This is a genomic window from Bacillus sp. FSL R5-0397 (genome assembly GCF_038593395.1).
GTDB classification, from domain to species: domain Bacteria; phylum Bacillota; class Bacilli; order Bacillales; family Bacillaceae; genus Bacillus; species Bacillus altitudinis.
Map to the genome: position 1 here is coordinate 2,116,758 of NZ_CP151992.1, position 57,671 is coordinate 2,174,428.

At 41.7% G+C, this 57,671-nt stretch carries 62 protein-coding genes and 1 other annotated feature (2 of these 63 cut by a window edge); of the genes, 18 read left to right on the plus strand and 44 right to left on the minus strand.

Annotated elements, in window-relative coordinates; genetic code table 11:
- Positions 1-47 carry the beginning of an NUDIX hydrolase gene (locus NSQ70_RS10735; protein WP_203143426.1) on the minus strand. 511 nt of this gene lie to the left of the window's left edge, so 47 of the gene's 558 nt are visible here — the first part of the coding sequence; the start codon lies at positions 45-47; its stop codon lies beyond the left edge, outside the window.
- A 168-nt stretch (positions 48-215) separates the two neighbouring features.
- Here NSQ70_RS10735 and NSQ70_RS10740 point away from each other — a divergent pair, with 168 nt between their 5' ends.
- Positions 216-1,142, plus strand: a complete 927-nt coding sequence (locus tag NSQ70_RS10740) for an aldo/keto reductase (RefSeq protein ID WP_008343842.1) — start codon at positions 216-218, stop codon at positions 1,140-1,142.
- A gap of 188 nt (positions 1,143-1,330) precedes the next feature.
- Here the strand turns inward: NSQ70_RS10740 and NSQ70_RS10745 are convergent, their stop codons facing one another.
- Together NSQ70_RS10745 and NSQ70_RS10750 are read right to left on the minus strand one after the other, a co-directional pair.
- Positions 1,331-1,618, minus strand: coding sequence for an LCI fold-containing protein (locus NSQ70_RS10745; RefSeq protein ID WP_057079335.1), 288 nt, complete (start codon positions 1,616-1,618; stop codon positions 1,331-1,333).
- A 299-nt stretch (positions 1,619-1,917) separates the two neighbouring features.
- The gene (locus NSQ70_RS10750; protein WP_041091974.1) at positions 1,918-2,142 is read right to left on the minus strand and encodes a YqkE family protein; all 225 of its coding nucleotides are present in this window, start codon (positions 2,140-2,142) and stop codon (positions 1,918-1,920) included.
- A gap of 119 nt (positions 2,143-2,261) precedes the next feature.
- On the opposite strand from NSQ70_RS10750, the gene NSQ70_RS10755 reads away from it, so the two are divergent.
- Positions 2,262-3,191 (plus strand): alpha/beta fold hydrolase, encoded by a 930-nt coding sequence (locus tag NSQ70_RS10755; protein ID WP_234925058.1) that lies wholly within the window; start codon positions 2,262-2,264, stop codon positions 3,189-3,191.
- Positions 3,192-3,215: 24 nt separating this feature from the next.
- Here NSQ70_RS10755 and NSQ70_RS10760 read toward each other — a convergent pair whose 3' ends face one another.
- The 3 genes from NSQ70_RS10760 to NSQ70_RS10770 form a co-directional block, all read right to left on the minus strand.
- Complete coding sequence (locus tag NSQ70_RS10760; RefSeq protein WP_144679387.1) at positions 3,216-4,478, minus strand: Rap family tetratricopeptide repeat protein; 1,263 nt, start codon at positions 4,476-4,478, stop codon at positions 3,216-3,218.
- 300 nt (positions 4,479-4,778) lie between these two features.
- Positions 4,779-5,018, minus strand: coding sequence for a YqkC family protein (locus tag NSQ70_RS10765; protein WP_008343836.1), 240 nt, complete (start codon positions 5,016-5,018; stop codon positions 4,779-4,781).
- 12 nt (positions 5,019-5,030) lie between these two features.
- Positions 5,031-5,357, minus strand: a complete 327-nt coding sequence (locus tag NSQ70_RS10770) for an iron-sulfur cluster biosynthesis family protein (RefSeq protein ID WP_039165847.1) — start codon at positions 5,355-5,357, stop codon at positions 5,031-5,033.
- Positions 5,358-5,569: 212 nt separating this feature from the next.
- Between NSQ70_RS10770 and NSQ70_RS10775 the strand changes: the two genes are divergently transcribed.
- On the plus strand, positions 5,570-6,277 hold the full coding sequence (locus NSQ70_RS10775) for an expansin EXLX1 family cellulose-binding protein (protein ID WP_203143429.1): 708 nt from the start codon (positions 5,570-5,572) through the stop codon (positions 6,275-6,277).
- Positions 6,278-6,294: 17 nt separating this feature from the next.
- Here NSQ70_RS10775 and NSQ70_RS10780 read toward each other — a convergent pair whose 3' ends face one another.
- Positions 6,295-7,269 carry a GNAT family N-acetyltransferase gene (locus NSQ70_RS10780; protein ID WP_039165852.1) on the minus strand — a complete coding sequence of 325 codons (975 nt, stop codon included), beginning with the start codon at positions 7,267-7,269 and terminating at the stop codon, positions 6,295-6,297.
- On the minus strand, positions 7,266-7,745 hold the full coding sequence (locus tag NSQ70_RS10785; RefSeq protein ID WP_007501073.1) for a GNAT family N-acetyltransferase: 480 nt from the start codon (positions 7,743-7,745) through the stop codon (positions 7,266-7,268). Before NSQ70_RS10785 ends, NSQ70_RS10780 begins: the two co-directional genes overlap by 4 nt.
- Positions 7,746-8,027: 282 nt before the next feature.
- Between NSQ70_RS10785 and NSQ70_RS10790 the strand changes: the two genes are divergently transcribed.
- The 4 genes from NSQ70_RS10790 to NSQ70_RS10805 all read left to right on the plus strand — a co-directional run bounded on the left by NSQ70_RS10790 (position 8,028) and on the right by NSQ70_RS10805 (position 11,678).
- Positions 8,028-8,477: a YfmQ family protein gene (locus NSQ70_RS10790; protein WP_024718948.1), complete on the plus strand. Its 450-nt coding sequence runs from the start codon at positions 8,028-8,030 to the stop codon at positions 8,475-8,477.
- Between the two features lie 141 nt (positions 8,478-8,618).
- On the plus strand, positions 8,619-9,851 hold the full coding sequence (locus NSQ70_RS10795) for a DNA polymerase IV (protein ID WP_135009215.1): 1,233 nt from the start codon (positions 8,619-8,621) through the stop codon (positions 9,849-9,851).
- 15 nt (positions 9,852-9,866) lie between these two features.
- A complete protein-coding gene (locus NSQ70_RS10800; RefSeq protein WP_144679382.1) occupies positions 9,867-10,211 on the plus strand; it encodes a YolD-like family protein in 345 nt (114 codons plus the stop codon).
- Positions 10,212-10,442: 231 nt separating this feature from the next.
- Positions 10,443-11,678, plus strand: coding sequence for an MFS transporter (locus NSQ70_RS10805; protein WP_008343828.1), 1,236 nt, complete (start codon positions 10,443-10,445; stop codon positions 11,676-11,678).
- Positions 11,679-11,708: 30 nt separating this feature from the next.
- On the opposite strand, the gene coaA is transcribed toward NSQ70_RS10805, so the two are convergent.
- Positions 11,709-12,668 carry a type I pantothenate kinase gene (coaA, locus tag NSQ70_RS10810; protein WP_008342294.1) on the minus strand — a complete coding sequence of 320 codons (960 nt, stop codon included), beginning with the start codon at positions 12,666-12,668 and terminating at the stop codon, positions 11,709-11,711.
- A gap of 188 nt (positions 12,669-12,856) precedes the next feature.
- Here coaA and NSQ70_RS10815 point away from each other — a divergent pair, with 188 nt between their 5' ends.
- Both NSQ70_RS10815 and NSQ70_RS10820 read left to right on the plus strand, forming a co-directional pair.
- Positions 12,857-14,185 carry a CoA-disulfide reductase gene (locus tag NSQ70_RS10815; RefSeq protein ID WP_203143431.1) on the plus strand — a complete coding sequence of 443 codons (1,329 nt, stop codon included), beginning with the start codon at positions 12,857-12,859 and terminating at the stop codon, positions 14,183-14,185.
- 53 nt (positions 14,186-14,238) lie between these two features.
- Positions 14,239-14,616 (plus strand): VOC family protein, encoded by a 378-nt coding sequence (locus tag NSQ70_RS10820; protein ID WP_234925059.1) that lies wholly within the window; start codon positions 14,239-14,241, stop codon positions 14,614-14,616.
- A 15-nt stretch (positions 14,617-14,631) separates the two neighbouring features.
- Here NSQ70_RS10820 and NSQ70_RS10825 read toward each other — a convergent pair whose 3' ends face one another.
- Complete coding sequence (locus NSQ70_RS10825) at positions 14,632-15,408, minus strand: SDR family oxidoreductase (RefSeq protein ID WP_007501086.1); 777 nt, start codon at positions 15,406-15,408, stop codon at positions 14,632-14,634.
- Positions 15,409-16,371 (minus strand): MBL fold metallo-hydrolase, encoded by a 963-nt coding sequence (locus NSQ70_RS10830; protein ID WP_203143433.1) that lies wholly within the window; start codon positions 16,369-16,371, stop codon positions 15,409-15,411.
- Positions 16,372-16,540: 169 nt separating this feature from the next.
- Positions 16,541-16,752 (plus strand) — a binding site (T-box leader).
- Between the two features lie 41 nt (positions 16,753-16,793).
- On the opposite strand from NSQ70_RS10830, the gene proC reads away from it, so the two are divergent.
- Complete coding sequence (gene proC / locus NSQ70_RS10835; protein ID WP_203143434.1) at positions 16,794-17,621, plus strand: pyrroline-5-carboxylate reductase; 828 nt, start codon at positions 16,794-16,796, stop codon at positions 17,619-17,621.
- Between the two features lie 35 nt (positions 17,622-17,656).
- Here the strand turns inward: proC and NSQ70_RS10840 are convergent, their stop codons facing one another.
- Together NSQ70_RS10840 and NSQ70_RS10845 are read right to left on the minus strand one after the other, a co-directional pair.
- Positions 17,657-18,148 carry a DinB family protein gene (locus NSQ70_RS10840; RefSeq protein WP_159145792.1) on the minus strand — a complete coding sequence of 164 codons (492 nt, stop codon included), beginning with the start codon at positions 18,146-18,148 and terminating at the stop codon, positions 17,657-17,659.
- A gap of 117 nt (positions 18,149-18,265) precedes the next feature.
- The gene (locus tag NSQ70_RS10845) at positions 18,266-19,879 is read right to left on the minus strand and encodes a M20/M25/M40 family metallo-hydrolase (RefSeq protein ID WP_342502157.1); all 1,614 of its coding nucleotides are present in this window, start codon (positions 19,877-19,879) and stop codon (positions 18,266-18,268) included.
- Between the two features lie 140 nt (positions 19,880-20,019).
- On the opposite strand from NSQ70_RS10845, the gene namA reads away from it, so the two are divergent.
- Both namA and NSQ70_RS10855 read left to right on the plus strand, forming a co-directional pair.
- Complete coding sequence (gene namA / locus NSQ70_RS10850; RefSeq protein ID WP_178896867.1) at positions 20,020-21,036, plus strand: NADPH dehydrogenase NamA; 1,017 nt, start codon at positions 20,020-20,022, stop codon at positions 21,034-21,036.
- Positions 21,037-21,155: 119 nt separating this feature from the next.
- On the plus strand, positions 21,156-21,920 hold the full coding sequence (locus NSQ70_RS10855; protein ID WP_058336673.1) for an alpha/beta hydrolase: 765 nt from the start codon (positions 21,156-21,158) through the stop codon (positions 21,918-21,920).
- A gap of 44 nt (positions 21,921-21,964) precedes the next feature.
- Here NSQ70_RS10855 and NSQ70_RS10860 read toward each other — a convergent pair whose 3' ends face one another.
- The gene (locus NSQ70_RS10860) at positions 21,965-23,272 is read right to left on the minus strand and encodes an aminotransferase class I/II-fold pyridoxal phosphate-dependent enzyme (protein WP_281201671.1); all 1,308 of its coding nucleotides are present in this window, start codon (positions 23,270-23,272) and stop codon (positions 21,965-21,967) included.
- A 139-nt stretch (positions 23,273-23,411) separates the two neighbouring features.
- On the minus strand, positions 23,412-24,341 hold the full coding sequence (gene rnz, locus NSQ70_RS10865; protein WP_039165882.1) for a ribonuclease Z: 930 nt from the start codon (positions 24,339-24,341) through the stop codon (positions 23,412-23,414).
- A 222-nt stretch (positions 24,342-24,563) separates the two neighbouring features.
- Here rnz and zwf point away from each other — a divergent pair, with 222 nt between their 5' ends.
- The gene (gene zwf / locus NSQ70_RS10870; RefSeq protein WP_008342269.1) at positions 24,564-26,039 is read left to right on the plus strand and encodes a glucose-6-phosphate dehydrogenase; all 1,476 of its coding nucleotides are present in this window, start codon (positions 24,564-24,566) and stop codon (positions 26,037-26,039) included.
- A 50-nt stretch (positions 26,040-26,089) separates the two neighbouring features.
- Here the strand turns inward: zwf and NSQ70_RS10875 are convergent, their stop codons facing one another.
- From NSQ70_RS10875 to NSQ70_RS10915, 9 genes are all read right to left on the minus strand, one after another.
- Positions 26,090-26,812, minus strand: a complete 723-nt coding sequence (locus tag NSQ70_RS10875) for a GntR family transcriptional regulator (RefSeq protein WP_008342268.1) — start codon at positions 26,810-26,812, stop codon at positions 26,090-26,092.
- A gap of 175 nt (positions 26,813-26,987) precedes the next feature.
- Positions 26,988-28,394: a glycoside hydrolase family 1 protein gene (locus NSQ70_RS10880; protein ID WP_096881604.1), complete on the minus strand. Its 1,407-nt coding sequence runs from the start codon at positions 28,392-28,394 to the stop codon at positions 26,988-26,990.
- On the minus strand, positions 28,378-29,724 hold the full coding sequence (gene celB, locus NSQ70_RS10885; protein ID WP_007501108.1) for a PTS cellobiose transporter subunit IIC: 1,347 nt from the start codon (positions 29,722-29,724) through the stop codon (positions 28,378-28,380). Before celB ends, NSQ70_RS10880 begins: the two co-directional genes overlap by 17 nt.
- 25 nt (positions 29,725-29,749) lie before the next feature.
- The gene (locus NSQ70_RS10890; protein ID WP_017357943.1) at positions 29,750-30,082 is read right to left on the minus strand and encodes a PTS lactose/cellobiose transporter subunit IIA; all 333 of its coding nucleotides are present in this window, start codon (positions 30,080-30,082) and stop codon (positions 29,750-29,752) included.
- 3 nt (positions 30,083-30,085) lie between these two features.
- On the minus strand, positions 30,086-30,397 hold the full coding sequence (locus tag NSQ70_RS10895) for a PTS sugar transporter subunit IIB (RefSeq protein ID WP_008342261.1): 312 nt from the start codon (positions 30,395-30,397) through the stop codon (positions 30,086-30,088).
- A 591-nt stretch (positions 30,398-30,988) separates the two neighbouring features.
- Positions 30,989-31,774 (minus strand): SDR family oxidoreductase, encoded by a 786-nt coding sequence (locus tag NSQ70_RS10900; protein ID WP_008342255.1) that lies wholly within the window; start codon positions 31,772-31,774, stop codon positions 30,989-30,991.
- 13 nt (positions 31,775-31,787) lie between these two features.
- Positions 31,788-32,633 (minus strand): GRP family sugar transporter, encoded by an 846-nt coding sequence (locus tag NSQ70_RS10905; protein WP_251211223.1) that lies wholly within the window; start codon positions 32,631-32,633, stop codon positions 31,788-31,790.
- 255 nt (positions 32,634-32,888) lie between these two features.
- Complete coding sequence (gndA, locus tag NSQ70_RS10910) at positions 32,889-34,298, minus strand: NADP-dependent phosphogluconate dehydrogenase (protein ID WP_025207592.1); 1,410 nt, start codon at positions 34,296-34,298, stop codon at positions 32,889-32,891.
- A gap of 98 nt (positions 34,299-34,396) precedes the next feature.
- Positions 34,397-35,653 (minus strand): DNA polymerase IV, encoded by a 1,257-nt coding sequence (locus tag NSQ70_RS10915; protein WP_007501120.1) that lies wholly within the window; start codon positions 35,651-35,653, stop codon positions 34,397-34,399.
- Between the two features lie 120 nt (positions 35,654-35,773).
- On the opposite strand from NSQ70_RS10915, the gene NSQ70_RS10920 reads away from it, so the two are divergent.
- Both NSQ70_RS10920 and NSQ70_RS10925 read left to right on the plus strand, forming a co-directional pair.
- Complete coding sequence (locus NSQ70_RS10920; protein ID WP_008342247.1) at positions 35,774-36,055, plus strand: hypothetical protein; 282 nt, start codon at positions 35,774-35,776, stop codon at positions 36,053-36,055.
- Positions 36,056-36,119: 64 nt separating this feature from the next.
- Positions 36,120-36,899 (plus strand): membrane protein insertase YidC, encoded by a 780-nt coding sequence (locus tag NSQ70_RS10925; RefSeq protein WP_045034397.1) that lies wholly within the window; start codon positions 36,120-36,122, stop codon positions 36,897-36,899.
- Between the two features lie 126 nt (positions 36,900-37,025).
- On the opposite strand, the gene NSQ70_RS10930 is transcribed toward NSQ70_RS10925, so the two are convergent.
- The 4 genes from NSQ70_RS10930 to mce are packed head-to-tail and all read right to left on the minus strand — an operon-like array spanning position 37,026 to position 40,521.
- Positions 37,026-37,490: a chemotaxis protein CheW gene (locus NSQ70_RS10930; RefSeq protein WP_327862414.1), complete on the minus strand. Its 465-nt coding sequence runs from the start codon at positions 37,488-37,490 to the stop codon at positions 37,026-37,028.
- Between the two features lie 14 nt (positions 37,491-37,504).
- A complete protein-coding gene (locus NSQ70_RS10935) occupies positions 37,505-38,626 on the minus strand; it encodes a tripeptidase T (protein ID WP_024718900.1) in 1,122 nt (373 codons plus the stop codon).
- Positions 38,627-38,642: 16 nt separating this feature from the next.
- Entirely contained in the window at positions 38,643-40,106 is a 1,464-nt protein-coding gene (locus tag NSQ70_RS10940) for an acyl-CoA carboxylase subunit beta (protein ID WP_024718899.1), read from the minus strand.
- Positions 40,099-40,521: a methylmalonyl-CoA epimerase gene (gene mce / locus NSQ70_RS10945; RefSeq protein ID WP_024718898.1), complete on the minus strand. Its 423-nt coding sequence runs from the start codon at positions 40,519-40,521 to the stop codon at positions 40,099-40,101. The genes NSQ70_RS10940 and mce overlap by 8 nt, the downstream gene beginning before the upstream one ends.
- Positions 40,522-40,622: 101 nt before the next feature.
- Between mce and prli42 the strand changes: the two genes are divergently transcribed.
- Complete coding sequence (prli42, locus tag NSQ70_RS10950; RefSeq protein ID WP_017357951.1) at positions 40,623-40,715, plus strand: stressosome-associated protein Prli42; 93 nt, start codon at positions 40,623-40,625, stop codon at positions 40,713-40,715.
- Positions 40,716-40,754: 39 nt separating this feature from the next.
- Here the strand turns inward: prli42 and NSQ70_RS10955 are convergent, their stop codons facing one another.
- From NSQ70_RS10955 to NSQ70_RS10980, 6 genes are all read right to left on the minus strand, one after another.
- Complete coding sequence (locus NSQ70_RS10955; RefSeq protein ID WP_008342241.1) at positions 40,755-41,264, minus strand: L,D-transpeptidase; 510 nt, start codon at positions 41,262-41,264, stop codon at positions 40,755-40,757.
- 52 nt (positions 41,265-41,316) lie between these two features.
- Positions 41,317-42,270, minus strand: a complete 954-nt coding sequence (locus tag NSQ70_RS10960; protein ID WP_024718896.1) for an aromatic acid exporter family protein — start codon at positions 42,268-42,270, stop codon at positions 41,317-41,319.
- Positions 42,271-42,381: 111 nt separating this feature from the next.
- Complete coding sequence (locus NSQ70_RS10965) at positions 42,382-43,104, minus strand: amino acid ABC transporter ATP-binding protein (RefSeq protein WP_008342240.1); 723 nt, start codon at positions 43,102-43,104, stop codon at positions 42,382-42,384.
- A complete protein-coding gene (locus NSQ70_RS10970; protein ID WP_024718895.1) occupies positions 43,097-43,756 on the minus strand; it encodes an amino acid ABC transporter permease in 660 nt (219 codons plus the stop codon). Before NSQ70_RS10970 ends, NSQ70_RS10965 begins: the two co-directional genes overlap by 8 nt.
- 119 nt (positions 43,757-43,875) lie before the next feature.
- Positions 43,876-44,640, minus strand: coding sequence for a transporter substrate-binding domain-containing protein (locus NSQ70_RS10975; protein WP_138278710.1), 765 nt, complete (start codon positions 44,638-44,640; stop codon positions 43,876-43,878).
- A 196-nt stretch (positions 44,641-44,836) separates the two neighbouring features.
- The gene (locus tag NSQ70_RS10980; RefSeq protein ID WP_138278711.1) at positions 44,837-45,274 is read right to left on the minus strand and encodes a BrxA/BrxB family bacilliredoxin; all 438 of its coding nucleotides are present in this window, start codon (positions 45,272-45,274) and stop codon (positions 44,837-44,839) included.
- 167 nt (positions 45,275-45,441) lie between these two features.
- Here NSQ70_RS10980 and NSQ70_RS10985 point away from each other — a divergent pair, with 167 nt between their 5' ends.
- Positions 45,442-46,335: a YegS/Rv2252/BmrU family lipid kinase gene (locus tag NSQ70_RS10985; RefSeq protein ID WP_163116675.1), complete on the plus strand. Its 894-nt coding sequence runs from the start codon at positions 45,442-45,444 to the stop codon at positions 46,333-46,335.
- A 13-nt stretch (positions 46,336-46,348) separates the two neighbouring features.
- Here the strand turns inward: NSQ70_RS10985 and NSQ70_RS10990 are convergent, their stop codons facing one another.
- From NSQ70_RS10990 to NSQ70_RS11030, 9 genes are all read right to left on the minus strand, one after another.
- Positions 46,349-46,642: a YesK-like family protein gene (locus NSQ70_RS10990; protein WP_008342236.1), complete on the minus strand. Its 294-nt coding sequence runs from the start codon at positions 46,640-46,642 to the stop codon at positions 46,349-46,351.
- Positions 46,643-46,710: 68 nt separating this feature from the next.
- On the minus strand, positions 46,711-47,967 hold the full coding sequence (locus tag NSQ70_RS10995) for a dihydrolipoamide acetyltransferase family protein (RefSeq protein WP_039165914.1): 1,257 nt from the start codon (positions 47,965-47,967) through the stop codon (positions 46,711-46,713).
- Positions 47,968-47,986: 19 nt separating this feature from the next.
- Positions 47,987-48,970, minus strand: coding sequence for an alpha-ketoacid dehydrogenase subunit beta (locus NSQ70_RS11000; protein ID WP_007501148.1), 984 nt, complete (start codon positions 48,968-48,970; stop codon positions 47,987-47,989).
- Between the two features lie 12 nt (positions 48,971-48,982).
- On the minus strand, positions 48,983-49,975 hold the full coding sequence (locus NSQ70_RS11005) for a thiamine pyrophosphate-dependent dehydrogenase E1 component subunit alpha (RefSeq protein ID WP_017367570.1): 993 nt from the start codon (positions 49,973-49,975) through the stop codon (positions 48,983-48,985).
- Between the two features lie 17 nt (positions 49,976-49,992).
- Positions 49,993-51,417: a dihydrolipoyl dehydrogenase gene (lpdA, locus tag NSQ70_RS11010; protein WP_113767104.1), complete on the minus strand. Its 1,425-nt coding sequence runs from the start codon at positions 51,415-51,417 to the stop codon at positions 49,993-49,995.
- Positions 51,407-52,534 carry a butyrate kinase gene (gene buk / locus NSQ70_RS11015; protein ID WP_026050108.1) on the minus strand — a complete coding sequence of 376 codons (1,128 nt, stop codon included), beginning with the start codon at positions 52,532-52,534 and terminating at the stop codon, positions 51,407-51,409. The genes lpdA and buk overlap by 11 nt, the downstream gene beginning before the upstream one ends.
- A gap of 27 nt (positions 52,535-52,561) precedes the next feature.
- Positions 52,562-53,656 carry a branched-chain amino acid dehydrogenase gene (gene bcd / locus NSQ70_RS11020; protein WP_024718888.1) on the minus strand — a complete coding sequence of 365 codons (1,095 nt, stop codon included), beginning with the start codon at positions 53,654-53,656 and terminating at the stop codon, positions 52,562-52,564.
- Between the two features lie 25 nt (positions 53,657-53,681).
- Positions 53,682-54,575, minus strand: coding sequence for a phosphate butyryltransferase (yqiS, locus tag NSQ70_RS11025; RefSeq protein WP_008342231.1), 894 nt, complete (start codon positions 54,573-54,575; stop codon positions 53,682-53,684).
- 125 nt (positions 54,576-54,700) lie between these two features.
- A complete protein-coding gene (locus tag NSQ70_RS11030) occupies positions 54,701-56,773 on the minus strand; it encodes a sigma-54-dependent Fis family transcriptional regulator (RefSeq protein WP_342502158.1) in 2,073 nt (690 codons plus the stop codon).
- Positions 56,774-56,922: 149 nt separating this feature from the next.
- Between NSQ70_RS11030 and NSQ70_RS11035 the strand changes: the two genes are divergently transcribed.
- The gene (locus NSQ70_RS11035; protein WP_017357960.1) at positions 56,923-57,159 is read left to right on the plus strand and encodes a DUF2627 domain-containing protein; all 237 of its coding nucleotides are present in this window, start codon (positions 56,923-56,925) and stop codon (positions 57,157-57,159) included.
- Between the two features lie 33 nt (positions 57,160-57,192).
- Here NSQ70_RS11035 and NSQ70_RS11040 read toward each other — a convergent pair whose 3' ends face one another.
- Positions 57,193-57,671: the 3' portion of a glycerophosphodiester phosphodiesterase gene (locus NSQ70_RS11040; RefSeq protein WP_024718886.1), read on the minus strand. It continues 259 nt past the right edge of the window; the window shows 479 of its 738 coding nt (coding positions 260-738); its start codon lies off the right edge, out of view; the stop codon is at positions 57,193-57,195.

Genomic DNA, 57,671 nt, shown 5'->3' on the forward strand with positions numbered 1-57,671 from the left:
TTATATAATGTTTTTGACGATAATGTTTTTTCTTCAAAGTCCTTCAATTTTGTCAGCTCCTCGTTCTACTTTCACTTTTTACTTCATTCATTTTAACATAGATGTTTTAGGAGAAGCCAAAATGCGGATGCCTACTTCAATGCGCCTTTTGAAATCACCTAGCTTGAATTCCAGAATTGTTTCACTTAATGTGAAAGGATAGGAGTGTGATTGAATTGAAAAAAAGACGAATTGGCACCTCTGATCTCTTGGTTAGTGAGGCGGCACTAGGATGTATGTCCCTTGGGACTGAAAAAGAAAAAGCGCTCTCTTTATTAGATGAAGCCATTGATCTTGGGATTAACTATTTGGATACAGCTGATTTATATGATTTTGGAACAAATGAGGAAATCGTCGGGGAAGCCATTAAGAACAGACGCCAAGATTTGATTTTGGCCACTAAAGGCGGCAACCGCTTTGAAAAAGGCAAACCTGGCTGGGACTGGGATCCTTCAAAAGCATATATAAAAGAGGCAGTGAAACAAAGCCTGAAACGACTTCAAACAGATTATATTGATTTATATCAATTGCATGGCGGCACAATTGACGATCCAATTGACGAAACCATCGAGGCATTTGAAGAATTGGTTGAAGAAGGTGTCATTCGCTATTACGGCATATCGTCAATCCGTCCAAATGTCATTAAAGAATACGCCAAAAAATCAAATATCGTGAGTGTGATGATGCAATATAGTTTACTCGACCGCCGCCCAGAAGAATGGTTCTCTCTTCTTGAAGAACAAAGCATTAGTGTCGTGGCAAGAGGTCCTTTAGCAAAAGGATTATTAACAGAAAAACCCCTTTCGCAAGCAAGTGCGGCGATTCAAAAGAACGGGTATCTTGAATATTCATTTGAAGAGCTCCAGCAAATCATTCCTTCGTTAAAGAAAGTCGCTTATGACCTATCACTGACAGAGCTGTCCATTCAATACTTGCTCAAGCATTCTGCAGTCAGCTCTGTTGTTTTTGGCGCAAGCTCGGTGAAACAGTTAAAAGAAAATGTGGCAGCGGCAAATGCACGTTCATTAAGCGACCAAGAAGTAAAAGCTTTGTCATATTTCACAAAACAGTCTGTGTATGAGACGCATCGTTTGAATCAATAGAAAGCAAAAAGAGATCACATGTATGTGATCTCTTTTTAGCGTATGTATATATGGATGTTCGTTTTCATGTTCTACATGCAAATAGGAGAACAACTTGCCACTTACGTTTTGTTTCCCGTTCATCCAACAGCAGCGAGCTAATCAAGATTTCCTCTAAGACTGAGGGGCTAAAAGCCCCCGTTGACTAATTAACTTTTGCTGCTACTTTCATAATATCCATAATTTCCAGCTTTGCCTTTAAAATAAAATGTAGTACCGAAATTATTGAAACTATTTGCAAAAACACCATTATCTGAGTACATACATAATCTATTCGTTTCTTTTTTAAAAGGAGTTTCGGAACAATCTACAATTTTAGTAGCCTTCGTACGCAGATCTGCATCCGTTGAATGATTTGTAGCAAGAGCTTGTCCAGAAATAGGTAAAAGCAAGCCTAAAGATAAAGCAACTCCAGTCATTGTTCTTCTCAATTTCATGTGAATCATCTCCATTCCCAAATTTTGTAATACACCTTAATTATAAGAGGAATGACTCTTTCCTAAAAGGGTCTTAACTACTATTTTTGGGATAAATAGGAATTTAAATAAATCAATACTCCTCATTTTAATTTATCGTTTATAAAATACGTTTTGTTTTGGTTTGAACGTAAAATCCTATTGTGCGATTCTGAAATGAAGTGATACGAGGGAGTTAGACGTGTTTTCTCTCAGGCTCATGTAGTATGTATTCATCTCAATGATATAACATAAAAAAGGGAGCATCGTAGCTCCCTTTTTTAACTTTTATACTTTCTCCAGTCTAAATGACTTTCATCTAGCAGCTCTGAGAAGCTTTTATTTTTTTCTTTTTCTTTCTGTTGCCGAAGGAGGTCTTGTCGTTTTTGTTCTTCTCTTTTTTCTGTCTCGGCGGCCAGATTCTGCTTCATTTGAAGGAGCTGCTGTTTCACATCATCCTTTATGCCGTCCTTTAGCTTTGCTTGATCTTGATTGCTCTTTTTCACTTTGCCTCTCTCCTTTTGCTTTAGTGTATCATCCGTTTTATTTGCTCAGCAAGAGTCACGCCAAACTCCCAACATGTGGTATGATCTTCATAGAAACCCTTCGGAAAGGAAGAATCAGCTTGAAGAAGAAATGGCTCGCTATACTCGCCTTGGTATTATTTCCACTCGCTGCAATCGGCATTTTTTTTACCAATAAAATGATGTATATACGAAAATTAACGGATGAAGAGCTCATCAAACGAGAATCAGATGAAGGGCACTATCATCACGAGGAGTTTCAACAGCTGCAAAAAGAGAAAGTTTGTATTCCTTCAACATTTGGTTATGATCTTCATGGCTATTTTGTACCGCTCCCTCATACAACACGCACCATCGTTCTTTGTCACGGGGTTACAGTCAGTTTGATCAATTCCGTGAAGTATATGAAATTATTCCAAAAGCTTGGATGGAATGTACTGCTTTATGATCATAGAAGACATGGGATGAGCGGCGGAAAAACAACGAGCTATGGATATTATGAAAAAGAAGATTTGGCTCGAGTCGTCAAGTGGCTGAGAAAAAGGCTTGGGGAAAAAACAATCATTGGGATACACGGAGAATCGATGGGCGCAGTCACAACTTTATTATATGCTGCAAAACCAGATGCAAACGCCAATTTTTACATCGCTGATTGTCCTTTTGCTTCCTTTGAGGATCAGCTTCTGTATCGATTAAAAACAGATTTTCGTCTTTCAGGACAGTGGATTCTTCCACTAAGTGATCAAGTGTTGAAATGGCGGGACGGATACAGCATTCGGCAAGTTTCTCCACTTGATGTAATCGATCAGGTGAAAGAACCTATCCTTTTTATTCATAGCCTCCATGATGACTATATCCCTTGTGAGCAAAGCGAGCAGTTATACGCACGCAAAAAAGGTGATAAACGGCTATTTATTGCGCCACATGGTGCGCATGCGATGTCTTATAGTGACAATAAGGAAGTCTATGAACAAGAGGTCGAAGCATTTTTGGAAGCATTTCACTTCAATCAAAATGAAAGAGGAGAATGAACAGCCGTTCGTCTCCTCTTTTTGCTAACTTATACGATAGTCACCACTGTTGTATGGTGTCTGCCCGCCAGCTCCATATGGCTCTCTTCCGATTGCTGCTGACTCATGACCGATAACCCTGCAGTTGCTGCCAATAAAAGAACTATCAAACTCATTTTCATATAAATGACCTCCATTTTGAATTTTTGATATGGCTTGAATTTTCCTTTCGTAATACCGGGTAGAAACTTCAAATAATCCAAGCTCATTATAATAATGAGCCGCATCAAGTGCCAGTTCCTCAATATCTGGGTATAAACGCTTGTCCTCCAACAAATCTAATGTATCGTCTATGATTTTTATTTCTGCATCAACGTATAATGCTTTTAAAAACTGAAACTTGCAGATGTAAATTTCATCTTCTAATTCACAGGCTTTCATAATACCTTGTTGATAGAGGGTTAACGACTCTTCTATTTGTTTTTGTTTAAACAGGATTTGGGTCAGCATAAATAGTGGGTCTAGAGAGCGATTCAGATGGGTTAAATTCTCCTTTTCAAACACTTCAAGAGAGTCTTTGAGATAGCGACTTGCTGTAGCAAGATCGTTCATTTGGTAATAGCAGTTACCTAAGTTGAAAAGGGCCGAACCTATGACTCGAGGGTTTCCAATTAAGCGTGCTCGCTTTAGAGCATTTTTAAAGTAGGGCAATGCATGTTCATAGCATTTCAAATCATCATAGTTTGCACCGATGACAAATTCACAGTGGATGATTCTCAGCGTGTACGTTCTGTAGGCAGAGTACGTATCTAACGCTTGCAAAGCATAGTGCATCGAAAAGTGGGTTTGTTTCATGTGGTAGTATATTTCTGCTAATTTAAAATAAAATTCTGCTCTTTCTATATCATCTGATATGAGATTGAGCTTTTTTTCTGCGGAACGGTAATAAGCAATGGCGCTCAAATAGTTTCTCTGTTCAAATTCAAACATTCCTGTAAAAAAATGAACATAGTATTCAAGCATATCTGTTAATTTGGTCTGCGAATGTTCAATTGTTTCTAGAAGCTTCTTAATCTCCTCATCATTCGAGGCTTTTTTTGCCGGTTCAAAATATTCAAGCATGACCTTATGTCGAAAATCCATCAGCTGGTAAAAAAGCAGCAAGTTCTGATCTTGCTCCATCTCAAGGATTTCCTGCTCGATCTCGGCCTTTAGCTTCTCTGCTTTCATGACATGAAATCCGCAAATCTGCCTATACCATTCGTTTATTTTGATTCCAACCTGAGGCGATGACAGCTTGAGCTTCAATTCACCTTAGCACCTCCCTCCTCATGTACGATACATGTTGTATTCTATCATATTTCCTCGAATGGAAGAAATATGAAATGTCGTTTTTCGTAAAGTTTTCGGTATCCCGCAATAACCGCTTTCATTGCCGATTTTTCGGCATTTACAGTCTCTATTTTTCTCTTTCTATTTTTCTCATTTTGTCTAAATGTTTGTTAAAAATGACTTTTTATCGTTGAAAAATCTCATTTTTCAAATTAGACAGTTCTCCTGTTTGATGAGATGATGATGGCACAAAAAAAGCCCTCTTCAGCAAAGGGCTTATAACACATCTGTTACGTGTTCCATATTCTCTTTTATCCAACTGACTGCTAATTCAAGCGTTGGAAATTCTTCCGTTTCAAATGTGACTTCATCTTGGAGAAGCCAGACGTCCTTTTTTACTGAATCCATTCCACCGATTGACCAGTGCAAAAGGCTATATGGATGATTATTATTTAAAAACGACACCCACGTTTTATTTTGTGCCGTATTTTGTATCACTTTCAGCTTTTGATCCACTACGTTTCCACCTTACTTTACAAGTATACCCATTCTCGGGCTGAGTATTTGTTGAGGACTTTTCAACATAAGTGTATTGGCTTTTTCATTAAAATCAATCGTCATTTCCTCGTCAAAAAACACCTTTTGTGCTGTGTGTATATATAGTTTTAAATGTTGGCTATTTTTAAGTGGTTCCCATTCACCTGTTCTTTCACTTGTTAACCAAAGCATCGGTACGCCACTCACTGCACAGCCACAACCTTCTGAATCGTAGCGAAGCAGTAATTCCTTCGTTCCGTTTCCTGTTTGCTGTTTTTCTATATACGTTTTAGCCAGTTCTGTGATGTGAATATACATGGCGAACATCCTTTTTAAATTGATGCTTACATTGTAACACATAAAACACCATAAAACATGACACACGACTAAATCCGAAAGTCATACTCTTTGAAATACACGCTCTTCTCACTAGGATTATATCTATCTATTGGCTCTTTCTGCATCCTGTTTTTTAGAATTATACTGATGACGCTATCAATTTTAAAAGAAGAAACAGGAGGTTTTAGATCGTGAAAAAAAGATTATCTCTCTGCTTTATCGGGGCGCTGATATTGATGTTGAGTTTCACTATGCCCAACATGAAAGCGGCATCTATCCTTGATGAAGTACGAGAAAGCTATGCGACTTATACGGGATCTGGTTACTCAGGGGGCGCCGCTTTATTAGATCCTATTCCCTCTGACATGGAAATTACAGCTTTAAATCCCCATGACTATAACTATAAAGGGGTAAATGCGGCACTTGCAGGGGCTTACCTTGAAGTAACGGGGCCAAAAGGAAAGACCGTTGTGTATGTAACCGATAAATATCCAGAAGGAGCAAAAGGAGCTCTTGATCTTTCTCCTAATGCCTTTGCCAAAATTGGCAATATGGAAGATGGGAAAATCCCAATTAGTTGGAAAATTATAAAAGCACCGATTAGCGGAAATGTAGCTTACAGAATAAAAGAAGGTAGCAGTGAGTGGTGGGCTGCGATTCAAGTGCGCAATCATAAATATCCGGTTATGAAAATGGAATATTACAAAGATGGACAATGGGTGAACATGGAAAAGACAGACTACAACCATTTCCTTGACTTTCATATGGGGTCTACATCTCTTCCTGTTCGAATCACAGATATTCGCGGGGTCATAGTAAAGGATCAATTACCCGCTCTTCCATCTACTGCTGTTTCACAGGCCTATATTGTAAAAGGCAATGTTCAGTTTCCTAATTAACGAGATGAAGAGGCAGCTTATTTAAGAGCTTCCTCTCTTCCTTCTTTATCCCAGCGATATGCCTCATTTTCTATTTCTTTTATGATTTCATTCTTTCCCGCCATATAGCTTTGTATATCTTCCGGATACTGCTTTGCTAATTGTTCCTTGACAGACGCATACGCTTCAGCTCGTTCTGGGTGGAGTCTTAAGTAATTTCGAAACAATAAATGTCTTTTCACATCAGGATGATTCCTTTCATACACATGGACATGATGCGTACGATTCAAGCCACCCTTTTGAAAAAAACGTCTCCCTTTTATACCATTTTCACCGAGCGCTTCGTATCCAAGGTGTTCAAATCTCTCTTTTTTTCTATCAATCTCTTCTATATCGCTTACTTCTATTAATATATCTATAATTGGTTTGGCAACAAGTCCTGTAACTGACGTGCTGCCTATATGGTATCCTTCTATCCAGCTCTTTTGAATGATTTGCTTGAGTCGCTGCTTTTCTTGACGGAATTCTTCATGCCATTCGTTTTTGAATTCGACAACCTCAACCTTGCGTCGCGGTGTCCATTTCATTTTTGATAGGGTGAGCTCTTTTTCCACATGAATGACATTTGTTTCAAAAAACCCTAATTTTTCATATAGCCTTTTTGCAGGGGTGTTTTCCTGCCCTGTGGTCAGTTCTATCGGCACATTCTTCTCTATGATTGTGGACATAAGTCTTGTTCCAATACCCTGCTTTAGCGCTTTTGGATGCACAGCCAATCGACTAATGATCAAACAATCTTTCAGCTCTTCATAAGAGACTACACCTAATAAGAGATCATTTTGCTGAAAACCAATAAATTGCTCTTTTGCTTTCATGACATCTTGAATGGTCTCTTTTAATGGCGGAAGATCAGCATAGCCAATTTGTTCAGCTTCTTGTTGGTATGCAGCTAGTTGAATATGTAAAATCTGCTTTGCTACATCACTTATTGTGTGATCTAAATAAACAATCATTTCATTGCCTCCAGCTTCTTCACAAATAACACACGGTCTTCATGAATGCCATCGTAATCTGAAAAGACTGAGATGCCATCTACTGTTTTATCTCCCTTTTCTATCTGAAACCCGAGTTTTGTATGGTAAGCAATGGAGACTTTATTGATAGGAGCTGTGACAGCTTTAATTGTTGTTCTTCCTTCCTTTTCAGCCGCTTCATAAAAAGCTTGATAGAGGATTTTACCAATCTTTAATTTACGGTGATCTGGGTGGACGCCAACAAAGTGAATATAGGCTTCATCCGAATGAGATTGCGATAAAAAACCAACCAAAAAGCCGATCAGCTCTCCCTTTTCAACGACAACAAAACTTGTTTGCTGGAAATGTTCAAAAAAGAGCTTTGGCAATTTTGCACGCAAATCTCTGCCTCCCCACCAGCTTTGAATGACGGATGTGACTGCGTAAAAATCTGACGGTTTCACTTGACGTATCATGATGGCCTCGCCCCTTTTTCCATTTTGGCTTTCCTTTGATTCGTTTTTTCTCAAAAATGCGATTGTTTCAATAGTCTACTGTCTGATCAAATGGTTGTAAAGACAGTATGCCTGTCTTTTTTCATATTCACTTGTTGGTTCTTCGTCTTTCAGCCGTCATCTCCTTTTAAATCTTCACACTTATTTCAAAAAGTTCACTTTTTGTGCGAAAGTTTCATTCATTTGTTATGTTAAGATGGTTCATATAGGAAATGGTACAAATGTTTATTGGAGATGATGAGATTGGTTTGGGTTGTTATTTCGCTTGTTGTATTTAGTCTTTTAAAGCTGCTTGTCACCTCTTTGCCTTCTGGTGTTGTTGAGCGCCTTTTTAGCCGCTACGCCGTACATGCTAAAGTAACAAGTGAGCAAACAAATATTACTTTTCAAGGTCGTTCGCTTGATGAGCAGCGAGCATCTGAAATCATTCAACATTTTAATGATGCGATCTTTATTGAACGCTATTATATTTACCCTGGTGATGAAGAACGCTTTCTTCATCCGAATGAAGGGCCAGCGCCGCTTACTATGCAAACAAAGCATGGGAAACATGATGTCACGCTTTATCTGTTCCATTATGATGACCATGTGGATGTGGTTCGGCAGTTTACACATAAGCCAAAGAAAAAGCTGATGGCTTATCGTCTGCGTTCTGAACCGCTCCAAACATTCCACAACATGGCACATGCCTAACAATCGTTGCAGCAGACGAGACGAAGTGTTCACCACTTCGTCTTTTTTGTATGGACAGCTTTTGAATGATTTACCAGTATGAATTTCACCTCATGTTGTTTACAATAGATACAGAACATACGTTCCTAGAGGTGAAGTACAATGAATGAACGAGCCATTCTGCTTGTGGATATGCAGTCATTTTATGCATCAGTCGAGAAGGTGGAGGCGCCTCATTTGGAGAATGTACCGCTCATTGTCTCTGGAGATCCAGAACGAAGAAGCGGAGTCGTCCTAGCAGCCTGCCCTCTCGCGAAGAAACGTGGCGTACAAAATGCATCAAGGTTATGGGAAGCACAGGAGAAATGTCCTGAAGCAGTGGTTGTACGTCCACGTATGCAGCGCTATCTCGATGTCTCTGTCATGATTACAGAACTGCTTGAACAATACACAGACCTTGTCGAGCCATATTCCATTGATGAACAGTTTCTTGATATTACAGGCAGTCTTACACTATTCGGCTCTCCACATAAGATCGCTCAACATATACAAACAACGATTATGAATCAGACTGGCATTTACGCACGTGTGGGCATCGGCCCTAATAAAGTGCTCGCTAAAATGGCCTGTGACCATTTTGCCAAAAAAAACACATCCGGCATCTATGAACTGAGTGCCGACCGGGTTGCTGCTGATTTATGGCCGCTTCCAATTGGAAAATTATTTGGCGTCGGCAAACGAATGGAGCATCATTTGAAACGAATGGGCATCAGTACCATTGGCACACTTGCTACTTATCCGTTAGACCGATTAAAAAAACGCTGGGGAATCAATGGGGAGCTTCTGCAGCGAACAGCTTTAGGACACGATCCCTCCCCAGTCACTATTCACACACATGATCAACAAAAAGCCGTTGGGCATCATATGACCCTTCCCCGTGATTACGCATCTTTTGAGGAGATCAAAGTCGCTCTTCTTGAATTGAGTGAGGAAGTCGCTAGGCGGGCACGTTTTAAGCATTATCTCGGTCAAACGGTGTCTGTTGGTGTAAGAGGGGCTGATTTTTCACATCCAACAGGCTTTCATCGACAAATGAAGCTTCATTCACCGACACAGTATGGCTCAGATATTGCAGAGGCAGCGATTCAGCTATGCCAGCAGCACTGGGATGGCCAGCCCATTCGCAGTGTAGGCATTACCCTCTCACAACTGCAGCCTGACAGCCACTATCAGCTGACTTTATTTGATCATCATTTGAAGAAAGATCAACTCAGCAAAGTATTTGATGAAATCCATCTGAAATATGGACCTGCGGCATTATTGCATGCTTCGTCACTGACAAGCGCAGGGCAGGCATATCACCGCGCCGAAAAAATTGGCGGGCATTACAAATAACGGAGGCGAACAAGCATGAATCCCAATAAATTAACACCTGGATACAACATCATGTGGGAATCAAGCCGAATGATGCTACCAGAGCACCGGGAGCAACTACTTGCTCAAAAACGAAAGAAAAAAGAATATACACCTCTATCGCTCAGCTCCGATCAACTAGAGGAAATGAATGTTTTGATCACACAGTCGATTACCGAGGATCAAGCGATTTGCGTGACATATGTCTCATCCGGCATGAAAGCACAGTTTTGGGGCTGGGTGAAAGCCATTCATTATGAAACACGCCAAATGAAAATCGTGAATGACGAAGATGTTCTAAACCTTTCCTTACATCAAATTATTGCCATCGATCTCAATTGATTTTCGCAAAACGAAAACATGATCATTGAAAAACACGCTTCGTTTTTCTGAAAAAATTATGACCCATCAAGGCTTAAAACCTTGAGAACGAGCCATATGCTCTTCGAATGAACGGAATGGTTCAAGCTTCTCTGTCATTTGACGGATGACTCCTCCATCAAATTGTGTATTTAATTTGCACAATTTTTCATGTATGATTGGAACATCTTACAAACTCAGGGGAGACACAGCATGAAAAATAACTTACGCACTTTACATCCACTTAGTTGGACGATCATCATCGGCACGATATTTGGCCGAATGGCGACATCCATGAGCATTCCCTTTTTAGCCGTTTATTTGACACAAGTCAAAGGCGCCTCAGCCTCTTCAGCTGGATTGATCATTGCCGTCAGCTCTCTTATTGGGATTGTTGCGAGTTTTTACGGCGGCTATGTTTCCGACCGAATCGGCAGAAAAAAGGTCATGCTTTTATCCATCTTTGGCTGGACACTTGTCTTTGTTGGCTTCGCATTTGCAGATGCCATTTGGGTCTTCTTTTTTATGAATGCTTTAAATGGACTGTGCCGGGCGCTGTTTGAACCAACGTCTAAAGCACTCTTATCCGATGTCACCCCATCGAGCATTCGGTTGTTTGTCTTTAACTTACGGTATACGGCCATTAACATTGGTGTCATTTTCGGCCCGCTGCTTGGCTTATATCTCGGGTCATCAAAAACGACTTTTCCATTTCTCGTCGCTGCCCTCATTTACTTGTTGTACGGGTTAACGCTGGCATGGCAATTTCAAAAGCATCCAGTGGCTGCTCCAGAAAGCACCAAACAAATCGGCGTCAAAAAAGCTCTTTCCATTATTCAGAAAGATACGGTCTTTAGCATCATCCTCATTGGCGTTACTTTATGTTCATTTGGCTATTCACACCTAAGCTCAACACTGCCTCAATATTTATCGGCATCCCCTATGATTGAGGATGGCCCTAAACTGTTTGGGTATCTTTTATCCTTAAACGCAGTGGTTGTCATTGTCGTTCAGTACCCGCTGATTATGATCGCTAAGCGCTATTCAACGATTTTGTCATTAACGACTGGGAACGTGCTTCTAGCAGGCAGTTTGTTTGCCATTGCTTTTTCACAAAGTCTCGGTACGCTTGCTTTCATCATTGTCGTGTTTACGATTGGTGAAGTGCTGCTCTTTGCGATGATGGATCTGTTTGTAGACAATATTGCAAAACCTGAAGTGAAAGGATCATACTTCGGCGCAATGGGGTTTTCTCAGCTCGGTAGCGTCGTCGGACCGTTTGTCGGAGGATTGTGTATTGACTTATTTGGCGCAGCCCATCCCCTTTCTATTTTTTCAGTCTTGGCGATTGTCACCGCTGCAGGCGTTCCGTTTTTACTTATCGGATACTATCGCCTAAAAAAACGGACGGCGGCTGCCGTGGCTGTGAAAGTAAGTGGAGGTCATTAAAAAAAACCGCTCTCAATTGAGCGGTTTTCTTTATACCCTGCGGATGGCGATCTCTTCCACCTTATGCTGATCACCTTTTTTTAAAATCAAATCGGCTCTATATTTTGTCGGCAAAATATTTTCATATAAATTTGGCCGGTTCACTGTATTCCAAATCGTGCTTGCCATCTGATCTGCTTCTTCATCCGTCAAATCTTTGTATTGATGAAAGAAAGATTCAGGGTCTTGGAAGGCTGTTTCCCGCAGCAAACGGAACCGTTCTTTATACCAGCATTGAATTTGCGTCTCAGCGGCATCTACATAAATCGAAAAATCGAAGTAATCTGATACAAACACGCGCGGCTCATCCTTCAGATCATCCAGTGCCGGTGATTGCAACACGTTGATCCCTTCAATGATCACAATATCTGCATCTTCTACTGTTTCATACACCCCTTCAAGACGGTCATAGGTCAGATGTGAATATACAGGTGCATGCACAGTTTGTTTCCCTGATTTTAATTCATTTAAAAACGAAAGTAGCGCTTTAACATCATAGCTTTCCGGGAAGCCTTTCTTTTCCATCAGCCCCCGATCTTTTAACTCTTTTTGAGGATACAAAAAGCCGTCCGTTGTTACGAGACTCACCTTCAGACCATCTCCAAGCCTTGATAAAAGTGTTTCAATAATACGTGCTGTCGTGCTTTTTCCGACGGCCACACTTCCTGCAATCCCAATTAAAAAAGGGATTTTCGCATGATGCGGGTAGTTTAAAAAAGCATTGACATGCTGATTTTTTTGTTTTTCTGCAAAGACATGTAATGTCAGAAACCGAATAAGCGGTATGTAAATATCTCGCACTTCTTCTAGCGATAAGTAGTCGTTTAATCCTTGAAGTGCTCTCACTTCTTCTTCTGAAACAGATACCGGCATATATTCTCCAAGAGCGGCCCATGCCTCTCTCGTATGGCGTGTATATAGTGTATTAAAATCTAGTCGTTCGTCACCCAAAGTCTTTCCCACCAATCTAAACTAAACTCATAACCAAAAAGACGATAATCCGATTGTAGCTTAAAATGAAGGCGCTGTCTTTATTTTTCAACGAAAGTTTGCTTCTTTTGCGAAAAAAAAGCATTAAATAAAGGAAAATGAGGGTAAATAAGAGTATTCAGTTTGATAGATAGAAGGGAGCACACCAAATGAAATATGTGATGATTGGCGGAGATGCAGCAGGAATGAGCTGCGCTATGCAAATATATAGAGAGGATCCAGACGCACAAATTGTAGCTTTTGAAAAAGGAGAGATTTTCTCATATGGACAGTGCGGGCTCCCCTACTTGATCGGCGGTCTCATTGATCATCACAGAAAACTCATCGCACGTAGCGCTGAAACTTTTCGTGACAAATACGGAATTGATGCCAGATGCTTACACGAAGTGACCTCAATTGACCCGGAGCAAAAAACAGTATCGGGTATTCATTCTAAAACAAAAGAGCCCTTTACAGAAACGTATGACCGTCTGTTAATTGCGACAGGAGCAAGCCCCGTCACACTTGATCTAGACAGTCATTCATTAGAAGGTGTCCACGTATTAAAAACAATCCCGCATGCGCTGTCTATTTTAGACAATCTAAAAAAAGACGTCACACATATCACGATCATCGGCGGAGGATATATCGGCTTAGAAATGGCAGAAAATTTAAAAGGGCTAGGCAAAGACGTTCATATCATTCAGCGGGGTGCAACACTTGGCCCAGGCTTTGACCCCGATATGGCAAAGTATCTGAAAGAAGAAGCGGACAATCAAAGCATTCACGTGGTACTTGGTGAAACAGTGCAAAAGTTAAAGGGCAAGACACATGTAACAGCTGTTCAAACAGACAAACAGACCATTGAAACAGATATGGTCATCATTGCCGTTGGCGTCACTCCGCAAACATCCTTTTTAGACAGCACAGGAATTCAGCGTCTTCAAAATGGTGCAGTTGTTGTGAATGAATACATGCAGACGAATGTACAAGATATCTATGCGGCTGGTGACTGCGCAGCGACCTACCACCGTATCAAAAAGGAACTGGACTATATTCCGCTCGGCACGACAGCAAATAAACAAGGAAGAATCGCAGGCTTTCATATGACAGGAACAAACCGCACGTTTCAAGGCGTAACCGGCACAGCGGTGATGAAATTTATGGACGTGACAGCGGGACGAACGGGTTTATCAGAGAAAGAAGCAAAAGACGCAGGTCTTCCTTTCTCCACCATCACTATCGACAGCACTGACCACGCTGGATATTACCCAGATGCAGAGAAAATGAAAGTGAAACTGATTTACAGAAGCGATGATTACACCTTGCTTGGCGCACAAATCATCGGTAAAGAAGGTGTTGATAAACGAATTGATGTCATGGCAACTGCTCTTTATCAAGGGCTGACTGTGACAGACCTTGAAGATTTAGATATTAGCTATGCCCCTCCTTTTAACAGTGTATGGGACCCACTTCAGCAAGCGGCAAGACGAATATAGAAAAAGGAGTGAAGCCATTGACCATTCAACAAATTGCTACGATTTAAATTCCTGTGACTGATATCACCCGGGCTGTCTCTTGGTATGAACAGATTTTAGAGATGATCGTTCTACATCAATCAGAAGAAGCAGCCATGCTCACTTTTACTCATGGCGAGGGACCTTCTTTTTATCTCGTCAAAACAAAACACGAGAAACGAATCTACTTTATGAACTCTTTTACAGGAGTTCGGCATAGTATGATTGATCTATTTGTGAAGGATTTAAAAAACTTTCACCAGTATTTAAGCGAGCATGAAGTGACTGTATCAGATATTCAAATATTAGCTGACCCAGACTTAGGCGGTTTTAGCTTTGAAGATGTTGATGGCAATGTCTTTGGCGTCACCAATATTAAGCCCCATCAAACAAAAAAAGAAACCAGCCTGTGACCGGTTTCTTTTTTGTTATTTTTTCATCATCGCTTTACGTGCTGCTTTTTCAAATAAAAACGGGAATAATTGATACAATTTACTGCCAGCATTCATCCATCCTGGTAAATTAATCTCTCTTTTTTTTGTCATCATGGCGGATACGACCTTCCCTGCTACCTTGTCAGCACTGAGCATCATAAAATCAACATTTTTCACATATTCACCACTGCGGTCTGCAATGGTAAAGAAGTCTGTGGCAATCGGTCCTGGATTGACGGTTGTGACATGAATTCCGCTGTCTGCAAGCTCCATTCTGAGGCTGTTTGAAAATCCGAGAACCGCATGTTTTGATGCGGAATAGATGGCGGATTTAGGGGTGGCAATTTTGCCTGCCTGTGACGCTATATTGATAATATGTCCCTTCCCTCTTTGTTTCATCTCAGGAAGGACCTTTTTTGTGCAGGCAATTAAACCAAAGACATTGACCTCAAACATCGACACCATTTCCTCAATGGATGCGTCTTCGACGAGATCGAACACACCAAAGCCGGCATTGTTCACCAAAATATCAACAGCACCCACTTGTTGATAGGCTTGATCAATGTCCTCAAGCTGACTGACATCAAGCTGAACGATGTGACATACGCCGCCAGCACTTATAATCTTTTCTTTTACACCTGTGAGCTTTTCAATTCGTCTTGCCGACACAATGATTTCTGCTCCTTCGGCTGCTGCCAAGTACGCCATCTTTTCACCAATACCGCCTGAAGCACCTGTAATCCATATTCTCTTTCCTGTTAGTCGCCCCATTTATTTCACTCCTTCATTTGCTCGATAGTAGAGGATTCCGTCTTTTTGCACTTCTTCAATATGTCCAGCCGCTAAAAGCACATCAAGCTGTCCGACTGTCTCAGACATTGTCAGAAATAATGCTTCTTCATACAGGCCCGGAAATAGGGTGCGACAAAGATGAAAGGCGGTCATTTCCTTTCGTTGAAGCAGCTGATACATCGTATTTGCCCGTTTTTCCTGTTTTTTAAATCTTTCTTCAATCAATTCGTGATGAGAGGTAATGAGCTGGCCATGCCCTGGATAAATCGCCTGAATGGGCAAATGCAATAAACGCTTGAGTGATGCTTTATATTGAAGCAGCGATTTTTGACGTTCTGTTCCTTTCATTGGCGCTTCCATTAACGGATTGGAAGAAATGGTCGTAAGCAGCAGATCACCGCCGATGAAATTCCCTGTTGTTTCATCTAAAAAAGAAAGATGAGATTGTGCATGTCCCGGTGTCTCCAGCACTTGGAAGTGCTCATGTCCCTTCAAACGATCGCCTTCTTTTATGACGTCATCGACATGTGCCGTACATGAATATGTATAGGACTGCCTCACAATTCTTTCACACTCACCTTGACGAAGCGGCACACCTAACTGCTGAAAAAAATCATTCATAAAATGGATTTGACGCTGTTTAAACGCTTCATCCTGACTAATATAGGGCTCATTCAACTCGTGTCCGATGACACGGACATGAGGTTTCATCAGATCTAAAAGACCGACATGATCTGCATGATGATGTGTCAAAACCACTTGATCAATATCATCTATTGATAAATGATGTTCCTTTAATTGCGTGACAAAGGCATGCTGCGCCTCTTGTGTCATCGGTCCGCAATCGACTAAGGTCACGGCATCGCCTTTTAATACATATACATGGACATCCCCCACCGCAAACGGTGTGGGGATGGATAATTGAATCATTTCTTCTTTCACTTTTATACGTCATCTCCTGATTTTTGACTCATAGATCATCTGAACTCACTCTTCTTTATTCATTGTATCTTGCAAAGGGCAGACTGTCATGCGGTTTAGATGGTCAATTTTTTTATCTCTCCCTATTGACACAAACTTGTCCATCGTTGCATAATGAACAACAAATATAAGATGCGCGATGACAAGGATTAGTAAGCAAAATAACGATGCAAGAGAGTGAGGTCCACCGGCTGTAAGACTTCACCATCCTCTTATTTGCTGAACCTGCCCTTTGAGCTGTTAGGCAAACCTAAACGTTTCCCGCGTTAAGGGACTAGAGCTGAGTATGCATGATTGCATGCTAATTGAGGGTGGTACCGCGAAAAACCTTTCGTCCTTTGCAGACGAGAGGTTTTTTTATTTTCTACAAGGAGGAGCAGCTTATGAGTAAAATTGGATTTATTGGTGCAGGCTCAATGGCCGAGTCTATGATTAAAGGTCTTTTAAAGAGCGGCATTATGTCAAATGAAGATATCATTGTCACAAATAAAACAAATGAAAAACGATTAGAAGAATTAAATGCACGTTATGGAGTCAAAACAGATTTCGCTCGTTCCTTTATTTATGAAGAAGCCGATATGCTGGTGTTTGCTTTAAAACCAAAAGATGCGGAAAGTGGAATTTCTGAAGTAAGGCCCCATTTAAATGGACAGCTGATTATTTCTATTTTAGCGGGCATTTCTATTGAAACCATTCAGCATTATGCTGGCGCAAAAACGGCGGTGGTTCGTGCGATGCCAAATACATCAGCAGCCATACAACAATCAGCTACTGGCATTGCTGTCAGTGATGAAGTCACAGAGGCGCAAAAAGAAAAAGCAGTTCAGCTGTTTGAAACGATCGGTCATGTGACGGTTTTAGATGAATCACAGCTGAATGCGGTCACAGCCATTGCAGGCAGCGGTCCTGCCTTTATTTATCATTTGATTGAAGGAATGGAGCGAGGTGCATCGGAACTTGGGATGGACCAAGAGACAGCGAAATTGCTCATTTGTCAAATGATTGCAGGGGCTGCTAACATGCTGCAAAATAGCGGAAAAGAACCTGCGGAATTGCGCAAAGAAATTACGAGCGAAGGTGGAACGACAGAAGCAGGACTGAATACCCTTGCTTCCTATCAATTTGAAGAAGCGATTGTCGATTGTGTGAAAACAGCGACAAAACGCGCAGCAGAACTAAACGACATGTTTTCAGCGAGTACGTATAAATAATATAGAAAAGCACCTGCCTTGATGACAGGTGCTTTTCATCTATCACTCGATGCTCTCATGGACATGATGGCTTTGATTTGATCGAGGTGATGAATTTCATGTAAAGCAATGGTTTCAGCTAATATTTGGACTGTCATCATCCCTTCTTCAGGATGGAGACCTGAGAAATCCCATGTATCCTTTTCTAATAGTTGTAGTGTTTTGTTTCTGCTCTCTTTTAAGCGCTCGATCAATGCACTGACCTCTTGTGCGGTATACGTTTCATAAGCTCTTCCCTTCACATATATCTCTGGATCATATGATGCGAAAAGCGTGTGCTCATTTGATATTGCCTGCTCTATCCGCTCTGACCAGACTTCTTCTGTATCATACAAATGTCCAACAATTTGTTTAATCGACCACTTGCCTTCCCCAAAAGATTCATCTAATGTAGCCTCATCACATGTCCATAATAACTCCTCAAGCTTACGCAAACTCTCTTGAAGTGATGTCATGATCTCTGTTTTTGTTAGTACTCCTGTTTTCACTCTCACAATCCCCCTTCAAATATATGTAAGTATCATTCTATATCATACTCTATTTCTTTAGACAGAAGGTGATTAAAATCAAAAAGAAAAGCCCTATCATGGCGATAGGGCTTTCACTTAATTCTTTTCTAATAAAGCATGAATTGTTGATTGTAAGAGCGACGGTAAAACGCCAAAAGAGAATGGGACATGCAGCCGTTCTGTCCATTTGTGCGCATCCTTTCCTAATGGACCAACGTTGATGACAGGAACGTTAAGAGCTTCTTTTTCTCCTTGTGGTAACGAGTAGCCTTTTTGGTATAGCGGCATGTTGGCTGTATAATCGTCTATATCTTGATTTTCAAGCTGTAAGTAGCTTAAATCAGATAAACCAGGAAAATATTTGACTTCTTCTACTTCGATTCCATAGATCTCTTTTGCTTCTCTTTGAATCTTCTTTAAGGTCGTTTGAATATGCAGATCGTTTGTTGAAGAAACAGATGGGTAAAATGGCGGACTATAAAACAACACAATCAGTGCTCCATCTTCCTTACAAAGGGTCGTCAGTTCTGATACAATTTTGGTTGAAAAATCACGATCCCCAAGCTCACCCCGGTTGGCAAAGGCGTAGTTGACAATTCGCTCGACCTCCTGCTTGCCGGATCGTTCAGCAGCTTTTTCGTACAGCTCATGATACGTTAACACCGTGATGTTTGTATCGATGGGTGTAAAATGTTTAAAGCGTTGAAATGCAGCGGTTTTCTGTTTGAGATTGGCTTCGATTTGAGCTGCTGCTTGTTTCGCAGTTTCATAGAGGAGCCCGTGAAGCTCTTCACTAGAGCGGTTCATCATCAGCACATTAAATAAAGAAACAGCCGTGTGAGGCGTTTGAACAGAGTAAGCTTCTTTCAAATCCTTTTGCATCAAATTGGTCGGAGGCGGTGTCACTTCACCATCTACTTCCTCACAATAATCACTATTCAGTTCTAACAGCCTGTTTAATTCAGATACCATAAAATTTGCATTTAATCCTGAGAAGGGCTCACCTACATGTGTTTCAATTCCTTTGCAGAAAAATCCCGCAAGTACCTTCCCTATACTACCTGTATAGATGTATTGGTGCGCATCCCCGGGATACTTTTCAAACATCGGCTCACTGTTTAAACACGCGGTATACTCAAGGTCATACGTCTCCTTGATTTCCTTTAGTTTCGGAACAGCCTCCAGCATCCCCTGTGAATTCACTTCTTCATCTGGCACTGTGACGAGCAGAATATTTCCTTCAAACCTCCCTGCCATCGCTCTTTCCAGCATGGAAAGCTGGACAGTCAGGCCTGCTTTCATATCCATGGACCCTCGTCCAAACAGCCAGTCACCTGAAGCTAAATCCTCTCTTGCCCTTTTTGGAAGAAGTGCACTTTTTTGAGAAAAGGACGCCATTAACTCTTCGGGCTTACACGCCATATTTTGAAATTCTCCGTAATCCTCTGTATCGACGACATCAAAATGGCTGAGGAGTAAAACAGTACGTGGCAGCGTACTTCGTTTGACAAGTGCCGTTAAAAAATACCGGCCATCTTTCATTGGATGCAAAGCCAAGTGATCAGGATGCTGCTCAAAATATGGCCGCTCCCTCAGCAAGTAATATAAATATTCCGCTAATGCGACTTCTCCCGTTGTACCAGATATGCTTTCATACTGCATCAGAGCTGTGAGTAGCTCCTTTAGTTCACTTTCCGTTTGCCATTTCATCCGTTTATCCCCCTTTGATGTCCATATCTTTCATTATACAAAATCATGTTCAAAAGCTATATGGTTTGAGCACCTTTTATGACGAATGTTTGAATGACTGTTATAATCGGCTATACCATTCTATGAGGAGGCGAAGGTAATTGGAAACAAAGCTTTTTTCACCTTGGACATTAAAAGGTGTCACACTCAAAAACCGCATCGTCATGTCCCCGATGTGTATGTATTCATCCTATGACCGTGATGGAAAATTACAGCCTTTCCACTTTGCACATTATATTTCCCGTGCGCAAGGTCAGGCCGGATTAATTATGGTCGAGGCAAGTGCTGTTTCACCTGAGGGAAGAATTAGTGATCAGGACCTCGGAATTTGGAGTGATGAGCACATTGAAGGATTTGCCTCATTAAACGAACAAATCAAAGCGTACGGAACAAAGACGGCCATTCAGCTAGCCCATGCAGGACGCAAGGCTGAGCTAGATGGTGACATTCTTGCTCCATCCAGCATTCCATTTGACGAACAATCTAAAACACCTCTTGAGATGTCTATCGATCAAATAAAAGACACCGTTCAGGCGTTTCAAGATGCCGCTGTCCGCGCCAAGAAAGCTGGATTTGACATCATTGAGATTCATGGTGCGCATGGCTATTTGATTAACGAATTTCTCTCACCGCTTGCCAATCACCGGACAGATGAATATGGCGGTTCACCAGAAAATCGTTATCGCTTCTTGAGAGAAGTTGTTGATGCAGTCAATGAAGTGTGGGATGGACCATTATTTATCCGTGTATCCGCTTCTGATTACACAACAAAAGGACTAGATATTGCAGATTATATTGGCATTGCCGCATGGCTGAAAGAGCAAGGAGTCGATCTAATTGATGTGAGCTCAGGCGCTGTGGTGCAAGCCAGTATTAAAACATTCCCCGGCTACCAAGTCACCTTTGCTGAGAAAATAAGAGAAGGTGCCGGCATCCAAACAGCCGCTGTTGGTATGATCACATCTGGTGTACAGGCCGAAGAAATTTTACAAAATCAGCGTGCTGACTTGATCTTTATCGGCAGAGAATTTTTACGGGATCCGTATTTCCCAAAAACAGCCGCTAAAGAGCTTCGTACATCCATCGAAAGCCCGCGCCAATACGATCGCGCTTGGTAACATCTTTAAGCAAAAAGGTGTCTATTTTTTGAAATAGGCATCTTTTTTGTTTTTAAGAGAAACATCTTTGCCTTTTGTGCCGTCTTTTAGCTAAAGAACCACTTAGAGGAGATGGAAGAATGAACTCGGCATTGATTGAAAGAACGTATCATATAGATGGACATCACTTTTATACAAGGCATCGTCAAGGAAAAAAGCAAGCCACCATTATTTTTGAAGCAGGATATGGAATTTCAGGCGATACGTGGGCGAATATCGCTCGTGATATTGACCCAGAGCTTGGTGTTTTCTTATATGACCGTTTAGGTAATGGAAAAAGCAGTAAAAGCAAAGAAGGAAGAACTTTGCATGATCTTGCGGATGATTTAGATACACTCTTGCATCAAGCCAATATTCAGCCGCCATTTCTCATTGTGGCGCACTCATTTGGCTCTCTTGTCAGCCGCTTATGGGCAAGCCGCAGAAAAGAAGATGTTATCGGTATGGTCCTTCTAGACCCAGCAAGTGAGGAGCAAGAACAGGTCATTCTGCCGCTCTTATCAAAGGAAGAACGCACTTCATATATGGCGCAGTTCACAGCAGAATGTACACATGAGGACTTTGAGCAAATGCTGCGTACGATCAAAGAGGAGCAAACGCATTATGGGATGATGCCCCTTCTTGTCATTTCATCAGGCAAAAGCCGCTTGTTTCATCCAGCACATGAAGCTTGGCTCAGGCTTCATAAACGAATGCTCACATTGTCATCCCAAAGCGGATGGATTCAGGCGCAGAACAGCTCGCACTATATTCATCACGATGAACCACATATTGTGCAGCTTGCGATTTATGATGTGTGGTGTGCAGCAAAACAGCCTGTCTCTTATTATCAAACAGCTAACTAAAAACAAAAACTCCTTGACCGGACATCAGTCAAGGAGTTTTTTCATTATACCGTTGGTGCTGATTGACTTTTCTCAGACAGCAACTTTTCAATGCTGACAAGCTGAACGCATAACGTAAAGATGTCAATCGCCTGCTCTAGTTCTTCAAGTGTTGGGAACGTTGGCGCAATACGGATGTTACGATCAAGCGGGTCGTTTCCATAAGGATATGTCGCCCCTGCACCCGTTAGTGTCACACCGGCTTCTTTCGCTTTTTGCACAACAGCTTTTGCACAATGATCGAGTGTATTTAAGCTAATAAAATATCCGCCATTTGGTTTGTGCCACTCAGCGATGCCTGTTCCACCAAGCTTTTCATCAAGGATCGAAAGAACGAGGTCAAATTTCGGCTTAATAATCGCTGCATGCTTTTTCATATGTTCCTTCAATCCTTCTGGATTCTTGAAGAAACGAAGGTGTCTTAATTGATTGATTTTATCTGGCCCAATGGTTTGAACTGATAGCTGCTTTTGAATAAAGCTGACGTTGTCCTGACTAGATGCCATCAGTGCAACACCCGAGCCTGGGAACGTAATTTTAGAAGTAGAGGCGAACATAAACACACGGTTTGCATGTCCTGCTTTGTCTACTGCTTGAAAAATATCTTTTAACGTATCAGGCGTATCTGTTAGATGGTGGACTGCATAGGCATCATCCCAAAAAATACGGAAGTCGTCTGCTTTAGTCTGCATGGAAGCAAGACGGTCAACAACCTCATCTGAATACGTAATGCCGTCAGGGTTACTATATTTCGGTACACACCAAATCCCTTTGATGGCTTCATCTTCTGCAACCAATTTTTCCACCTGATCCATGTCAGGTCCATCCGACTTCATATCTACCGTAATCATCTCTATGTTAAAATGCTCACAAATGGCAAAATGACGATCATATCCTGGGCTTGGTGCAAGGAATTTTACCTTTGGAAGCTCTCCCCAAGGTGTTTTGCTGCCATATACGCCGTGAGTCATAGCACGTGCAATTGTGTCATGCATCATATTCAGACTAGAATTACCGCCAATGATGATTTGTTCTGGCTTCAGATTGAGCACACTTGCAAAAAATCTCTTTGTTTCAGGAAGGCCTGTCAAGCCGCCATAGTTTCGCACATCTGTACCATCCTCAGCTGTCATTGCATCCTTTGATGTCACGACATCGAGCATGCCCATAGATAAATCGAGCTGTTTTGGTGAAGGTTTCCCTCTAGACATGTCTAAGTGTAAGTTTTTACTTTTGTACGTTTCATATTCTTTTTGTCGTGCTGCATATAGGTCATTTAATTCTGCTTCACTTAACGCTGTAAAACCGCTCATCTTTGATTGTGCCTCCCGTATTCTTCATAGTGTAATTCGTCATTTGTTTTTTCTTCACCATTTTACCACTACCTGAAAAAGAGCGTCATCATAAATATCAAAAAAATCACACAACTTTTTTTGACGATTCATCCAATTTTTACAGGGTACGGTCAATAGGAAAAGAAAAGAAATCATGTGCAGCTTCAGTCAGCGGGAATATATCGCGGGCTTCTTTGAGTAATTGTTTCAGTGACTCTTCCCCTTGGTACCGTGCACTAATATGGGTCAAAATCAGTCTTTTTGCGCCTGCTTCCTGCGCTGTTTTTGCTGCCTGTTCTGTCGTACTGTGATAATAATTATAGGCTAGTTCTGCATCTTCTTTCCCAAATGTTGCTTCATGGACTAACACATCCGCATTCTTGGCAAGCCTTGTTATATTCTCGCACAAACGGGTATCTCCTGAAAATGCAACGATTCTCCCTTTTTTAGGGGGTTCCAAATAATCGGTTCCATCAATCATTCTTCCATCTTCGAGTGTAACGGTTTCCCCATTTTTCAACTTCTGATACAAAGGTCCAGGTTTTACACCGATTTTTTTTAGGTCTTCGGCTTTTAGTGCGCCTGGTACATCTTTTTCCACGACCCGATAACCGTAAGCTGGGATCCCATGAGACACTCGTCTTGCTTCTACTTGAAAGGTCTCATCTTCAAAAACGATCCCTTCCTCTATTTCTATGATATGCAGCGGATAAGTCAAATGCGTTTGTGTCGCTGAAAGTGCCGCGTTTACAAAAGCTTTAATGCCGCTTGGACCATATATCGTCAATTCATCCTCTCCGCCTTGAAAGGACCTGCTGCCAAGCAGACCCGGGAGACCATATACATGATCACCGTGCATATGCGTGATAAAGATCTTCTCAATTTTTCTTGGTTTAATCGTTGTATGTAATATTTGATGCTGCGTCGCTTCTCCGCAATCAAAAAGCCACACGGCTTTTCTCTCTTCTAAAAGCTTCAGCGCAGTGCAAGTGACGTTTCTTGTTTTTGCAGGAATGCCTGCACCTGTTCCTAAAAAGAGCAGTTCCATTACGATTTCCTCCTACAGCCGGTATACAATCTCTTCATTCATATAGAATACATGAAGACAGGATAAATGTGAATTCAGCGGAATTTTTGAAAAAAGTCAAACTCGAGCAGAAAAAGTCGAATCAAATGTTTGCTTTACGAACAATGAACCTTTAAAATAAAGAAAATGTACATACATTCTCGGTTTTTACAACAATGCTACGAATAAAGTGAGGTACTTTTCGTGAATACAGAAACTAACTATCCAAAAGCAGTCATTGTCATTTTTGGCGCAACAGGAGACCTTGCAAAACGCAAGCTCTACCCTTCTATACATAGACTTTATCATAGCGGAAAGCTTGGAGATCAATTCGCCGTTGTAGGTGTTGGACGTCGTCCTTGGTCTCATGAAGACCTAAGAGCTGTGGTAAAAGAATCGGTCTCTTCTGATGATGCAGAAGCAAAAGCAGAGGAATTTATTTCTCATTTCTATTACCATGATTTTGATGTCTCAAGCCCTGCTTCCTATCAAGCACTGAACACGCTTCTTTCTGGTCTTGAAGATACATACAGTATCCCGAATAACCGGATGTTCTATTTAGCGATGGCACCAGAATTCTTCGGAACGATTGCGAAGTTTTTAAAAAGTGAAGGCGTATCAGAAACGACTGGATGGTCTCGACTTGTTATTGAAAAACCGTTTGGTCATGACCTGCCTAGTGCCAAAACATTAAATGAAGAGATCCGAGATGCATTTACAGAGGATCAAATTTATCGTATTGACCACTACCTCGGTAAACAGATGGTGCAAAACATTGAGGTGATTCGTTTTGCGAATGCGATCTTTGAACCGCTTTGGACAAACCGCTATATTTCAAACATTCAAATCACATCGAGTGAATCATTAGGTGTCGAAGACCGTGCGAGATATTACGAGAGTTCTGGTGCACTGAGAGATATGGTACAAAACCATATGCTTCAAATGGTTGCACTACTAGCCATGGAGCCACCGATTAAGCTCAATACAGAGGAAATCCGTAGCGAAAAACGGAAAGCATTGCGTGCGCTTCGTCCATTCTCGAAAGATGAAGTGGATCAATTCTTTGTCCGCGGACAGTATGATGCAGGAACGATTGATGGCAATATGGTTCCTTCCTATCTTGAAGAGCAAAATGTGGACCCAAACTCCAACACAGAAACATTCGTTGCAGGAAAACTTCTCATCGATAACTTTAGATGGGCCGGGGTACCATTTTACATTCGTACAGGAAAACGTCTAGAAAAGAAATCCACTCAAATCGTGGTGCAATTTAAAGACATTCCGATGAACCTGTACTACGGAAACGGGAATTCCATGCATCCAAACTTACTGGTGATTCACATTCAGCCAGACGAAGGCATCACCCTTCACCTGAATGCTCGCAAGCTTGATGGCGGAACGTATGCTAAACCAATTAAGCTTGACTATCAAACAAATTACAACGACATCATGAATACACCAGAAGCGTATGAAAAGCTAATTCATGACTGTTTGCTAGGTGACGCAACAAACTTTGCCCACTGGGATGAAGTAGCACTGTCTTGGAACTTTGTTGATCCAATTTCAGAAAAATGGGCTGAAACCAAAACGTTAAAACCAAATTATCCTGCTGGTTCTATGGGACCAAAAGAAGCAGATCAGCTTCTTGAAAAAGATGGATATCACTGGTGGAATATATAAAATCAACAAAAAAAGAGCAGTCTCCCGATTGAGGGGGTTCTGCTCTTTTTTTAAAGTCGTGTTTTCGTAATTTCAACCGTTGAAAAATCAAATTTATCATAGCGATGATGGCTAAAGGAATATTCAAACGGACGGCCTGTGTTTAAATAAGCCACCTGCTCCACTTCTAGCACCGGATCCGTAGGGTCACAGCCTAAATATTGCTGATCAAGCTGATCTGATTTAGCCGCTCTAATTTTTTTGTGCGCTCCTGCTACTTTTAATTGCAGTGTGTTTGTAATGTAGCTATAGATGGAACCCAATAAAACCTCTTCATCTATTCCTTTAATGACATTGACAGGCATAAAGGTTTTTTCTAATACATATGGCTCTTCTTCTACCAAACGGAGCCGAATAATGTCATAGACAGGTGTGCTTGAGTCAATGGATAAATGAGCTGCCACCTCTTCACTTGGAAAATGCACATCAAAGCGAATGATTTGGCTCGTCACGTTTTTATCTGCCATCACTTTCGTGAACCCTTTATTTTCATGACCTGATACGTTGATCGCACCTTGATTTAGTGCTGCCTTCACAATAAATGTGCCATGACCTCTTTTTCTAAAGAGCAGACCTTCCGCCACTAAAAGATCGAGCGCACGCTTCATCGTCATTCTGCTGCATTTAAATTCAGCGGCAAGCGAGTTTTCATCTGGAATGGGTTGATCTTCTGGATAATATGCTGTTCCTATTCTTTTTCTAATTTCTTCTGAAATGAGTTCGTATTTTGTCATCTCACACCACCAACTGACTTGTTTTTTCATATCCTATTATAGCGCTTTCTAGCCTTCCTCTCATTCTACACTAAGCCTAGTGCGCTTAAAAGGTTCGAGCCACTTTCATTTCACCCCTTTCATCTTTACATAAGAAAAATACTTGCCCTTTTCAAGGAAAGAGCAAGTATCTTGATTAGAAACCATTATTCTCTGAAACCGATTGAAACCAATAGCCACTTTTTTTGATGGTACGTTTCCCGTCTTCCTCAAGGTCCACTGAGACAAATCCATAGCGATTTTTATAGGCATTCGACCATGACCAATTATCCATAAACGTCCACAGATGATAGCCTTTTACATGACTTCCTTCTTGAATGGCTTGATGCACCCATTTAAGATGCTCAGAAATAAAATCAATGCGGTAATCGTCATGAATCATTCCTTCTTCATCCTGAAACCGCTCTTCTCCTTCGACACCCATTCCATTTTCAGAAATAAAGCATTCAATATTCCCATAGTCTGTCTGGACTTTTTTCAATATATCGTAAATACCCTTTTCATAGATTTCCCAGCCGCGGTACACATTCATTTTTCTGCCCGGCATTTCAAAAGAATCAAAATAATGATCTGGCATAAATGGTGCATCAGGGTGAGGCATATGTTCCTTTGCTTTCACTCTTCTTGGCTGATAATAGTTGATGCCGAGAAGGTCGATCGTGTTCTCTTGAATGAGTTCAAGGTCTCCTTCCTCCATAGCCGGCATCAATCCTTCTTTCTTTAACACGTCCACTAGCTTTTCAGGGAAATGTCCTTTCACTGCTGGATCTAGGAAGGACCGGTTAAAGAAGGCGTCAGCCATCTCAGCTGCTTCGACATCCCGCGGATTCTGGCTTCGTGGATACGAAGGAGTAAGGTTCAGGATAATGCCTATTTTCCCATCCTGCTTCATCTCTTTATAAGCCGCAATGGCCTTAGCATTTGATAAAATCTCATGAAATCCAACTTGCACTGCCTTTTGGAAATCAACTTCGTTTGGATAATGGAAGCTATACATATATCCACCCTCTACAGGGACAATCGGCTCGTTATGGGTAAACCATTTTTTCACCCGGTCGCCAAATAGCTGAAAACACAATGTCGCATAGCTGACATAATCGTCTACAACCTGCCTGTTTACCCATCCTCCCGTCTCCTGCAACGCCATTGGCATATCAAAATGATACAAGTTCACAAACGGTTCAATGTCATTCGCTATCAGTTCATTGATCACATCATTGTAAAAAGCCACAGCTTCTTCATTAACAGCCCCTTTTCCCTCAGGTAAAAGGCGTGACCATGAAATAGATAGACGAAACGAGTTGTGCCCAATCTCCTTCATGAGGCGGATATCCTCTTTGTATTTACGATAAAATTGTGAGGTTACACCTGGACCGACGCCCTGAAAAAAACGATTCGGCTCTTTTTCAAACCAGTGATCCCAAATGTTCGGTCCCTTTCCATCTCCTGGATAACTGCCTTCTGTTTGCGTAGCAGAGGCAGAAGATCCCCACCAGAAACCTTCTGGAAATGTATATAATTGACTGTTAGTTTCCATCGACATGTATTGAGTCTCCTTCACCTTTGATGTTTGTTTGTTTCGTTTTTTCTGTCGTGACTATTTTTTCATTTTTCACATTCATACGATCAATAAATTTTAGGAACGGGAACCAAATGACAAACACAATCATTAAATTAAACAGCTGAAGCAGACCGCCCGCTAATGAATTTGTTGCCATGACTCCGCTAATAAAGATCGGTACTGTCCAAGGTATATTCACGCCTGTCGGAGGCGGCACAATACCTGCGGCCATCGCAAAATAAGAAATACAAGTAATCACCATTGGCGCCAAAATCCACGGAATGAGAATAAGCGGGTTCATCACAATCGGTAAACCGAAGATAATGGGTTCATTGACGTTAAATAAACCTGGTCCTAAGCCGAGCTTTGCTACTTGTTTCAATTGCTTACTTTTAAGAAAAATTAAAATCGTAAACACAACAGCTAGCGTCATACCGGTTCCACCCATACCCACTGTATAGATTTCGATAAACTGCTTGCTGATGATGTTCGGAACCTCACCTGTTTTTGTGTAGCTTTCTAGATTTTGAATGGACAATGTATTCCAAATCGGGTCCATGACAGAGTTGATAATAATTTGGCCGTGGAGCCCAAAGAACCAAAGAATTTGTATAAAGAAAATAGCGATCAAGGTCGGAATGATACCGCTCCCAAGTCCGACAAGCGGCGCCTGAATCGCATTGTAAATCAAGTCATGCATGTTGGTTTTGAACCCTTGTGTAATGATGATATTGATCAGTAAAAAGGTTGTAAGTGTCAAAGTAGCCGGGATAAGTGCAGCAAAAGACTTAGAAACAGCTGGCGGAACCCCTTGCGGCATATTGATGACAAATTTCTTTTGGACAAAATAGCGATAAATTTCAGCTGACAAAAAGCCTGTGATCATTCCAAGGAACATTCCCTTTGCGCCTAAACGATCGACTGGGATGACGCCTGCAATGGATGCACCGCCCTCTTGTTCTAGTAAAAATGGCGTAAGGAGCAGGAAAGAGGCTAAAGCGATCACACCGCCAAAGACAGCTTCCACATCATAGCTTTTCGATAAATAGTAGCCAATCCCAAATACAACAAACACACTCATAATGCTGATGGTCGCACTAGGTGCAATATTTAGTGCAGACTGAACACCTTCCAGTGCTGTTTGACTCATGATCTTATCTAAAAATGGCAAATTCATTAATACGACCATGATGGAACCAAAAATTGTTAATGGGAACGCAAGCATAAAGGCATCCCTTAATACCCCTAGATAGCGATTGTTGTTCAATCTCCCAGCAATCGGAACCAAAATCGCACTTATTTTATCAAACATTGGTTTCCCCCCTTGTTTACACCCTTTATTGTTTCAGTGATTGCAATATCGGTAAGAGCTCTCCCACAAGCTCTTTTATTGTCATCGTTGACATGAAATGATCTTCGGCATGCATGAGCAGCAAGGAGAATGAAATCGTTTCTCCGCTTGCCTCTTGCTGTACCATTTGAAAATGGATATCATGTGCATTCCGCAAATCATCTTCCGCTTCTTTGAGAAGGTCAGATGCTACTGTTTCATGACCTTCTCTAAATTGTTTAAGAGATTGAAGCAATTTGCTTCGTGCATTTCCGCTGTGTAAGATCAATTGAAAACTGATTTGTTCTTCCGTGAGTCCTTCGAGCGTTTTCTTTTCCATCCTTTAAGATTCCCCCATCAATGAAACCGCTTGTTCATACGCTTTTTGACCATCTGCTAGCCCATACGCCTGCATATCGATGACCTCTACTTCAATCCCATATTTTTGAGCTTCTTTTTGAAGATCCCCTTTTAAAAAGCTCATTTGCGGTCCAATTAATACAACATCGGCATGTGCCATTTCTTTTCTCGCTTGGTCTTGTCCGACTGCCCAAATCTCTGCTTCTTCCCCTATAGACTCAGCATGTGCCTTCATCTTTGTGACTAGTAAACTCGTAGACATACCTGAACTGCATGCTAATAAAATACGTTTCATTTCTCTCACCCCATTGTTGTAATAAAAGCGCTTCCAGTTAATATTATATATTTTTATTTTTAAATGTCTAGACATTTAATTTTATATGTATGTATTTTATTTTAAAAATGACCGTATCAATACTCACATCAAGCTTTCAGAACGAAAGAGATCTCATCCAGATATGAACGAGACCCCTTTTCTTTTAAAAAATACTCTCCGAATGAACCATAAAGTAGCTTCTTCTTCAGAAGACAGTCTTTGAGAACTTTGTTAAAATAAGTGCTAATGACTTAGCTCATTCAAAAATCCAATTTTTCATCCTATAAATCATGAGAAGTAACTGCCCAGAGATGGAAACAGATGCTATTCCCACTCAATTTGATGGATAGGTAAACGTCTTTTGCTGCTACTTTTCGAGTCTATTCATATCTTTGCAATCAAAATTTGGGTAAAGCCTGTAAAAGAAACGAGCATATTTGAATAAGGCGTATAAACGAATAAAAGCGTGTGAATGTTTATACACACGCTTTTCACTAGTCTTCACATGCACATACTAGATCATAATTTGGTGTTGTGTTATCCTCTGGGCCCAGCCCGTGATCATCACGATTATCCTTTTCCTGCTTGGAATCCAGGGTACTTGGTCATACCGCCGTCTACATATAACGTCAACCCTGTCACATAGCTCGCCTCTTTTGATGCAAGCCAGACAGCACATGCTGCCACTTCTTCCGGTTTTCCGATATAACCAATCGGTATCAGCTCAATGACGCCCTTTTTCAATGCTGGATCATCAAATTTTTCGGCATTGATCGGGGTATCAATTGCGCCTGGTGCAATGCTGTTTACGCGAATTTTTTTAGGGGCATATTCTAGTGCCAGCGTTTCCGTCAAAAGCTTGGCGCCTCCTTTACTTGCTGCATAATGGACAAAATGAGGCCACGGAATTTGCTGATGTACCGACGACATATTAATAATCGACCCCTCGATCCCGTGTTCTGTCATATACTTCAATGCATCACGGCACCCTAAAAACATACCTGTTAAATTGGTGGACATCACTTTGTTCCAGTTATCTAGCGTCATTTCAGTTGAAGGAACTTCATTTTCAATTCCTGCATTATTGATCATGACATCAAGACTGCCATATGTATCAACAGCTTGATCAATCATCGCCTTCATATCCTCTTCTTTTGAAACATCCCCTTGAATTTTGACAGCCTGTCCGCCACTTTTTTGAATCTCAGCAATCGTGTCGTCCGGGTTTTCTTTATCTGAGAAATAATTGATCACTACATTGGCTTTTTCTTGTCCAAACCGGCGCGCCATCGCCTGACCTATCCCTGTACCTGCTCCTGTGATGAGAACTGTTTTTCCTTCCAAATCTGGATACATTCGCTTAAACCTCCTATTTTGTAAAACCTAGTAGCACACCGCCTGCGATAATCATCAAGCAGCCTGCAATGACAAAGCTTGTTTTAGATGCTTTCTCTTTTAATAAATAAATACCGCCTAAAGTCGAGATGACAATTCCTGTTTGAGACATGGAAAAACTTACTGCTACGCCAATGAGTGGAATCGCCAAAAGAAGCCCTAGATTTCCTGTCGACCACACAAGACCAGCAATGATATTTCTGAACGTATATTTGCTAAACGGGTCTTGTTTTAGACTAATCGCTAACGATGAAAGCAGCATGCCGACAGATTGCGGAACGAGCGCAGACCAGCCATCTATATGAAACCATCTTAAAATGACGACATATCCGACGTAGCCTACGGTTGAGATGAGCAAAATGATGATTCCCTTTTTAAAATTGCCGCCATCGTTCCCGCCACTCTTTTTTTGACCGAGGGATGTCATGACAACGCCAGCAATAATAAATAAAATGGCACAAGAACCAATAAGTATGACCGTCATGGTCTGCCATTCTTTGAAGACGATGACACCAAATAATGTCGTGCTCACAAGCTGCATACCCGTTGATAAAGGAACAGCCTTTGACACCCCTAAAAAGGCGACACTTGAAAGCTGATTCATTTGCCCAATACTCCAAAAGATCCCAGAGATAACGGAAACCGCAAAAATAAGCGGTGTCAGTTCCGGCATTTTGATCAAATAAGCGCCGATTGAAAACAAAAAAGCGCCGAGGGTAATGCCGAGTGTTTGCTGATAGGCATTCCCGCCAAGTTTGACACTGATGAGAACAATACTTCCCCAAAATATCGCTGGGAGAAGTGCATATAAAATGCCCACTTCTATCCCTACTTTCTGTTCTTTTTTACTTAGCATCCCTCTTTTTCGGATTTTTAGCCGAATAGATGTAAACACAAAAAAGACCTTACCAAAGGTAAGGTCACAGCGTGTAGACAAACCCTCGCATTCGGTGTCAGTCCTGCAAAGGTTTTCTATCACGCTAAAAAGAAGTCAAAGGGCTAAAATCAAGTTCATTTTAGCCCTTTGTCAACAATCTAAGACCTTACCAAGGTAAGGTCTTTTGAGGTTTTATACTTATTTCATCCATTCAGTATGGAAGACGCCTTCTTTATCTGTACGCTCATACGTATGTGCGCCGAAGTAGTCACGCTGTGCTTGAATTAAGTTAGCTGGAAGGACAGCTGTACGATAGCTATCAAAGTAAGCAAGTGCACTTGAGAATGAAGGAACAGGAACACCTTGTTCTACTGCAAGTGAAATCACTTTACGAAGTGATGATTGATAGCTTTCTACGATATCCTTGAAGTAAGGATCAAGCAATAGGTTTTTCAATTCAGGGTTACGGTCATATGCTTCTTTGATTTGCTGCAGGAAGGCTGCACGAATGATACATCCACCGCGGAAGATCATCGCAATTTCACCGTATTTCAAATCCCAGTTATACTCATCAGACGCTGCTTTCATTTGCGCAAAACCTTGTGCATATGAGCAGATTTTACTCATGAAGAGAGCTTTTCTAACAGCTTCAATTAATGCTTGTTTATCTTCAGCTGATTGAGTTGGCTCAGGCCCTTGAATTAATTGACTAGCTTCCACACGCTCATCTTTCATCGCAGAAATAAAACGAGCGAAAACAGACTCCGTAATGATTGGAAGCGGGACACCTAAATCAAGTGAGCTTTGGCTTGTCCATTTTCCAGTTCCTTTTTGGCCAGCTTTATCTAAGATGACATCTACTAGCGGCTGGTTCGTTTCTTCGTCCACTTTTGTGAAAATGTCAGCTGTGATTTCGATTAAGTAGCTGTCAAGTTCGCCTTTATTCCACTCTGAGAATACTTCATGAAGCTCCCCTGCTGATAAACCAGCGACATGCTTCAAGATAAAGTATGATTCAGAGATCAATTGCATGTCTCCGTACTCGATACCGTTATGAACCATTTTGACATAATGTCCTGCTCCATCTGGACCGATATACGTTGTACAAGGCTCACCATCTACTTTCGCAGAGATGGCTTCTAAAATTGGTTTCACTAGCTCGTGCGCTTCTTTTTGACCGCCAGGCATGATAGAAGGACCTTTAAGTGCGCCTTCTTCACCGCCAGAAACACCTGTACCAATGAAGTGAATACCACTTTCCGCAAGCTCTTGGTTACGTCTTTGTGTATCCTTGTAATATGTATTTCCACCATCAATTAAAATGTCACCTTTCTCTAGGTGAGGCAGTAATGATTGAATGGTTGCATCTGTTGCTGCACCCGCTTTTACCATTAAAAGAATTTTACGCGGCGTTTCAAGCGATTGAACAAATTCTTCAATGCTGTATGTGCCTACAACGTTTTTCCCTTGTGATTCTTGAAGAAACTCTTCTGTTTTGCTGCTAGATCTGTTATAAACGGACACGGAGAAACCGCGGCTTTCAATATTTAGGGCAAGGTTTTTTCCCATAACGGCTAGTCCAACGACACCGATTTGTTGTTTTGACATAATTCTGACGTCCCTTCTAACACACTATATTGATTACTGCTGAAATGATGTACCCTTTGAAATTACCACAACATCACCTCTTTTATCAAGTTTTCAGGCTAGTCATTTCCTCTTTCGTCCTGAAAAAAGTCTTTATTAAAACTTGTACCACTTGTTTTGCTCTCTTTTTCCTTAATGGTCACTCCTCTTTGGATGAGTGGTTTACCGTATTTTTCTTTCAGTCCGTCTAAAAGAGATTGGAGAGGTTCGTCTTTTGCATCTTCTGTATAAGAGAATAAATCAAGTTGCTTGACGGCTGATTTTCGTTCCACAAGATCGGTCCCCGTCACGCCTAAAAGTCTTACTGGCTGGTCATTCCAATGCTTTAGGAATAGCTGCTTTGCCGCCTCAAATAGATCTTCCTTTCGATCAGTAGGATTCGTGAGTGTGACGCTCCGTGTGATATTTTTCCAGCTTGCATACCGAATCATAATGAGCAGCCGGTTTGCCATCACTTCTTTTCTTCGTAATCTGGCACTCACCGATTGCGACAGTTTCTCTATTAATGAGACGAGTTCATCTGTATCATCAGAATCGTGAGGAAGAGTGGAAGAATTTCCGACAGATTTAAATTCGTATATTCTTTCTGGGTCGACAATGCCGTCATGCTCTCCGTTTGCCTTTTGCTTTAACCTCGGTCCATTGATGCCTAATAACTCTTTTAGCGCATATTCATTCGCTTTCGCTAAATCTTCAATTGTATGAATTCCGATGGTTTTCAGCTTATCTGCCGTTTTCTGTCCAACCCCATGCATGTCACCTGCAGGGAGCGGCCAGAGCATTGTCGGGACATCTCGTTTACGCAAAATGGTAATGCCCATTGGCTTTTTCCAATTAGACGCCATCTTCGCTAGAAATTTATTTGGTGCAATGCCAATACTCGAAGGAAGCATGAGCTCTTCTACTAGCCTCGTTTGAATATCATGAGCGGTTTTCACGGCATGCTCAGCATAAGGTGTATCGGTTAAATCAATATAGCCTTCATCAATTGAAACGGGTTCAACTAAGTCACTATATTCTCTTAGTATGGTAAACATTTCTTGTGAGGAGCTGCGGTACCGGTCGAAGTTGGGTGTACGCACAATCAGTCCCGGACATAGCCGCTTCGCTTCCCAGAGTGGCATCGGCGGCTTCACCCCGAGTGCTCTTGCCTCGTAGCTGCAGGTCACAACTATCCCTTTGCGTTCTTTTGCATTTCCGCTAATGGCTAAAGGTTTCCCTCTCAAAGAAGGATCATACGCCATTTCTACCGATGCATAAAAACTATTCATATCAATATGAAAAATGATTCGCCCCTTCTTTTGAGAATCAGCCATTCGCTTGCCTCCTTAGGTGATCTACTTTCCTTCACTTCACCGTGATTTCACCTGTTTGTTCCATTAGACATTTCATATGGTGTATAGTACACTGTGAGTAATGAAATGGATGTGATATTCATGATTATTGATACATTCAATGAAGTCTTTTTCCTTGTTGAATTCTTTACGATTATTCTTCCAGCGCTGACCGCCATCGGTATTGCTTTCTTATTAAAAGACTGCCGAATGAACGAGCACCTCGGAGGACATCGTTTAGAAGAGTTGGATGCATCTTGTTTGAATCGAACAGACTTTCTGTTTATCATATATGATCGCATTACAACTTGGATTAGTAAAGTCATTCGAATGAAAAGATCATCAAATGATGATGAAGACCATTCGCTTCCTCTCTCTTATTAGATTTTATTATTGAGGAGGAAACGAATTGAAACGTTTATTGACAATTTGTACGACTTTATTTTTTATGATGGTAGCGTCACCTGCATTTGCTGCAAGTGCGCAAACAAATACAAGCTCTGATGGGTTTTTCCATCATTATTTTGTTCAGCCTTTTTCTGAGTTGATTATCTGGCTTGCGAACTTTTTCCATGATGACTACGGTTTATCTATTATGTTCGTGACATTGATTGTCCGGCTGCTTATTTTCCCACTTTTTGCAAACCAATTTAAAAAGCAGAGAGTGATGCAAGAGAAAATGGCACTCGTTAAACCTCAGATTGACCAAATACAAAGCAAATTGAAAAAAACGAAAGAACCTGAAAAACAAAAAGAACTGCAAATGGAAATGATGAAAGTATATAAAGACAACAATGTGAACCCGCTGGCAATGGGCTGTCTGCCGATGCTGATTCAAATCCCAATTGTTCTTGGCTTTTACTCAGCAATCCGCTCAACACCTGAGATCGCAACACATTCGTTCTTATGGTTTAACTTAGGACAAACTGATCTTTTGGTGGCGATCTTTGCAGGGGCCATGTATTTCTTGCAATTTTATGTCACACAAAAATTCGCAAAGCAATCAGGCACCCAAACAGAAGCCGCACTGAAACAAGCAAAAATCATGGGCATGATTTTCCCAGTCATGATGCTGTTTCTATCAATTAATGCTCCCGCTGCTCTTCCTTTATATTGGATGACAAGTGGACTTTTACTCACCATTCAAACGATTATTTTAAATGTGATGTACCAAAAATCAAAAACAAAAGCTGCGGCAAACGATTCAATTAACCCAGCAGCTGAATAAATGATAGCCCCCTTACCCGAACATGATAAGGGGGCTTTATTTGTCTTCTGTAGAGCGCAACAAATAAAAGATGCGTGAGCTCCGGCACGCAAAATGACCCCTTATCCATGGATAAGGGGCCTTTGTTTATGCTAATTCCTCTTTCAATCGCTCAGGCAATTGATCAAGATCCTCAATTTTCCCTAGAAACTTATTAGGGTCCACTTGTAAAATCATCTTGCTCTCTCTCTCAACGACGCCGAAGAAATATTCAGATGCTTTTGTGTTCATATGAAATGGCTTGATCTCACTTAGCTCGATATCAATGATATCTTTTGCATCAGAAACAAGGCAGCCAATCATTTGATCGTTTAATTCAAATAGTAGAACCTTAGACTGTTCGGTTACATCCAGAGGTTTTCCGTGCAGCATGACACCTGAGTCACTGACTGGAATGACCTCTCCTCTTAACGACATGAGTCCTTTAATCTCTTTTGGAAGGTTCGATACTTCTTGTAAATAAGGGACCTTCTCAATTGAGCGTATATGTTCTACGCTGATACCAAAATCCTCTTGTCCCACTTGGAAAATAATGATCTTTTGCGTGCTCACAGAGTCTCCTGCCTTTACGATGGATTTGTCGTTTCTTCGATAATGGCGAGAACCATTTCAGCTGTCTTGACTAATTCTTCAATCGGCATTTTTTCATTTTTCGTATGAATATCTTCATATCCAACAGCTAGGTTGACGGTCGGGATGCCGTTTCCAGCAATGACGTTTGCATCACTGCCTCCCCCGCTTGTCTGTAGTTCTGAAGGACGGCCAATTTTCGCAGCCGCTTTTTTCGCCACTTCAACGACTTGATCGCCGTGTGAGAATTTAAAGCCTGGATACATGATGTCAATTTGTACATCGGCACTTCCGCCCATTTCTTTAGCGGTTTTTTCAAAGGCTTCTTTCATTTTCGCTACTTGCTCTTCCATTTTTGCCGGTTCTAAAGAACGTGCCTCTGCCAAAATATCCACTTGATCACAGACAATATTCGTTTGTGTTCCGCCTTCAAAGCGGCCGATATTCGCCGTTGTTTCTTCATCAATACGGCCAAGCGGCATGCTCGCGATCGCTTTTGATGCAATCGTAATCGCAGAGACGCCTTTTTCAGGTGCCACACCTGCGTGAGCTGTTTTTCCGTAAATGGTTGCACGTACTTTCGCCTGTGTTGGCGCAGCCACGATGATGGTACCGACCTTGCCATCTGAATCAAGCGCATAACCATATTTTGCTGTCATCAGTTTCGGATCTAACGCTTTTGCTCCTACAAGTCCTGATTCTTCACCAGCTGTAATGACAAATTCAATCTTGCCATGCGGTACATTTTTCTCTTTTAGGACACGGATCGCTTCAAACATTGCAGCAAGCCCTGTTTTATCGTCAGCACCAAGAATGGTTGTGCCATCTGTCTTGACATAACCGTCTTCAATGACTGGCTTAACACCATTACCTGGTACAACTGTATCCATATGAGAAGTAAAATAAATCGTATCTGCCTCTTGATTCCCTTCAAGTGTGCAAATAAGATTGCCTGCTCCATGGCCGGTTGTCTCTTTTGAATCATCTTCAACTACATTAAGCCCTAAACCAGTAAATTTCTCTTTTAGGACTTCAACAATTTTTTCTTCATGTTTCGTTTCTGAATCGATTTGAACAAGTTCTAAAAATTCGTCTAATAAGCGTTTCTCATTGATCATGATGATGTTCCTCCTCTTATAGCGGCATGTTTCCATGCTTTTTTAACGGTCTATCTTCTTCCTTACTGCGAAGCAGGTCAAATGAGCGAATGAGCCGCTCTCTCGTTTCATCTGGCATTAAAATATCGTCGATTAATCCTAATTGTGCTGCCTTCATGACACTAGGTTCATTGTCCACCTCACGCAAAGCAGGATGAACAATTTCGTCTGCAAACGATTTTCCCATGACATCAATTTCTGCCTCTGGCCATGCATACACAAAGTCAGCACCTAAGCCCTTACTATTCATCGCAACGTATGCACCGCCAAACGCCTTTCGCAAAATCACAGTGATCTTTGGAACGGTCGCCTCAGCGTACGCATACAGAAGCTTTGCGCCGTGGCGGATAATGCCTGCATGCTCAGCTTTCTCACCTGGCAAAAATCCAGGAACGTCCACAAGGGTTAAAATGGGAATATGAAATGCATCGCAAAATCGAATAAATCGAGCCGCTTTATCAGCAGCATCTAGGTCAAGGCTTCCTGCCAGCACCTTAGGCTGATTGGCTACAAGACCAATGGAAGACCCTTGTAATCTGGCAAAACCTGTGACGATATTTTTGGAGAAACAACGCTGCGTTTCAAAAAATGAGCCGTGGTCGGTGATCGCTGTCACCACTTGTTTGACATCATAAGTACGTGATGGCTCCTTTGGCAAGATGTTCCCAAGATCGCTCGCATCATGCTTTTGGACCTTACGATGAATGACAGGCCGTCGTTTCGTTGGTATGTACGTTAAAAGCGTTCGAACTGCTTTTAACACGTCTCTCTCATCTTTCCCTGTATAGTGCACATTCCCGCTTGTTTGATGCTGAACTGCTGCACCTCCAAGCCGGTCAGGACAGACCGTCTCCCCTGTTGCTTTTTCTATCACTTTCGGACCAGTTAAAAACATATGAGCTGTTTGCTCCGTCATGAATACAAAATCCGTCAATGCAGGTGAATATACTGCACCTCCCGCACAGGAGCCTAAAATAACGGATATTTGCGGAATTTGACCAGAGTACAGCACATTCCGTTTAAAAATCTGACCGTATCCCTCTAATGATACCACACCCTCTTGAATTCTCGCACCACCTGAGTCTTTTAGACCGATAACAGGCATTTGATTTTTAGCAGCCAAATCCATTAAAGCCGCTATTTTTTTCGCATGCATGTCCCCTAGCGAACCCCCGTACACGGTCGCATCTTGTGCATAAACGCCTACTTGTCTCCCATGAATCAGTCCCGTCCCAGTGACAACGCCATCCCCTAAATGTTCTGAGCGGCAGCCTTTAGCAAATGACTGGATTTCCATAAAGCTGCCTTCATCAAGAAGTTCATGAAGCCGCTGACGAACAGTCAGCTTTCCTTTGTTTCGGTGAGCCGCTGCTCGTTTTTCACCGCCGCCCCTTAAAGCTTTCTGGCGCCATTCAGACAAGTCATTGAACGATTCATGCATCTTCCTGTTTCTCTCCTTTCAAAGGCTCACACAATTCAATTAGCACACCTGACGTTTCTTTTGGTGAAATAAACGCAATGCGCTTTCCGTTCGCACCATTTTGTGCGCCCTTTTGAATGAGCTGTACACCGAGCTCGTCAAGTTGACTGAGATCAGCCTGAATGTCACCTGACTTTAATGCAATATGATGAAGCCCCTCTCCTCTTTTTATTAAAAAGGTATGTAATGTGCTGTGATCCGACATCGGTTCAATCAACTCAATGTGCAGATCACCTAGGGAAGCAAAAGATACTTTGACCCCTTGATTCGGAAGTACTTCTATGTCTGAAAATTCCCAGTTAAACAGATTGGAGAACGTACGTGCTGTTTTTTGAATAGAAAAAACGGCAATGGCTATATGATCGATTTGATTCATCCGTTCACTTCCTTTGTACATCACTTGTCGCCTGCGTAAAAACGAGCTAGAATAAAGAAAGGTGCGCTCGTCGCAAAAACATTTGATTATAGGGGTGCGATATGTCTCAGAAATTCATGAAATTTATGGTATTGCTCATGATTAGCTTACTGTTGATTTCTTCACTTTTAGCAGGAGCGGCAGCCTTTTTATAAAGTGTTGAAAAAAAGCAGACAAGTAGGTGATTCGTTTATTTAACGAATGGCCTGTTTGTCTTTGGCCAGCTTTTCAAATGCATCGCTTGATGTCGTGATCCATACCTTTGTACCAACTGGAAGCTGATCAAATAGCCGTTCTACATCTTGATTATGAAGACGTACACAGCCTGCCGTGATAAATTTCCCTATCGATGTCTCATCACTTGTTCCATGAATGCCATAGGTTCTCCCGTCGGTTCCTCGCGCATCAAATCCAATCCACCTTCGGCCGAGTGGGTTATTCTTCGCGCCACCTTCAATATTTTTTCTTCTGTAATAAGGATCTTTCGCTTTGATCATAATCGTAAATTCACCTTCTGGCGTTAAATCAGCTGTTTTGCCAGTAGAAGCCGGGTAGACTTTTTGAATTTTCCCATGATCAATATACGCAAGCTCGTTCGTTTGTTTATTAATAATGACATACGGATCTCCTGGAAGCGGGTTTTGCCCGAGCGGCCAGATGGGTGAAAGGGACATGGTCAGCACAGTATAAAATAAAAGACGCATAGGCTCCTCCTTTTTCATTAGATTGACCAATGAAGGAGGAACTCATGCGTCTTTATTCTTTCATCCCTTTAAAATAACTTTTCAACACCAAATATTGTTCCATTTCCCCGAGAAAATGAAAGAGTGCGGCTCTAGCTTCAAATTCTTCACGTGTTTGCGGAAGCGGCAGTGCATCAAACTCTTCTTTCATATCAATCAGGCGTCTTAAGAACTTATGCGCCGTGTTCCCTGGGTGAATATGTTCTCGTAAATCTCTAATATATTCTGCAATGATTTGCCCATGCTCCGTTGTAACAGAAATGGACGTAATTTTCGGAAGCACACGCTCAATGATTTCAAATTGCTTTTGTCTCATGTTGAAATAATGATAATACAGATTTTCATGTCTTAAGACATGATTTTCAACATCACGGTATGCAAGAGCTTTCGCTTCTTTAATCAATTGATGCGTCTCTGGTATTTCTTTTCCTGTCCAGTCTTGTTTTCCGGTCATTAAATATTGCTCGATTTCTTCAAAGATTTTCGCAAAATTCGCTTCAATTTGTTCACTGTATTGTTTCAACTTTTTATCAACGCTAGGCATATACAGGTTCATAATGAGTGCGACCCCTACACCAATGGTGATGAGTAAAAGCTCATTCCAGATGAGTTGAAGCGTAATGCCTCCAGACATATACAAATGAAGGATAATCACTGAACTTGTGACAATCCCTTCTTTAATCCGAAGTAAGACCGTTGTTGGAATAAAGACGAGCAGCATCAGTCCAATGACGAAAGGATGATAACCAATTAGATCAAAAAACAAATAAGAAAATAAGATGGCAAGACTGCATGCGGCAAAGCGGGCCCCAGATGCGAGGAGTGACCTTTTTTTCGTCACCTGAATACAAAGGATCGTAATAATGCCGGCAGCTGAATAGTTTTGCAGACCGAGCATTTGTGCAATATAAATGGCTAGAGCTGTTCCTAATGCTGTTTTCAGCGTTCGGTAGCCGATTTTAAACATGATGTGATTCACTCTTTTCTGTCTACTTTTGTGAAATGATGAACTTTTTTTACTTTCCCCATTATAATCAAAAAAAGAAGGAGATGTTAAGTCTCCTCCTCGTTTTTTTCATTATAATATTTTTTGTAAGAAATCTTGAGCACGCTGTGAAGACGGAGATTCAAAGAATTCTACAGGATTTGCATCCTCTACAATTTTCCCATCATCCATAAAGATCACACGGTCTGCTACTTCTTTTGCAAAGCCCATTTCATGTGTGACGATCATCAGCGTCATCCCAGATTGAGCGAGCTCTTTCATGACCTCTAATACTTCCTTTACCATTTCTGGATCAAGAGCAGACGTCGGCTCGTCAAAAAGCATGATGTCTGGTGTCATCGCAAGGGCACGTGCAATGGCGACACGCTGCTTTTGACCACCTGACAGCCGGTTCGGATAATCATCTTTTTTCTCTAAAAGTCCGACCTTTTTTAAAAGATCCTCTGCCTGCTTGATGCTGTCTTCCTTCGATTGGTTCTTCACATTCATTGGCGCATACGTAATATTTTCTAGCACTGTTTTGTGCGGGAATAAGTGAAAATGTTGAAACACCATACCAATATTCTCGCGCACTTTTAGTGCATTTGTTTTTGGATTGGTAATTTCCGTCCCCTGAATCGTAATCACTCCAGAAGTCGGTTTTTCAAGTAAGTTAATACAGCGAAGAAATGTTGATTTTCCTGAACCAGACGGCCCGATGACAGCTACCACTTCGCCTTCTTTAATCGTGGTATCAATCCCTTTCAACACTTCATTTTTACCGAAAGATTTTGTGAGTTTCTCTATTTTAATCATTTGATTTTAACTTCCTTTCCACCGATTTGCCGACGAAGGTAAGAATAAGCACGATGACATAATAGATGAGACCCGCAAAAATAAGCGGTTCAAGATAGTTATAGGTGACGGCACCTGCTTGATAGGCTCGTCTCATGACATCGCCCAGTCCAATGACTGTGACAATCGCTGATTCTTTTGTCAGTGTAATCGTTTCGTTCACTAGTGCTGGGGAAATATTTTTGAATGCTTGCGGAAGCAATAAGTCCTTCATCATTTTAGCATACGGGATACCTAAAGCAACGGCCGCTTCTTTTTGCCCTTTATCAATGGCATTGATTCCCGCACGAATGATCTCAGAAACGTACGCCGCCGAGTTTAGTGAAAAGGCGGCTACAGCTGCCCAGTATTGATCAATTTGAAAGCCGAGCAGCTGCGGAAGACCAAAATAAATAATCAAAAGCTGAAGCACAAGCGGTGTGCCTCGGAAGATTGACGTATAAAAATCGGCAAGCCAGATAAGCGGCTTAAATACACTAATTTTACAGAGCGTTAATAAGATCCCTAAAATAAAACCAAGGAACAGTGATACCACAACAATAGAAAGCGTTACTTTAAGACCTTCTAAAATAAAGGGCATCTGAGGTATTACATCTTTAAAATCCATCATGATATTCTCCTTTTTTCCTACAGATAAAATCAAAGAATAAACAGGAAAAAAGTTCAACACATGTTGAACTTTTCAGCGCTTTCTACTTGATTTTCATGAATGACGCTGATCCTTTTCCTGACTTACTTTTCATCAGCAAACCATTTTTTAATGAGTTTATCAAGTTCGCCATTATCCTTCATTTCTTTTAATGATTTATTGAATTTCGCTGTTAAGTCGCTATTTTTTTTGAATGCAATGGCTGAACCTTCGTTTGAGCTATTCAATCCAAATGCTTGGAAATCTTTTTCCTTTTTCAAGTAGCCAGCCGCTACTTTATCTTCAATAATGGCTGCATCAAAACGGCCTGCTTTAATTTCTTGAATGATATCAGAGATTTTATTACGATCTTCAACCGTTAAGTTATATTTCTTTTGCAATCCGTTTGCTTCATCTTGCTGGATAGAACCTAATTGAACGCCAACCGTTTTGTCTTTTAAATCTTTCTCTGTTTTTATACCGCTAGATTTTTTTGATACAACCAAGTTTTCAGCATTGTAGTAAACATCTGAGAAATCAACTTGTTTTTTACGCTTTTCAGTAGGTGTCATGCCTGCAAGCACAATATCAGCTTTATTTGTTTTAAGAGCTGACACGAGGCTTGCAAAGTCCATATCTTGAATTTCTAGCTTATAGCCGTTCTTTTTCGCTATAGCCGTAGCAAGGTCGACATCAAAACCGATAATTTTATCACCGTCTTTTGATTCAAATGGCGGATAATCTGCTGAAGTCGCCATAATGAGTGTTTTGTCGTCTCCTGATGCGTTTGAATTATTAGAAGAAGTTCCGCATGCTGCTAATGCAGCTGCAAGACCAGCTGTCATAAGTAATAATAACCACTTTTTCATATGATAATGCCTCCTAGTATTTAAAATCATGAGTAGATTTGAATATTTATTCACTATAATGTATTTTAAACACTTTCTTTTTGATATGCAATAGTATTTTGCTAAAATTATTTTGATTCGTATGTCATATAAAACAAAAAAACAGACCGATCAAAAGACCGGACTGTCTCTAAATGATTCATTCAAAAGTAACATGTTACACTTCTTCGCAATACTCATCGAAAGCGGCTTGAAGTTTTGACACCACTTCCATCGGTTCATGTCCTTCGATTTCGTGACGTTCGACCATTTTCATGATTTTCCCGTCTTTTAATAGAGCAAATGATGGTGAAGATGGCGGGAAGCCTTCAAAGTATTCACGTGCTCTTGCGGTTGCTTCTTTGTCCTGTCCAGCAAACACTGTGAGCAATTGATCTGGACGCTTATCGTAATGAACAGAATAACCAGCCGCTGGTCTAGCAATACCGCCGGCACAGCCGCACACTGAATTCACCATGACAAGTGTCGTTCCTTTTTTCGTCAGCGCTTCATCGACTTCTTCAGTTGTTGTCAGTTCCGTATAACCTGCCTGTTTAATCTCTTCTCGTGCTTGTTTCACAATATCATTCATAAATAAATTAAAATCAATATTCATAACCGTCCACTCCTTCTACGTACCAAACCATTTTAACTACATCATATCAAGGAAAACGCCGGCGGGCAAATGTCTTGTTTCGCCCCCTTCACTTTTTTCAAACGTCGTTTATGACCTGTGGAATTGGGGAAAAGTGATAGTAAAGTGATGAAAGGGAGAACTGCGTGATGGCACAATTCAAAAAAGCAATACTCATTTATAACGGAAATGCTGGACAAAAAAACATGGAAAAAACACTAGGTCAAACAGTGCCTCTTCTTTCTTTACATATTGATGAACTCATCCTTAAGCCTACAAAACAGCCGAATGATGCCTATCATTTCTGTCGTGAAATGGATGAGTCGGTTGAATTGCTGATTATACTTGGCGGAGACGGAACCGTCCATGAATGTATGAATGGAATTGGCGGTTTAGAAAAAAGGCCGACTGTAGCGATCTTACCTGGCGGGACGTGCAATGACTTTTCTAGAACGCTGGGCATCCCTCAGCAGATGCCAAAGGCCGCTCAAATGGTGATAGATGGCACTGAAAAAAAGGTCGATTTAATCAAAGCAGAGGATCGATACCTTTTAAATTTTTGGGGGATTGGTCTCATCGCAGATACCTCAAACAATATTAATGATAAAGAAAAAGCTGTCCTCGGAAAAATCAGCTACTTCACGAGCGCTCTTCGAACCCTTCAGCAGACAGAACCTTTCTACGTACGCATTGAAACCGAAGAGGAAAACTGGGAAGAAGAAGCTGTGATTGTCCTTGTCATGAATGGGCACTTTATCGGTACAAATAAAATAGATCTGCCAAATGCTTCAATAGATGATGGAAAAGCCGAAATTTTAATTTGCAGAAATACGAGCTTCTCTGCTTTAAAAGAGATTTTTTCAATGAACCGTGAAGAGCTAGAGGATTTTAAAGGTGACCTGTCTCTTATTCAAGCATCCCGCATTCATATCCATACAAAAGAGGAAATGGATGCAGATACAGATGGTGAAGTATACATGACCGCTCCTTCTTCCCTTGAAGTATTAAAACAGCATTTGACCTTTATTGTTCCACCAGAATAAAAAAGCGCCTGCATCATTTCGATGCGGGCGTTTTTTTGATATAGCGTCTGTATAAATATTCAAGTGCATACCCTAGCAGTGTACCTATCAGAAGGGAAATGCCTAATAAACTATTGGCGACTCCTTTAAATCCTCCTATCATCAACAAGCAATAGGCGATTTGAATGATTGAAACGATCGATATGATGAGCAGTAAGCGTTCAGGATGATTGCGTGATTTGGAAATATACCGAAGAAAAGCGAACGCAATGGCTGTGATAAACATCAGACCGATCGTAAGAAAAGCAAAAAAATCTAGTCCAGACATCTCATCGCTCCTTTCTGATTGATATGGAAATCCCCCTCTCATTGTGAGAAGGGGACATATAAATGAGCTTAATAGACGGACGTCTCTTCGTCAATGCCTTCAAGAATTTGTTTGATTCTTTGCAGGAATCTACCGCATACAAGACCATCGAGTACTCTATGATCTAATGAAAGACAAAGATTCACCATATCTCTTGCGGCAATCATTCCATTTACAATCATCGGGCGCTTTACAATAGATTCTACTTGTAAAATGGCTGCTTGCGGATAGTTAATAATCCCCATTGATTGAACCGAACCAAATGAGCCTGTGTTGTTCACAGTGAAAGTGCCGCCTTCCATGTCACTTTGCTTCAGTTTGCCTTGTCTGACCTTGAAAGCAAGTTCATGAATTTCTTTGGCGATTCCCTTAATCGTTTTCTCATCCGCATCTTTAATCACTGGGACAAAAAGAGCGTCATCTGTCGCAACAGCAATGGAGACATTGATCGCTTTCTTTTGAACAATTTTATCACCAGCCCACATGCTGTTCATTTCAGGGAATTCCTTTAAGGCCTGAGCCACTGCTTTGACAAAGAATGCAAAGAACGTCAAATTAAAGCCTTCTTTTGCTTTGAATTGATCTTTTAGCTGATTTCTTCTTGTCACAAGGTTTGTCACATCCACTTCCATCATCGTCCAGGCATGTGGAATTTCATGCTTGCTTCTTAGCATGTTTGCGGCAATCGCCTGTCTAATCGGCGTGACCGGCAGTTCAACATCTCCAGGCATTGAAGAGATGGAAGGAGCCGCTTTTGCTTGTGACGGCTTTGCAGGTTCTGTTTGACCCGTACCTTCACTCACAGGTGCTGCCGTTTCTTTTACGCCTCCACTTTCGATAAGCTTCAGCAAATCTTTTCTTGTGATTCTGCCGCCAGCTCCCGTTCCTTGAACAGCCGTTAAATCAATTCCGTGTTCATCTGCTAAACGCAGGACTGCCGGAGAGTATCGTTTCTTTTGACTCTGATCCACATTTGTTTGGTCAGGTTCTGGTGCTTCATCTTGCGCAGGCGCCTCTTCTGCTTTCGCACTCTGCTGCGCACTGCCTTCTACTTCAATTTCACAAAACACTTCTCCTACTTGAAGTGTATCACCCTCTGCAGCCGCTAGTTTAGTGATTGTTCCTGTAAAGGATGATGGAACCTCTGCATTTACTTTATCTGTCATGACTTCCGCAATCGGATCGTATTTATTCACATGATCGCCAGGTGAAACGAGCCATTTGCTAATGGTTCCTTCTGTTACACTTTCACCAAGCTGAGGCATTTTCATTTGTTCAGTTGCCACTTTGAAACCCTCCTCTTTCTTAAAACGCCGCTAGTTCTCTCATTTCAGCTTCTACCTTATCCGGATTAACCATGAAGAATTTCTCCATTGTCGGTGCATAAGGCATTGCAGGGATATCAGGTCCTGCTAGACGTTTAATTGGCGCATCTAAATCAAACAAGCAGTGCTCTGAAATGATGGCAGCTACTTCACTCATGATGCTTCCTTCTTTTGTATCTTCTGTTAACAAGAGTACTTTCCCTGTTTTTGATGCCGCTTCAATAATCGCTTCTTGATCCAGCGGGTACACTGTACGTAAATCGAGAATATGAGCAGAAATTCCGTCCTTCGCAAGGCGCTCTGCTGCTTGGAGGGCAAAATGAACACAAAGGCCATATGTAATGACCGTAATGTCATCGCCTTCTCGTTTCACATCCGCTTTTCCAATAGGGAGCGTATAATCCTCTTCAGGCACTTCTCCTTTAATGAGACGGTATGCACGTTTGTGTTCAAAGAACAATACAGGATCTGGATCACGCACTGCGGCTTTTAACAACCCTTTGACATCATAAGGTGTAGAAGGCATCACAATCTTTAAGCCTGGCTGATTGGCAAAAATGGCTTCGACCGATTGTGAATGATAAAGCGCCCCGTGTACGCCGCCCCCGTAAGGAGCACGAATGACCATTGGGCAGCTCCAATCATTATTGGAACGATATCTAATTTTTGCAGCCTCTGAAATGATTTGGTTGATGGCTGGCATAATAAAATCCGCAAATTGCATCTCTGCGATCGGACGCATTCCATACATAGCAGCTCCAATACCTACACCTGCAATCGCTGATTCGGCAAGAGGTGTATCCATGACGCGCGCTTCTCCAAATTGCTCGTAAAGACCCGCTGTTGCTTTAAATACGCCGCCTTTTTTCCCGACATCCTCTCCGAGCACAAACACTTTCGGATCTCGCTCCATTTCTTCTTTCATCGCTAGTGTAATAGCGTCTATATATGACATAACAGGCATTTTTCTTCCCCCTTACTCCGCATACACGTAACGAAGTGCGCTTTCTGCATCGGCATAAGCTGCGTTTTCCGCTTCATCAGTGGCTTCGTTTACGATTTGCATGATTTCTTTTGTCATCTCTTCTTTCATTTCAGAAGTCATGACATTTCCTTCGATTAAGTACGTTTCATATTGAATGAGCGGATCTTTCTTTCTTGCTTCGAGCACTTCTTCTTTTTCTCGATAGCTAGAATCATCGTCATCACTTGAATGCGCAGTTAACCGGTAAGAAATGGTTTCGATCAATGTTGGGCCTTCGCCTCTTGCCGCACGGTCTCTCGCTTCTTTGACCGCTGCATACACTTCAAGCGGATCATTTCCATCAACCGTCACACCAGGCATTCCGTACCCTATTGCACGATCTGAAATACGCTCACATGCCACTTGTTTGTCATACGGGACAGAAATCGCATACTTATTGTTTTCACACATGAAAATAACAGGCAGCTTATGCACCGCAGCAAAGTTGGCGCCTTCGTGGAAGTCTCCTTGGTTTGAAGAGCCTTCACCGAACGTGACAAAGCTAACAAAATTCTTTTGCTCTAGACGCCCGGCAAGTGCGATTCCAACCGCATGAGGAACCTGTGTTGTCACAGGTGATGATCCAGTCACAATTCGGTTTGATCTTTGCCCAAAATGACCTGGCATCTGTCTCCCGCCTGAGTTTGGATCGTCTTTTTTCGCAAAACCAGACATCATTAAATCTTTCGCCGTCATCCCGAATGCAAGGACAACCCCCATATCACGGTAATAAGGTAAAACGTAATCTTCTTCCCTATTGAGGGCAAAAGCGGCACCGACTTGCTGCGCTTCCTGTCCTTGACAAGAGATGACGAATGGAATTTTTCCAGAACGGTTTAACAGCCACATCCGTTCATCAATTTTTCTTGCTAAAAGCATGGTTCTATATATGTCAATCGCTTGTTCATCTGATAATCCTAATTCCTGATGACGCATGTTACTCATCATGTTTCCCTCCTTGATTAAAAATGGATCGCCTTTCCGTCAACAGCCAGTGCTGCCTCGCCAATTGCTTCTGACAAGGTTGGGTGCGGGTGGATCGTCTGCCCCACTTCCCACGGAGTTGCATCTAGTACTTTGGCTAATCCAGCTTCAGATATCATATCTGTTACATGAGGACCAATCATATGAATCCCTAAGATATCATCTGTCTTTTGGTCAGCAATGATTTTGACAAATCCATCAGACTCTCCAAATACAAGCGCTTTTCCGATGGCCATGAAGGGAAACTTCCCAATCTTGACTTCGTAGCCTTGCTCTTTTGCCGCCTGTTCAGTCAGTCCAACACTAGCGGTTTCTGGGTGAGAGTAAACACATTTAGACACGAGCGTTTCATCAAGCGGCTTTGGATCTTGACCAGCCATATGTTCCACTGCAATCATGCCTTCATGTGATGCGACATGCGCCAGCTGAAGACCGCCAATGACATCACCTATTGCGTAAATATGCGACTCTTTCGTTTGATAATGCTCATTCACGACAATGCCTTGCTTTTCTGTCTGGATGTCCGTGTTTTCAAGTCCTATGCCTTCCACGTTTGGCACTCGGCCAACTGAGAGAAGCAGTTTCTCTGCTTCAAACGACTGAGTGTCTCCACCTTGTTCGACTTGGATCTTGACGAGATTCTCGTGCTTTTCGGCAGTATCTGGCAGAACCTTCGCATTTGTCACTAAGGTGATGCCCTTTTTCGTTAAAAGCTTTTCCATTTCTTTAGAAATATCTTGATCCTCTGTTGGCAAAATGCGATCTGCAAATTCGATCACTGTGACTTTTACGCCAAAATCGTTAAGCATGGAAGCCCATTCGATCCCAATCACGCCTCCGCCGACAATCAGCATGGACTGAGGAAGTTCTTGCAGTTCAAGTGCTTCGTCTGATGTAAGGATGTGTGTTCCATCCGCTTCAAGCCCAGGCAGGACGCGCGGTCTTGACCCAGTCGCAATGATGACCTGCTTTGGAATCAGCATTTCATTTTCATCGCCATTCGCCATTTCTACCGAGATGGTGCCTGGCATTGGCGAAAAGATCGAAGGGCCTAGGATACGGCCTATTCCTTCGTATACATCAATTTTCCCTTGTTTCATTAAGTGTTTGACGCCGCCTGCTAATTTGTCGACAATCTCTGTTTTTCTTTTTTGTACGTTGGCAAATTGTAAGGCAATTCCGCTTGCTTCAACGCCAAAATCAGCGGCACGTTTGACCGTTTGATAGACTTCTGCACTTCTAAGAAGCGCTTTAGATGGGATACAGCCTTTATGAAGACATGTTCCACCGAGCTTTGATTTTTCTACGACTGCTGTTTTCAATCCAAGTTGAGAGGCACGAATGGCCGCTACATAGCCGCCTGTGCCTCCACCAAGAATGACGAGGTCATATTCAGTTGCCATGACTTGTCACTCCTTTCTCCGCCTTTTGATCATTTGGGTATTCTTTTGGTGATTCTTCTTCTTTTAAAATGCGAAGCGCCCCTTCTGCTAAGGATTGCAATTCATTTTCACCTGGGTACACAACAACATCTGAAATCCAGTCAATGTATCCTCTAATGCTTGACGTAATTTGTTTGCTGTACGCAAGGCCACCTGTTAACACAATGACGTCAACAGCTCCTTTTAAAACCGCACTAGCCGCACCGATTTCTTTAGCAATTTGATAGCACATCGCTTCATAAATAAGCGCCGCACGCTCATCGCCTGCTTCAATCATGCGTTCTACTTTTACTGCATCTGTCGTACCAAGATAGCCCGCAAGACCGCCTTCGCCAATAATACGTTTGAGCATTTCCTCTTGCGAATATTCACCAGAAAAGCATAAATTAACAAGGTCACCTGTTGGAAGAGTACCTGCCCGCTCTGGGCTGAAAGGACCCTCGCCATGAAGACCGTTATTCACATCAATGACTTTTCCTTTTTGATGTACACCAATCGTAATTCCGCCGCCCATATGGGTAATGATCATGTTCAAATCTTCGTAACGCTTTCCAAACGAAGCAGCCGTTTTTCTTGCGACTGCTTTTTGATTTAACGCATGAAAAATGCTTTTCCGCTCAATTGTTGGCAGTCCTGAAATACGAGCAATCGGCTGCAGTTCATCTACGACTACGGGATCAACAATAAAAGCTGGGATGTTAAGGCCAAGTGCAATTTCTCGGGCAATAATTCCGCCTAGATTAGAGGCGTGCTGGCCAGCATACCCTTCTTTTAGATCTTCAACCATTTGCTCATTTACTTCATATGTGCCACCTTCAATCGGACGAAGAAGACCACCGCGTGCGCAAACCGCATCAAACTTTGAGATGTTCATCCCCTGTTCATGCAGTGTTTTCAAAATGGTTTCTTTACGGAATGAAAATTGATCAATGATATGAGGAAACTGCTTGATTTCCTCATCTGTATGTCTTAATGTCGTTTCAAAAATAGATCGTTCATTATGAAACACACCGATTTTTGTTGAAGTAGAGCCAGGATTAATAGTGAGAATACGCCATTCTTTTGTCAGCAAAAACAAAACCTCCGTTTCAACTCATTCATCCATTTAACGACGACTTAAAATATGTTGACCATTTTGCAGGAATTGGCTTCTTGATTTGCGCATTCTTTCAATTCGCTCTTCAGCCAATCGGTCTGCCGCTTTATAAGTTGGAATGGCATCACGGTTAGAGATTTCAATCACTCGCTCAATGTTTTGGTAAATGCCTTCTACTTTTTTCATTGCACGATCTGCATTATAGCCATAAAGCTCATCTGCAACGTTAATCACACCACCTGCATTGATCACATAATCCGGTGCATACACAATGCCCATTTCATGAATAAGATCTCCATGATGTGTTTCTCTCAGCTGGTTATTCGCTGCACCTGCGATGACTTTTGCCTTTAATTTAGGAATCGTCACATCGTTAATGGTTGCACCGAGTGCACATGGTGCGTAAATATCACATTCTTGATCATAAATATCATCAGGGTCTACCGCTTTTGCACCGAAGTCTTCTACAGCTCGCTGAACTGAGTCTTTGTTGATATCAGTAACGATGAGCTGTGCGCCTTCTTCATGCAGGTGTTTACATAGGTTGTAAGCCACGTTTCCAACACCTTGAACGGCAATTGTTTTTCCTTCTAATGAATCTGTACCGAATGCTGCTTTTGCAGCTGCTTTCATCCCTTTATATACACCGTAAGCAGTCACTGGAGATGGATTTCCTGAAGAACCAAATGCAGGAGAGATGCCTGTGACAAAGTCTGTTTCTTCATGGATAAGATCCATATCTTCTACCGTTGTACCGACATCTTCAGCGGTGATATAACGGCCATTTAATCCTTGAATGTAACGGCCAAAAGCACGGAACATTTCTTCATTTTTTTCTTTTCTCGGATCACCAATGATGACCGTTTTACCGCCGCCAAGGTTAAGCCCTGCCGCCGCATTTTTATAAGTCATACCTCTTGCAAGACGCAAGGCATCTTCGATAGCTGCTTCTTCATTTTCATATGTCCACATTCTTGTTCCGCCGAGTGCCGGCCCAAGTGTTGTATCATGAATGGCAATGATGGCTTTTAAACCAGACTGTTCATCCTGACAAAATACAAGCTGTTCATAATCGTATCGTTCCATATATTTAAAAAGTTCCATTTTCTATTCCTCCTAATACTTTCACTTAATTTGATGTACAGATGGCAAGTGCAATTGAATAGAGCTTGCTTTCAGCTGAATCAGACCGACTTGTTAAAGCAATCGGTGCTTTCGCTCCTGCCACCACAGCTCCCACTTTTGCATGAGCAAAATAGATGAGAGATTTATAAAGAATGTTGCCTGCTTCAATGGTTGGCACAAGCAAAATATCTGCATGACCAGCCACATCACTCGTAATATTTTTATGAGAAGCTGCCGTTTGAGAAATGGCATTATCTAAAGCAAGCGGCCCATCAATCAGACAGCCAGAAATTTGACCTCTTCGATTCATTTGCGCAAGGCTTGCAGCTGTGAGCGTCGAATCCATCGCTGGGTTTACGACTTCTACCGCTGATAATACCGCCACTTTGGGCATATCATTTCCGACAGCTTGTGCGACTTGAACGGAATTCACCGTAATTTCTTTCAGCATATTTAAATCAGGCGCAATGTTCATCGCAGAGTCCGTCACATAGATAAAACGGTCAAAGCCCGGTACTTCGAAGGCAGCAACATGTGAAAGGACACTCGCTGTCCGAAGCCCATATTCTTTATTTAGGACAGCTTTTAACAGTACGGCTGTCGGGACATGACCCTTCATGAGAATATCTGCATGATTTTCACTTACTGCCTGAACGGCAATTTTGGCAGATTCTTCGGGTGAATCTGAATGAATAATATCTATCCAGTCTTCATTAATCTCATGCTGTTTGACTAGCTCCTTTAGGTTGCGTTTGTTTCCAACCAGCAGGAAGCGAGCGACTTTTCGTTCGATTGCCATTTTGATGGCATGAAGCACTTCTTCGTCTTCTGCATGAGCCACAGCCGCTGTTTTATTCTGCAGCTGCGAGGCTTTGATAATCAGATCGTCAAGCTTCATACTTGCCCACCTTTCCTTGTGCTCGGTTCCTCTTTTTATATGCAAGTTCCGTGCCAGCTTGAAATGTGTGAAAAATTAGCCTTTTCGCAAAGAAATCATGCAATTCTTTGCAGTTTACGTGCATGTTACTGCATGCTATCTTTTGCAAGCTGATACTTATCCATTTTATAGTAAAGATTTCGAATGCTGATCCCTAACGTTTTCGCTGTTTTTGTGCGATTGAATTGATGTTTTTCAAGGGTTTGTTTGATCAGCTGCGCTTCAAATGCTTCTACTGCATCCGAGAGCGTCTCCCCCTCAAATTGACTAACAGCCAGTTCCTGCTGCTCTTTTTCCTCATGCTCGTCTGACTCCATGAAGGCGATATGCGCTTCATCGATCCATTCTTCTTGCGGATTCAAAAAGATCATCGCTCGTCCAAGCACATTTTCAAGCTCTCTCACGTTGCCTGGCCAGCTATATGATCGAAGTCTATTAAGCGCACGATCTGTTAAGCCGCTGACGTTTCGCCCATAGTCTAAATTGATCTTCTGGATGAGGCGTTTACTTAATGATTCAATATCTTCAAGACGCTGTCTGAGCGGTGGGATCGATATCGGGTATCTGTTCATTCGATAATATAAATCCTCTCTGAACTTTCCTTCTGCCATCGCCTTTTCAATATTGACATTTGTCGCTGTGATCACACGCACATCAACCGGTATCGCTTTCGTTCCGCCTACCCGAACAATTTCTTTTTCCTGCATGACACGCAGCAATTTCGCTTGGGTACTTGGCGTCATTTCACCGATTTCATCTAAAAAGATACTGCCGTGATTGGCTTCTTCAAACAGCCCTTTTTTCCCGCCACGCCTTGCACCAGAAAACGCTCCTTCCTCGTAGCCAAACAGTTCTGACTCTAAAAGAGTTTCTGATAAGGCAGCACAGTTGACACGGACAAAGCGGTTGTACTTGCGATCACTTTCATTGTGAATGGCATGCGCAAACAGCTCTTTCCCAGTACCTGATTCTCCGCGGAGTAAAATGGTTGCCGGCGTTTTTGCGCCCAGCTTTGCCTGCTCAAGTGCGACAAGCATTTGTTCACTTTCTCCAATAATGTCTTCAAATGTGTACTTTGCTTCAAGTGTTCGGATGAGCTGTCTTGCTTTATTTAATTCATTCGTCAATGATTGAATTTCGGATACATCGTGAATGACCCCGACACTGCCTTTTAGAATGCCGTCAACAATAACAGGTGCTACATTGACGATGACATCTTTTTTATTTGGACCAACCTTCATTCTGACGCCTCGAACAGGTCTTCTTGTTTCAAGCACTTTTAAGTGCATGCTTTCCCCTTCGGAAATATCAGCTCCGGCTGGTTTACCCACGACCTCTTTATCCGTTAAACCAGTCATTTTCGTATAAGCACGGTTGATCAAAATACCTTTCCCCTGCTCATCGACAACCGATATGGCTTCATCTGATGATTGAATAATAGCCTCAAGCATCGTTCTTACTTCTTTGAGGTTCGTTACTTCCTCCGCAAGCTCCACCGCATCTGTTATGTCTTTAAAGATCGATAAAGCACCTAACATTCTCCCCGCATCATCAATAATCGGCAGACGGGTGGTCACAATTTGAATTTGCTGATTCAAAAATTGCTTTTGGTTAAATTCCGGCTCCCTTGACCTTAATATATCGGGAAGTTTCGTGTTCGGAATCACTTCTCGAATGTGACGGCCAATCGCATCCTTTTGCGAACACCCCACCATTTTGGCAGCCGATCGATTAAACAGGACCACTTCTTCATCCATATTAATAAAAATCATGCCATCGTTCGTTGCATTAAAAATGCGGTCATGTTTATAGGTTTGTTCCTTCAATATTTGAATGAGCTGTTGTTTCTCTGTCATTAATTCTGAAATGACGTATGCCATCGAGCTTGGCACAATCACAGCATGCTCTGGTTTTTGTTCAATTAATTCTTTCAGTACAGCAGAACTGCCTGTGGTTTCAATGATGATATCAATGTCATCTTTTATGTATTCTTTCCAATCCGTCGTCGTCTCAATTCCATTCTTTTTCGCTTCATCCATCCCCGGTGCCTCGAGATCAAGGTCGGCGATCGCAATGATTTGAACCGTATTTGTTTTCAGCAATGTTTCAAGCAGTGCTGATCCACCTTGTCCTGCACCGACAATCAAGACTCTCTGCATCCCGTTACCCCTTTATATGAAAAATTTTGCACACCATATTTTTCCGTTGCAAAAAATTGCACAACACCTATATTACCACGTTTTCCTTTCTTGACAAAATATTTTTTGAATTAGACAATGGAAGTAAATGACGTTTAAGGGGACATTTGATGGGGAGAATACTGGCATTAGTGATTATTTTAATACCTGGAGCCTTTGCAGCACTTGGCATTAAGCTGCTGCGTGACACTGTTTTCGGCATCATCATTGCACCATTTCCATATTTATGGCTGCAAGGAATTGCAGGGTTGTTATTTTTAGGGGGAGGTCTTTATGTTGTTGCAGGATTTATTTTATATAGGGACCGTAAACGAAATAAAGTAACAACTCGTTTTAAGCAAAGGTAATCATGAAAAAGACCCGCTGTTGATAGCGGGTCTTTATTTCATTTCTTCTCTTATTTTGACGGCTCGATCAGGAAAATCAGTAAAGATTCCATCAACACCCAATCTCAACATATTTTTTATTTGCTTCTCACTGTTTACAGTAAACGGTCTAATCACTTGTTGGTCCGCATGGAGAGCGGCTACTACTTCTTTTGTCACCCCAGCGCCCTTTATATTCGGATGGTAGCCCTTTGCCGGGATTGTTTTTAAATACATGTCCGGCTGATGAATCACATCCATTGTGAGGACCGCCAGTTCAATGTGCGGCATCAGCTTGTGAAAAAGAGCTAAGCTGCCGTGATGAAATGATGAGACAAGCACTCGATCCTCTATTTGAAAGTGCTCAATTTGCTCTTTTACTTTTTCTTCAATCCCTGGATATCGATAAATAGAGTTTTTTAATTCAATGTTGATCATAAAGGATGATCTCTGCGTCACTAGCTCTAATACTTCTTCTAAAAGAGGAATGGAGA

Coding starts and splice junctions, on each gene's coding strand:
- NSQ70_RS11035 (WP_017357960.1), top strand. CDS start 56,923: ATGGGGAGAATACTGGCATTAGTGATTATTTTAATACCTGGAGCCTTT.
- NSQ70_RS10985 (WP_163116675.1), top strand. CDS start 45,442: ATGGCACAATTCAAAAAAGCAATACTCATTTATAACGGAAATGCTGGA.
- NSQ70_RS10800 (WP_144679382.1), top strand. CDS start 9,867: ATGAATCCCAATAAATTAACACCTGGATACAACATCATGTGGGAATCA.
- NSQ70_RS10825 (WP_007501086.1), bottom strand. CDS start 15,408: ATGGGGCGACTAACAGGAAAGAGAATATGGATTACAGGTGCTTCAGGC.
- NSQ70_RS10935 (WP_024718900.1), bottom strand. CDS start 38,626: ATGATCAATGAGAAACGCTTATTAGACGAATTTTTAGAACTTGTTCAA.
- NSQ70_RS10745 (WP_057079335.1), bottom strand. CDS start 1,618: ATGAAATTGAGAAGAACAATGACTGGAGTTGCTTTATCTTTAGGCTTG.
- NSQ70_RS11030 (WP_342502158.1), bottom strand. CDS start 56,773: ATGCAGAGAGTCTTGATTGTCGGTGCAGGACAAGGTGGATCAGCACTG.
- NSQ70_RS10895 (WP_008342261.1), bottom strand. CDS start 30,397: ATGAAACGTATTTTATTAGCATGCAGTTCAGGTATGTCTACGAGTTTA.
- NSQ70_RS10805 (WP_008343828.1), top strand. CDS start 10,443: ATGAAAAATAACTTACGCACTTTACATCCACTTAGTTGGACGATCATC.
- NSQ70_RS10925 (WP_045034397.1), top strand. CDS start 36,120: ATGATGGTAGCGTCACCTGCATTTGCTGCAAGTGCGCAAACAAATACA.
- NSQ70_RS10855 (WP_058336673.1), top strand. CDS start 21,156: ATGAACTCGGCATTGATTGAAAGAACGTATCATATAGATGGACATCAC.
- yqiS (WP_008342231.1), bottom strand. CDS start 54,575: ATGAAGCTTGACGATCTGATTATCAAAGCCTCGCAGCTGCAGAATAAA.
- NSQ70_RS10960 (WP_024718896.1), bottom strand. CDS start 42,270: ATGTTTAAAATCGGCTACCGAACGCTGAAAACAGCATTAGGAACAGCT.
- NSQ70_RS10900 (WP_008342255.1), bottom strand. CDS start 31,774: ATGTATCCAGATTTGGAAGGAAAAACAGTTCTCATCACAGGAGCAGGT.
- NSQ70_RS10965 (WP_008342240.1), bottom strand. CDS start 43,104: ATGATTAAAATAGAGAAACTCACAAAATCTTTCGGTAAAAATGAAGTG.
- NSQ70_RS11005 (WP_017367570.1), bottom strand. CDS start 49,975: ATGAGTAACATGCGTCATCAGGAATTAGGATTATCAGATGAACAAGCG.
- gndA (WP_025207592.1), bottom strand. CDS start 34,298: ATGTCAAAACAACAAATCGGTGTCGTTGGACTAGCCGTTATGGGAAAA.
- NSQ70_RS11000 (WP_007501148.1), bottom strand. CDS start 48,970: ATGCCTGTTATGTCATATATAGACGCTATTACACTAGCGATGAAAGAA.
- prli42 (WP_017357951.1), top strand. CDS start 40,623: ATGTCTCAGAAATTCATGAAATTTATGGTATTGCTCATGATTAGCTTA.
- NSQ70_RS10920 (WP_008342247.1), top strand. CDS start 35,774: ATGATTATTGATACATTCAATGAAGTCTTTTTCCTTGTTGAATTCTTT.
- lpdA (WP_113767104.1), bottom strand. CDS start 51,417: ATGGCAACTGAATATGACCTCGTCATTCTTGGTGGAGGCACAGGCGGC.
- NSQ70_RS10980 (WP_138278711.1), bottom strand. CDS start 45,274: ATGAATATTGATTTTAATTTATTTATGAATGATATTGTGAAACAAGCA.
- NSQ70_RS10940 (WP_024718899.1), bottom strand. CDS start 40,106: ATGCATGAATCGTTCAATGACTTGTCTGAATGGCGCCAGAAAGCTTTA.
- NSQ70_RS10890 (WP_017357943.1), bottom strand. CDS start 30,082: ATGGAAAAGAAAACGCTCGAAGGACTCACGGAAGAACAAATCAGTTTT.
- proC (WP_203143434.1), top strand. CDS start 16,794: ATGAGTAAAATTGGATTTATTGGTGCAGGCTCAATGGCCGAGTCTATG.
- bcd (WP_024718888.1), bottom strand. CDS start 53,656: ATGGAACTTTTTAAATATATGGAACGATACGATTATGAACAGCTTGTA.
- rnz (WP_039165882.1), bottom strand. CDS start 24,341: ATGGAACTGCTCTTTTTAGGAACAGGTGCAGGCATTCCTGCAAAAACA.
- NSQ70_RS10845 (WP_342502157.1), bottom strand. CDS start 19,879: ATGAAATGGCAAACGGAAAGTGAACTAAAGGAGCTACTCACAGCTCTG.
- NSQ70_RS10860 (WP_281201671.1), bottom strand. CDS start 23,272: ATGAGCGGTTTTACAGCGTTAAGTGAAGCAGAATTAAATGACCTATAT.
- NSQ70_RS10785 (WP_007501073.1), bottom strand. CDS start 7,745: ATGATACGTCAAGTGAAACCGTCAGATTTTTACGCAGTCACATCCGTC.
- mce (WP_024718898.1), bottom strand. CDS start 40,521: ATGAATCAAATCGATCATATAGCCATTGCCGTTTTTTCTATTCAAAAA.
- NSQ70_RS10915 (WP_007501120.1), bottom strand. CDS start 35,653: ATGGCTGATTCTCAAAAGAAGGGGCGAATCATTTTTCATATTGATATG.
- celB (WP_007501108.1), bottom strand. CDS start 29,724: ATGTTTGATAAAATAAGTGCGATTTTGGTTCCGATTGCTGGGAGATTG.
- NSQ70_RS10880 (WP_096881604.1), bottom strand. CDS start 28,394: ATGTCGATGGAAACTAACAGTCAATTATATACATTTCCAGAAGGTTTC.
- NSQ70_RS10990 (WP_008342236.1), bottom strand. CDS start 46,642: ATGTCTGGACTAGATTTTTTTGCTTTTCTTACGATCGGTCTGATGTTT.
- NSQ70_RS10955 (WP_008342241.1), bottom strand. CDS start 41,264: ATGCGTCTTTTATTTTATACTGTGCTGACCATGTCCCTTTCACCCATC.
- NSQ70_RS10780 (WP_039165852.1), bottom strand. CDS start 7,269: ATGATTGTTTATTTAGATCACACAATAAGTGATGTAGCAAAGCAGATT.
- NSQ70_RS10815 (WP_203143431.1), top strand. CDS start 12,857: ATGAAATATGTGATGATTGGCGGAGATGCAGCAGGAATGAGCTGCGCT.
- NSQ70_RS10875 (WP_008342268.1), bottom strand. CDS start 26,812: ATGACAAAATACGAACTCATTTCAGAAGAAATTAGAAAAAGAATAGGA.
- NSQ70_RS10795 (WP_135009215.1), top strand. CDS start 8,619: ATGAATGAACGAGCCATTCTGCTTGTGGATATGCAGTCATTTTATGCA.
- NSQ70_RS10770 (WP_039165847.1), bottom strand. CDS start 5,357: ATGTATATTCACATCACAGAACTGGCTAAAACGTATATAGAAAAACAG.
- NSQ70_RS10975 (WP_138278710.1), bottom strand. CDS start 44,640: ATGAAAAAGTGGTTATTATTACTTATGACAGCTGGTCTTGCAGCTGCA.